Source organism: Ruegeria sp. CDSC079 (assembly GCF_059610505.1).
In genome coordinates this window covers 1-54,046 of record NZ_JBXWNT010000002.1, presented here as the reverse complement: position 1 = coordinate 54,046, position 54,046 = coordinate 1, and the positions used below count along the sequence as shown (strand labels likewise).

The 54,046-nt window shown below is 56.3% G+C and carries 69 protein-coding genes, 1 tRNA gene and 1 pseudogene (1 of these 71 cut by a window edge); 16 read left to right on the top strand and 55 right to left on the bottom strand.

The features are described from left to right. Nucleotides 1-1,000, bottom strand: the 5' portion of a protein-coding gene (gene cuyA / locus AC2FIC_RS03575) for a D-cysteate sulfo-lyase (RefSeq protein WP_496691938.1). It extends 14 nt beyond the left edge of the window; only the first 1,000 of its 1,014 coding nucleotides appear in the window; the start codon lies at nucleotides 998-1,000; the stop codon falls past the left edge of the window. 122 nt (nucleotides 1,001-1,122) lie between these two features. On the opposite strand from cuyA, the gene AC2FIC_RS03570 reads away from it, so the two are divergent. Next, a complete protein-coding gene (locus AC2FIC_RS03570) occupies nucleotides 1,123-2,010 on the top strand; it encodes a LysR family transcriptional regulator (RefSeq protein WP_496691936.1) in 888 nt (295 codons plus the stop codon). 764 nt (nucleotides 2,011-2,774) lie between these two features. Here the strand turns inward: AC2FIC_RS03570 and AC2FIC_RS03565 are convergent. The 4 genes from AC2FIC_RS03565 to AC2FIC_RS03550 form a co-directional block, all read right to left on the bottom strand. Beyond that, nucleotides 2,775-2,851, bottom strand: a tRNA-Arg gene (locus AC2FIC_RS03565). A 64-nt stretch (nucleotides 2,852-2,915) separates the two neighbouring features. Beyond that, nucleotides 2,916-4,298 carry an ATP-binding protein gene (locus tag AC2FIC_RS03560; protein ID WP_496691922.1) on the bottom strand — a complete coding sequence of 461 codons (1,383 nt, stop codon included), beginning with the start codon at nucleotides 4,296-4,298 and terminating at the stop codon, nucleotides 2,916-2,918. An 18-nt stretch (nucleotides 4,299-4,316) separates the two neighbouring features. Then, on the bottom strand, nucleotides 4,317-5,735 hold the full coding sequence (locus AC2FIC_RS03555) for a dihydrolipoyl dehydrogenase family protein (protein WP_496691921.1): 1,419 nt from the start codon (nucleotides 5,733-5,735) through the stop codon (nucleotides 4,317-4,319). A gap of 2 nt (nucleotides 5,736-5,737) precedes the next feature. Beyond that, nucleotides 5,738-6,469 carry a TVP38/TMEM64 family protein gene (locus AC2FIC_RS03550; protein ID WP_496691920.1) on the bottom strand — a complete coding sequence of 244 codons (732 nt, stop codon included), beginning with the start codon at nucleotides 6,467-6,469 and terminating at the stop codon, nucleotides 5,738-5,740. A 296-nt stretch (nucleotides 6,470-6,765) separates the two neighbouring features. On the opposite strand from AC2FIC_RS03550, the gene rpmH reads away from it, so the two are divergent. The 12 genes from rpmH to AC2FIC_RS03490 all read left to right on the top strand — a co-directional run bounded on the left by rpmH (nucleotide 6,766) and on the right by AC2FIC_RS03490 (nucleotide 17,264). Next, entirely contained in the window at nucleotides 6,766-6,900 is a 135-nt protein-coding gene (gene rpmH, locus AC2FIC_RS03545; RefSeq protein WP_005632162.1) for a 50S ribosomal protein L34, read from the top strand. Nucleotides 6,901-6,925: 25 nt separating this feature from the next. Next, complete coding sequence (gene rnpA, locus AC2FIC_RS03540; protein WP_496691919.1) at nucleotides 6,926-7,351, top strand: ribonuclease P protein component; 426 nt, start codon at nucleotides 6,926-6,928, stop codon at nucleotides 7,349-7,351. After that, the gene (gene yidD, locus AC2FIC_RS03535) at nucleotides 7,348-7,584 is read left to right on the top strand and encodes a membrane protein insertion efficiency factor YidD (RefSeq protein ID WP_281973741.1); all 237 of its coding nucleotides are present in this window, start codon (nucleotides 7,348-7,350) and stop codon (nucleotides 7,582-7,584) included. Before rnpA ends, yidD begins: the two co-directional genes overlap by 4 nt. 66 nt (nucleotides 7,585-7,650) lie before the next feature. After that, nucleotides 7,651-9,258: an acyl-CoA dehydrogenase family protein gene (locus AC2FIC_RS03530; RefSeq protein ID WP_496691918.1), complete on the top strand. Its 1,608-nt coding sequence runs from the start codon at nucleotides 7,651-7,653 to the stop codon at nucleotides 9,256-9,258. A 44-nt stretch (nucleotides 9,259-9,302) separates the two neighbouring features. Next, a complete protein-coding gene (gene ttcA, locus AC2FIC_RS03525) occupies nucleotides 9,303-10,196 on the top strand; it encodes a tRNA 2-thiocytidine(32) synthetase TtcA (protein WP_496691917.1) in 894 nt (297 codons plus the stop codon). Between the two features lie 73 nt (nucleotides 10,197-10,269). Continuing rightward, nucleotides 10,270-11,814 carry a putative bifunctional diguanylate cyclase/phosphodiesterase gene (locus tag AC2FIC_RS03520; protein WP_496691916.1) on the top strand — a complete coding sequence of 515 codons (1,545 nt, stop codon included), beginning with the start codon at nucleotides 10,270-10,272 and terminating at the stop codon, nucleotides 11,812-11,814. Nucleotides 11,815-11,937: 123 nt separating this feature from the next. Continuing rightward, a complete protein-coding gene (gene yidC, locus AC2FIC_RS03515; protein ID WP_496691915.1) occupies nucleotides 11,938-13,767 on the top strand; it encodes a membrane protein insertase YidC in 1,830 nt (609 codons plus the stop codon). Next, a complete protein-coding gene (locus AC2FIC_RS03510; RefSeq protein WP_496691914.1) occupies nucleotides 13,764-14,501 on the top strand; it encodes an MOSC domain-containing protein in 738 nt (245 codons plus the stop codon). The genes yidC and AC2FIC_RS03510 overlap by 4 nt, the downstream gene beginning before the upstream one ends. Continuing rightward, nucleotides 14,498-15,151, top strand: a complete 654-nt coding sequence (gene yihA / locus AC2FIC_RS03505; protein ID WP_142639735.1) for a ribosome biogenesis GTP-binding protein YihA/YsxC — start codon at nucleotides 14,498-14,500, stop codon at nucleotides 15,149-15,151. Before AC2FIC_RS03510 ends, yihA begins: the two co-directional genes overlap by 4 nt. A gap of 60 nt (nucleotides 15,152-15,211) precedes the next feature. Continuing rightward, entirely contained in the window at nucleotides 15,212-16,075 is an 864-nt protein-coding gene (argB, locus tag AC2FIC_RS03500; protein ID WP_496691913.1) for an acetylglutamate kinase, read from the top strand. A 20-nt stretch (nucleotides 16,076-16,095) separates the two neighbouring features. Then, nucleotides 16,096-16,770 (top strand): ferredoxin, encoded by a 675-nt coding sequence (locus tag AC2FIC_RS03495; protein WP_496691912.1) that lies wholly within the window; start codon nucleotides 16,096-16,098, stop codon nucleotides 16,768-16,770. After that, entirely contained in the window at nucleotides 16,767-17,264 is a 498-nt protein-coding gene (locus AC2FIC_RS03490) for a SixA phosphatase family protein (protein WP_496691911.1), read from the top strand. Before AC2FIC_RS03495 ends, AC2FIC_RS03490 begins: the two co-directional genes overlap by 4 nt. Before the next feature lie 47 nt (nucleotides 17,265-17,311). On the opposite strand, the gene AC2FIC_RS03485 is transcribed toward AC2FIC_RS03490, so the two are convergent. From AC2FIC_RS03485 to AC2FIC_RS03440, 10 genes are all read right to left on the bottom strand, one after another. After that, nucleotides 17,312-18,103 carry an amino acid ABC transporter ATP-binding protein gene (locus AC2FIC_RS03485; RefSeq protein ID WP_142639743.1) on the bottom strand — a complete coding sequence of 264 codons (792 nt, stop codon included), beginning with the start codon at nucleotides 18,101-18,103 and terminating at the stop codon, nucleotides 17,312-17,314. A 12-nt stretch (nucleotides 18,104-18,115) separates the two neighbouring features. Further along, complete coding sequence (locus AC2FIC_RS03480; RefSeq protein WP_142639745.1) at nucleotides 18,116-19,420, bottom strand: amino acid ABC transporter permease; 1,305 nt, start codon at nucleotides 19,418-19,420, stop codon at nucleotides 18,116-18,118. 1 nt (nucleotide 19,421) lies between these two features. Next, entirely contained in the window at nucleotides 19,422-20,690 is a 1,269-nt protein-coding gene (locus AC2FIC_RS03475) for an amino acid ABC transporter permease (protein WP_496691910.1), read from the bottom strand. Between the two features lie 127 nt (nucleotides 20,691-20,817). Beyond that, nucleotides 20,818-21,834, bottom strand: a complete 1,017-nt coding sequence (locus AC2FIC_RS03470; protein WP_142639749.1) for an amino acid ABC transporter substrate-binding protein — start codon at nucleotides 21,832-21,834, stop codon at nucleotides 20,818-20,820. 206 nt (nucleotides 21,835-22,040) lie between these two features. After that, a complete protein-coding gene (locus AC2FIC_RS03465; RefSeq protein ID WP_496691909.1) occupies nucleotides 22,041-22,748 on the bottom strand; it encodes an ATP12 family chaperone protein in 708 nt (235 codons plus the stop codon). Nucleotides 22,749-22,752: 4 nt separating this feature from the next. Beyond that, entirely contained in the window at nucleotides 22,753-23,424 is a 672-nt protein-coding gene (locus tag AC2FIC_RS03460; RefSeq protein WP_496691908.1) for an HAD-IA family hydrolase, read from the bottom strand. Next, nucleotides 23,421-24,464, bottom strand: a complete 1,044-nt coding sequence (locus tag AC2FIC_RS03455) for an RluA family pseudouridine synthase (protein ID WP_496692071.1) — start codon at nucleotides 24,462-24,464, stop codon at nucleotides 23,421-23,423. The genes AC2FIC_RS03460 and AC2FIC_RS03455 overlap by 4 nt, the downstream gene beginning before the upstream one ends. A gap of 108 nt (nucleotides 24,465-24,572) precedes the next feature. Beyond that, nucleotides 24,573-25,886: a replication-associated recombination protein A gene (locus AC2FIC_RS03450; protein WP_496691907.1), complete on the bottom strand. Its 1,314-nt coding sequence runs from the start codon at nucleotides 25,884-25,886 to the stop codon at nucleotides 24,573-24,575. A 4-nt stretch (nucleotides 25,887-25,890) separates the two neighbouring features. After that, nucleotides 25,891-27,273, bottom strand: coding sequence for a trypsin-like peptidase domain-containing protein (locus AC2FIC_RS03445; RefSeq protein WP_496691906.1), 1,383 nt, complete (start codon nucleotides 27,271-27,273; stop codon nucleotides 25,891-25,893). A gap of 182 nt (nucleotides 27,274-27,455) precedes the next feature. Beyond that, nucleotides 27,456-27,839, bottom strand: a complete 384-nt coding sequence (locus AC2FIC_RS03440; protein WP_496691905.1) for a hypothetical protein — start codon at nucleotides 27,837-27,839, stop codon at nucleotides 27,456-27,458. Between the two features lie 91 nt (nucleotides 27,840-27,930). Between AC2FIC_RS03440 and AC2FIC_RS03435 the strand changes: the two genes are divergently transcribed. Beyond that, nucleotides 27,931-28,530, top strand: coding sequence for a TetR/AcrR family transcriptional regulator (locus tag AC2FIC_RS03435; RefSeq protein WP_496691904.1), 600 nt, complete (start codon nucleotides 27,931-27,933; stop codon nucleotides 28,528-28,530). Nucleotides 28,531-28,634: 104 nt separating this feature from the next. Here AC2FIC_RS03435 and rplQ read toward each other — a convergent pair whose 3' ends face one another. From rplQ to AC2FIC_RS03390, 9 genes are all read right to left on the bottom strand, one after another. Next, a complete protein-coding gene (gene rplQ, locus AC2FIC_RS03430; RefSeq protein ID WP_142639761.1) occupies nucleotides 28,635-29,057 on the bottom strand; it encodes a 50S ribosomal protein L17 in 423 nt (140 codons plus the stop codon). A gap of 117 nt (nucleotides 29,058-29,174) precedes the next feature. Beyond that, nucleotides 29,175-30,191: a DNA-directed RNA polymerase subunit alpha gene (locus AC2FIC_RS03425; RefSeq protein ID WP_281995981.1), complete on the bottom strand. Its 1,017-nt coding sequence runs from the start codon at nucleotides 30,189-30,191 to the stop codon at nucleotides 29,175-29,177. A 115-nt stretch (nucleotides 30,192-30,306) separates the two neighbouring features. Then, nucleotides 30,307-30,696, bottom strand: coding sequence for a 30S ribosomal protein S11 (gene rpsK / locus AC2FIC_RS03420; protein ID WP_037311698.1), 390 nt, complete (start codon nucleotides 30,694-30,696; stop codon nucleotides 30,307-30,309). Nucleotides 30,697-30,710: 14 nt separating this feature from the next. Beyond that, nucleotides 30,711-31,079, bottom strand: coding sequence for a 30S ribosomal protein S13 (gene rpsM / locus AC2FIC_RS03415; RefSeq protein ID WP_142639766.1), 369 nt, complete (start codon nucleotides 31,077-31,079; stop codon nucleotides 30,711-30,713). A 200-nt stretch (nucleotides 31,080-31,279) separates the two neighbouring features. Continuing rightward, nucleotides 31,280-31,924 carry an adenylate kinase gene (locus tag AC2FIC_RS03410; protein ID WP_142639768.1) on the bottom strand — a complete coding sequence of 215 codons (645 nt, stop codon included), beginning with the start codon at nucleotides 31,922-31,924 and terminating at the stop codon, nucleotides 31,280-31,282. Then, nucleotides 31,921-33,285, bottom strand: coding sequence for a preprotein translocase subunit SecY (gene secY / locus AC2FIC_RS03405; protein WP_271951986.1), 1,365 nt, complete (start codon nucleotides 33,283-33,285; stop codon nucleotides 31,921-31,923). The genes AC2FIC_RS03410 and secY overlap by 4 nt, the downstream gene beginning before the upstream one ends. 109 nt (nucleotides 33,286-33,394) lie before the next feature. After that, entirely contained in the window at nucleotides 33,395-33,868 is a 474-nt protein-coding gene (gene rplO, locus AC2FIC_RS03400; protein ID WP_142639772.1) for a 50S ribosomal protein L15, read from the bottom strand. A gap of 153 nt (nucleotides 33,869-34,021) precedes the next feature. After that, on the bottom strand, nucleotides 34,022-34,849 hold the full coding sequence (locus AC2FIC_RS03395; RefSeq protein WP_496691903.1) for a hypothetical protein: 828 nt from the start codon (nucleotides 34,847-34,849) through the stop codon (nucleotides 34,022-34,024). Nucleotides 34,850-35,026: 177 nt separating this feature from the next. Then, the gene (locus AC2FIC_RS03390) at nucleotides 35,027-35,239 is read right to left on the bottom strand and encodes a DUF1127 domain-containing protein (RefSeq protein WP_496691902.1); all 213 of its coding nucleotides are present in this window, start codon (nucleotides 35,237-35,239) and stop codon (nucleotides 35,027-35,029) included. Between the two features lie 512 nt (nucleotides 35,240-35,751). On the opposite strand from AC2FIC_RS03390, the gene AC2FIC_RS03385 reads away from it, so the two are divergent. Further along, complete coding sequence (locus tag AC2FIC_RS03385) at nucleotides 35,752-36,765, top strand: radical SAM/SPASM domain-containing protein (protein WP_496691901.1); 1,014 nt, start codon at nucleotides 35,752-35,754, stop codon at nucleotides 36,763-36,765. 122 nt (nucleotides 36,766-36,887) lie between these two features. On the opposite strand, the gene rpmD is transcribed toward AC2FIC_RS03385, so the two are convergent. From rpmD to AC2FIC_RS03235, 30 genes and pseudogenes are all read right to left on the bottom strand, one after another. After that, nucleotides 36,888-37,076 (bottom strand): 50S ribosomal protein L30, encoded by a 189-nt coding sequence (gene rpmD, locus AC2FIC_RS03380; protein WP_008757946.1) that lies wholly within the window; start codon nucleotides 37,074-37,076, stop codon nucleotides 36,888-36,890. Between the two features lie 12 nt (nucleotides 37,077-37,088). Then, nucleotides 37,089-37,658: a 30S ribosomal protein S5 gene (rpsE, locus tag AC2FIC_RS03375; RefSeq protein WP_142639778.1), complete on the bottom strand. Its 570-nt coding sequence runs from the start codon at nucleotides 37,656-37,658 to the stop codon at nucleotides 37,089-37,091. Nucleotides 37,659-37,774: 116 nt separating this feature from the next. Continuing rightward, entirely contained in the window at nucleotides 37,775-38,134 is a 360-nt protein-coding gene (gene rplR, locus AC2FIC_RS03370; RefSeq protein WP_142639780.1) for a 50S ribosomal protein L18, read from the bottom strand. An 11-nt stretch (nucleotides 38,135-38,145) separates the two neighbouring features. After that, the gene (gene rplF / locus AC2FIC_RS03365) at nucleotides 38,146-38,679 is read right to left on the bottom strand and encodes a 50S ribosomal protein L6 (RefSeq protein ID WP_058272374.1); all 534 of its coding nucleotides are present in this window, start codon (nucleotides 38,677-38,679) and stop codon (nucleotides 38,146-38,148) included. Between the two features lie 12 nt (nucleotides 38,680-38,691). After that, nucleotides 38,692-39,084 carry a 30S ribosomal protein S8 gene (gene rpsH / locus AC2FIC_RS03360; RefSeq protein ID WP_142639782.1) on the bottom strand — a complete coding sequence of 131 codons (393 nt, stop codon included), beginning with the start codon at nucleotides 39,082-39,084 and terminating at the stop codon, nucleotides 38,692-38,694. Nucleotides 39,085-39,097: 13 nt separating this feature from the next. Next, entirely contained in the window at nucleotides 39,098-39,403 is a 306-nt protein-coding gene (rpsN, locus tag AC2FIC_RS03355; RefSeq protein WP_142639784.1) for a 30S ribosomal protein S14, read from the bottom strand. 19 nt (nucleotides 39,404-39,422) lie between these two features. After that, on the bottom strand, nucleotides 39,423-39,983 hold the full coding sequence (gene rplE / locus AC2FIC_RS03350) for a 50S ribosomal protein L5 (protein WP_142639786.1): 561 nt from the start codon (nucleotides 39,981-39,983) through the stop codon (nucleotides 39,423-39,425). Then, nucleotides 39,976-40,287 carry a 50S ribosomal protein L24 gene (gene rplX, locus AC2FIC_RS03345; protein WP_142639787.1) on the bottom strand — a complete coding sequence of 104 codons (312 nt, stop codon included), beginning with the start codon at nucleotides 40,285-40,287 and terminating at the stop codon, nucleotides 39,976-39,978. Before rplX ends, rplE begins: the two co-directional genes overlap by 8 nt. A gap of 2 nt (nucleotides 40,288-40,289) precedes the next feature. Continuing rightward, nucleotides 40,290-40,658, bottom strand: coding sequence for a 50S ribosomal protein L14 (rplN, locus tag AC2FIC_RS03340; protein WP_005621870.1), 369 nt, complete (start codon nucleotides 40,656-40,658; stop codon nucleotides 40,290-40,292). 76 nt (nucleotides 40,659-40,734) lie between these two features. Next, nucleotides 40,735-40,965, bottom strand: coding sequence for a 30S ribosomal protein S17 (rpsQ, locus tag AC2FIC_RS03335; RefSeq protein ID WP_037311742.1), 231 nt, complete (start codon nucleotides 40,963-40,965; stop codon nucleotides 40,735-40,737). Nucleotides 40,966-40,969: 4 nt separating this feature from the next. Beyond that, entirely contained in the window at nucleotides 40,970-41,176 is a 207-nt protein-coding gene (gene rpmC, locus AC2FIC_RS03330) for a 50S ribosomal protein L29 (RefSeq protein WP_074736205.1), read from the bottom strand. A 244-nt stretch (nucleotides 41,177-41,420) separates the two neighbouring features. Next, nucleotides 41,421-42,032, bottom strand: coding sequence for a hypothetical protein (locus AC2FIC_RS03325; protein WP_142639789.1), 612 nt, complete (start codon nucleotides 42,030-42,032; stop codon nucleotides 41,421-41,423). Between the two features lie 171 nt (nucleotides 42,033-42,203). Beyond that, entirely contained in the window at nucleotides 42,204-42,410 is a 207-nt protein-coding gene (locus tag AC2FIC_RS03320) for a cold-shock protein (protein WP_010437077.1), read from the bottom strand. Nucleotides 42,411-42,613: 203 nt separating this feature from the next. After that, nucleotides 42,614-43,234, bottom strand: coding sequence for a 2OG-Fe(II) oxygenase family protein (locus tag AC2FIC_RS03315; protein WP_496691900.1), 621 nt, complete (start codon nucleotides 43,232-43,234; stop codon nucleotides 42,614-42,616). Nucleotides 43,235-43,375: 141 nt separating this feature from the next. Continuing rightward, a complete protein-coding gene (gene rplP / locus AC2FIC_RS03310; protein ID WP_085823145.1) occupies nucleotides 43,376-43,789 on the bottom strand; it encodes a 50S ribosomal protein L16 in 414 nt (137 codons plus the stop codon). Nucleotides 43,790-43,801: 12 nt separating this feature from the next. Then, nucleotides 43,802-44,512, bottom strand: a complete 711-nt coding sequence (gene rpsC / locus AC2FIC_RS03305) for a 30S ribosomal protein S3 (RefSeq protein ID WP_037311761.1) — start codon at nucleotides 44,510-44,512, stop codon at nucleotides 43,802-43,804. Next, a complete protein-coding gene (gene rplV / locus AC2FIC_RS03300; protein ID WP_039538267.1) occupies nucleotides 44,512-44,892 on the bottom strand; it encodes a 50S ribosomal protein L22 in 381 nt (126 codons plus the stop codon). The genes rpsC and rplV overlap by 1 nt, the downstream gene beginning before the upstream one ends. Nucleotides 44,893-44,895: 3 nt before the next feature. Beyond that, a complete protein-coding gene (gene rpsS / locus AC2FIC_RS03295; RefSeq protein ID WP_005980699.1) occupies nucleotides 44,896-45,174 on the bottom strand; it encodes a 30S ribosomal protein S19 in 279 nt (92 codons plus the stop codon). Nucleotides 45,175-45,177: 3 nt separating this feature from the next. Then, nucleotides 45,178-46,020 carry a 50S ribosomal protein L2 gene (gene rplB, locus AC2FIC_RS03290; RefSeq protein ID WP_271951974.1) on the bottom strand — a complete coding sequence of 281 codons (843 nt, stop codon included), beginning with the start codon at nucleotides 46,018-46,020 and terminating at the stop codon, nucleotides 45,178-45,180. Nucleotides 46,021-46,199: 179 nt separating this feature from the next. After that, nucleotides 46,200-46,793, bottom strand: coding sequence for a Swt1 family HEPN domain-containing protein (locus AC2FIC_RS03285; RefSeq protein WP_496691899.1), 594 nt, complete (start codon nucleotides 46,791-46,793; stop codon nucleotides 46,200-46,202). Further along, nucleotides 46,786-47,529, bottom strand: coding sequence for a DUF5343 domain-containing protein (locus tag AC2FIC_RS03280; protein WP_496691898.1), 744 nt, complete (start codon nucleotides 47,527-47,529; stop codon nucleotides 46,786-46,788). Before AC2FIC_RS03280 ends, AC2FIC_RS03285 begins: the two co-directional genes overlap by 8 nt. A 149-nt stretch (nucleotides 47,530-47,678) precedes the next feature. Then, nucleotides 47,679-47,855 (bottom strand): hypothetical protein, encoded by a 177-nt coding sequence (locus tag AC2FIC_RS03275; RefSeq protein ID WP_176797675.1) that lies wholly within the window; start codon nucleotides 47,853-47,855, stop codon nucleotides 47,679-47,681. Between the two features lie 80 nt (nucleotides 47,856-47,935). Continuing rightward, nucleotides 47,936-48,970, bottom strand: a complete 1,035-nt coding sequence (locus AC2FIC_RS03270) for a fatty acid desaturase (RefSeq protein ID WP_496691897.1) — start codon at nucleotides 48,968-48,970, stop codon at nucleotides 47,936-47,938. A 170-nt stretch (nucleotides 48,971-49,140) separates the two neighbouring features. Then, nucleotides 49,141-49,437 carry a 50S ribosomal protein L23 gene (locus AC2FIC_RS03265; RefSeq protein WP_142639794.1) on the bottom strand — a complete coding sequence of 99 codons (297 nt, stop codon included), beginning with the start codon at nucleotides 49,435-49,437 and terminating at the stop codon, nucleotides 49,141-49,143. Further along, a complete protein-coding gene (gene rplD / locus AC2FIC_RS03260) occupies nucleotides 49,434-50,051 on the bottom strand; it encodes a 50S ribosomal protein L4 (RefSeq protein ID WP_050605826.1) in 618 nt (205 codons plus the stop codon). Before rplD ends, AC2FIC_RS03265 begins: the two co-directional genes overlap by 4 nt. Further along, nucleotides 50,048-50,773, bottom strand: a complete 726-nt coding sequence (gene rplC, locus AC2FIC_RS03255) for a 50S ribosomal protein L3 (protein WP_271951966.1) — start codon at nucleotides 50,771-50,773, stop codon at nucleotides 50,048-50,050. Before rplC ends, rplD begins: the two co-directional genes overlap by 4 nt. An 18-nt stretch (nucleotides 50,774-50,791) precedes the next feature. Continuing rightward, on the bottom strand, nucleotides 50,792-51,106 hold the full coding sequence (gene rpsJ / locus AC2FIC_RS03250; RefSeq protein WP_008756422.1) for a 30S ribosomal protein S10: 315 nt from the start codon (nucleotides 51,104-51,106) through the stop codon (nucleotides 50,792-50,794). A gap of 192 nt (nucleotides 51,107-51,298) precedes the next feature. Continuing rightward, on the bottom strand, nucleotides 51,299-51,958 hold the full coding sequence (locus AC2FIC_RS03245) for a hypothetical protein (protein ID WP_142639798.1): 660 nt from the start codon (nucleotides 51,956-51,958) through the stop codon (nucleotides 51,299-51,301). Between the two features lie 155 nt (nucleotides 51,959-52,113). Then, nucleotides 52,114-52,215 (bottom strand): annotated as a pseudogene (locus tag AC2FIC_RS03240) (EF-Tu C-terminal domain-related protein); the annotation flags it as partial. 44 nt (nucleotides 52,216-52,259) lie between these two features. Beyond that, nucleotides 52,260-53,012: an FkbM family methyltransferase gene (locus tag AC2FIC_RS03235; protein ID WP_271951961.1), complete on the bottom strand. Its 753-nt coding sequence runs from the start codon at nucleotides 53,010-53,012 to the stop codon at nucleotides 52,260-52,262. Nucleotides 53,013-53,268: 256 nt separating this feature from the next. Between AC2FIC_RS03235 and AC2FIC_RS03230 the strand changes: the two genes are divergently transcribed. Then, nucleotides 53,269-53,610, top strand: coding sequence for a RidA family protein (locus tag AC2FIC_RS03230; RefSeq protein WP_142639802.1), 342 nt, complete (start codon nucleotides 53,269-53,271; stop codon nucleotides 53,608-53,610). 253 nt (nucleotides 53,611-53,863) lie between these two features. Here AC2FIC_RS03230 and AC2FIC_RS03225 read toward each other — a convergent pair. Beyond that, the coding region (locus AC2FIC_RS03225) for an EF-Tu C-terminal domain-related protein (protein WP_496691896.1) at nucleotides 53,864-54,046 on the bottom strand (183 nt) is incomplete at its 5' end.

The following is a 54,046-nucleotide window of genomic DNA, read 5'->3' as shown; positions in this document are numbered from 1 at the left end:
AGCGGTTTTGATGATCAAAGGCAAAATCATACCCCCCAAGGGCTGCGGCACCCCCAGTGTGCAGGAACACAATCCGTTGGCCGTTGAACTCACCCTTGCGGGCAAGATCAATCAGACCGGCTGCGCCCTTGGCTGAATAGCACGGATCGAGAAGGATGCCTTCGAGCTCTGCAAACATCTGGATCGCCTCTATGCCACTTGTCGTTGGCAGGCCATAGCCCTCGCCGACATAGTCAGTATTGGCCTTCACGTCTTCGCGCTTGACCACACCTGCGCAGCCCAGTTTTTCAGCGGTTTTGCAGGCGAGGTCAAAAACCATCTGTTCTTGCTTGGGCTGAGGCGCCCTTGTGCCGATGCCCAGCACGGGCACCTGCGCATTCATGGCACACATGCCAGTCACCAACCCGGCCTGCGTTCCTGAAGAACCGGTTGCATGCACCAATCTGTCAATTTGCAAACCACTGTTATTTGCTTGTGCCAACAGTTCAAAGGCCGCGTTAACATAGCCAAGTGCGCCGGTCGGGTTCGATCCGCCGCCAGGGATGACATAGACATTGTGCCCTTCAGCGCGCTTCTTTTCCGCTGCCTTTTCCATCTCACCCGGCATGTCGTGGCCGCCGGGAAACTTCTCGGTGGTTGCGCCATGCAAATGATCTAGCAGGACGTTGCCGTTCGTATTGTAGTTTCCATTTTGGTAACCGGTGCGATCCTCCAAAAGGATGTGACAATCAAGCCCCAGCTTGGCGGCAAATGCAGCCGTCTGCCGACCGTGGTTGGTTTGCGTGGCCCCTTGGGTCATCACCATGTCGGCGCCCTGCGCCTCGGCCTCAGCCATTAGGAATTCAAGCTTGCGCGTCTTGTTGCCACCGGTCGACATACCGGTGCAATCATCGCGTTTGATCCATATTTCGACCCCCAGCTCCTTTGACAATCGAGTCATGGGTTCAAGCGGTGTTGGAAGATGGGCAAGATGCAGGCGGGGAAAACGGGCAAGGTGCATGTAGTGGTTCCTAATATTTGCTTTTGTCAACTTACTACGCGCTGAGGCGCATTCCTAATTCGAACTTCGGTACATAAATTGCAGGAATTGCATGTTGTTACGAACTGCACTATCGATCCGCCATGCGTCTTGAGTGGATCGATGACATATTAGCCGTGCTTGATAGCGGCTCTCTCGCCCGCGCCGCTGAAAAGCGATTGCTGACGCAATCCGCGTTTACTCGGCGGGTGCGGCTTATCGAAGACAACATCGGCGCAACCCTGTTTGATCGCCGCCGCAAGCCAGTCTCTTTGATGCCAGGCGTGCGGGAACTGGAATTTGAATTACGTGAGCTCAGCACCCGGCTGCATAGGCTTCGACACACCTTAAAGACAGCGAGTGATCAGACAGGCAAATCGCTGTCTTTTGTTTGCCAACACGCGCTCACCACGACAATTTCGCCCGAAATTGTTCGTGTTTTAACTGAAGGTGGCGAAATCTCGGTTCGCGTGCGTTCAGGAAATCAAGACGAGTGCCTGATGCATCTGATTTCAAAAGAAGTTGATTTTGCCATCATGTATGCGGTGCCCGATGACAGTATTCAAGAACCCGCTAACGCGTTTGAAACCAAAACGCTCGGGATGGATACTTTGATTCCGGTCTGTGCGCCCACTGTGCGCACGCAAGTGACGGAAGACGTAATTCCTACAATCAGCTACCCGCCCGAAGTCTTTCTCGGGCAGGTCTATTCCAGGATGATTGCGCCGCGATTACCTGAAGGTAAAACCGCAGTACCCAGAGCTGAAACCGCACTTACGTTGGCCATACTACAATACGCCTTGAATGAAATCGGCATCGCGTGGTTGCCCCACTCTCTAGTGGCGACCCACCTTTCTGAGGGCGCGCTTGTGTGCATTGACGATGTGCTGCCCACACAGCTTCTGGCAATCAGGGTAGTCCGCTTGGCAGAATCTCAGCCAGATCATGCAGAGCAAATATGGAAACAACTTGAAGACATTTTCAGTTTCTAGTTTTCCCGCAGCACCCTCTATCCCAAATGGCAAGCCGCCCCTAATCAGAAGGGCTTGATTTTCCCTTACACACCCTTCGCCAGACCGAAAAAAACAAAGCCCACACGCAAAACGCTTCGTTATCGCAAAAAACTGCTACATCCTAAGCACCTGATCCTGGCAGCAGTCGTCTCTCGAACGTGCCCAGCTGCCAAAGAAGCGATACAAGCGAGTGGCCACTTTGACTGTTGTGGTTTTTGAAATTCGAATACGCGGCGAACGTCTGCTTCCCGCCCATTTTTTAGAAAAACAACGTGTTCTGGCGCAAAGAGTTACGGCGCAGCCCACACCGTCGCACTTGTCTTGGGGCCAGTGGGATTTGGACTAGCCAAACGCCTCTGGCCGTCAGGGGTAAGACGCTGCATTCCCCCTCGGGCAACCCTATTAGACAAAACCGTGTCCTCGGCTGCGCCTGCGGGCCGCACCACCCCTGTTGAATAGCATTGCCTCGCCTCCATCCGCGTTCGCCACGTGGCAGATCAGCAGGAACAGGCGGCTTCGGCGTCTGATCTGCAAATCAGCCCTGATTTTCCCAAAAGGAAGTCAGATCAAACCAAACTGTCTGCGGGAGTCTGAGATGGAGGCGGCGTGTTAGTTGATGACGCAAAGATCAAATTCAACTGATGTCCAACTTTGGGGCGCCTTCTGATGTCGAACATTCACTGCTTTTCTGGTCCAACTATGACAGTTGGGTCAGGTTCGTGTGACGTTCAACAGGAAACCAGTGGCGGACCGAGGAGGATTCGAACCCCCGACCCCTTGATTCGTAGTCAAGTACTCTATCCAGCTGAGCTATCGGTCCGCGTTGGTGAGGCGCTATGTAGACCCGGCATTCGGGACGTGCAAGTCGATTCTGTAAAAATAATTCAAAAAGCCCCATCGCCCCGCGGGAGGCGAATTTCAAAGGTGGTACCTGTTGACCCTGTCTCGGTCAGAACAAGGTCACCCCCATGGCCCCGCAACAGTTCCTGTGAGATCGCCAAGCCCAGACCCGACCCGCCTTTGCGGACGCCACCCTGAAAGGGTGTGAACAGATTTTCACGCGCTTTGGCCGGCAGGCCCGGCCCTGTGTCGCTGATCTGAATACACCAGTTGGCGTCCTGCTCTTGCCCGGACAGGGTGATCCGACCGGGCTTTCCTGATGCAACCAGCGCCTGACGGGCATTTCGAACGAGATTCATCATGACACGGAAAATCTGTTCAGGATCAGCTCGTACGACCAACTCTTCCGGCACATCATTGATGATCTCGACACAGGCATCGGCAACGGCAAGTTTCTCGCTAGCAACCACATCCTCGGCCACAGTGCGGAGCGGAACCCGTGTAAGCGACGGTGCAGGTTCTTCAGCGCGGCCAAATGCCAATGTGCTTTCGCACAGGGTTACCGCTCGGGTGATCGAGTTCACCAGCTTAGGGGCCATGCGACGCACCAACGGGTCTTCGCTGGATTCGATCCGGTCGGTAAACAGCTGGGCCGAGGTCAGGATGTTGCGCAGATCGTGGCTCACCTTGGCCACAGCCCCGCCCAGCTGCGCCAGACGCTCGCGCTGTTTCAGGGCCTGGGTCAGTTCGGTTTGCAACTGCTTCAGCGCCTCTTCGGCCTCGCGCAGCTCGGTCACTTTGGAATCCGGTGAGATGATTCCACGGGCATCTTCGGGGGCGCTGGCATAGCGCTGCATATATCCGACAACGCTTTTGATGGGCTTTACCAGAACCACCCGAACCGCAAGAAACAGGAAAAAAGCCGTGATGATCGAAATCACGAATGACAGGCCCAGAATGCGTAACCCATAATCCGTCATCGCCATACGCAAAGGCATGCTGTCAGTCGTCACCTCAATCAGCAGACCTGCGCCTTTCACAGGCTCGCCAATAACACGGATGACTTCATTTTCCGGCGTGAACAACCGCACGACAGCATCCCGGATCAAAACCCATGGTCGCGCGTCACGCAGGTCATAGGTCTTACTGATCTGCCCTGGAATAGGAGAGGACAGCATCAACTGGCGCATCTCGTCTCGCCGCAGAACCACGTTATAGACGCCCGCATTGGCCAGCAGTTCAGCCTCAAGGTCCTCGGCCAGCATATCATCGGCCAACAAAGCGAGCGAGGCGATCTGAGCGCGCTCCAGCCGGTTCAGCAGGAAATCTTCGCGGAATCGCGCAATCGAAGGGACAAAAATCAGAACCTCGGCCAACATCACGAAGACCGTCGTCAGGATCAGAAATCGGCCTGACAGCGAGTTCACATTGCTCTCCCTTCCAGGTCAGGGCATCCAGCGCTGGACGAACCTGACTACGCGTTTAACCGTTTGATTCTCAAACAGCCTTGGAGAGAAATAAGCGCCCGCCACCCGTTTGTTAAGCTCTCCAATCGTCGGATAGGGCGAAACCATCGCGGCGACCTGCCCCATCTTCAGATTATTGGCCAAGGCCAGCGACCACAAGTTGATCAGTTCGCCCGCCTGATGACCAACGATTGTGGCCCCCACCGGACGGCCTTTGACGACCATGACCTTGATGAAACCATTCGTTTTACGCTCGGAAATGGCGCGGTCGTTGTGGTGATAGTCAAACCGCGCAATTTCCATCTTATCGCCATGCTCGGCGCGCGCCTGCACCTCGGTCAGGCCAACCTGCGCCAGCTCGGGGTCGGTGTAGGTCGCCCAGGGGATATGTGCGGTTTTCGCCTTGGAGGGCAGCCCAAACAGCGCCGAACGAATGATAATCCCCGCGTGATAGCCCGCCACATGAGTGAATTGCAGCCCACCCGCGACATCTCCGATCGCATAGACCCTGCGGTTCGTGGTGCGCAGGGTGTCGTCGACCTTGATGCCGGTTCGGATGGGCTCGATCCCGGCAGCGGTAAGGTTGAGGCGGTCGGTATTGGCCTTTCGCCCCGCAGCCAGCAGCAGATGCGTGCCCGAGAAGATCTCGCCGTTCTCGGTCACCACTTCAACCGCGCCATCGGAGCCGCGAATCTGTGCCACCATCGCCTGTTCATGGATCGCAACGCCCTCGGCGCGCAAACTGTCCAGCACGACCTCTGCCGCCTCGGGGTCATCCTTGCCCAGCGCCTTTTGCCCTTCGATGACTGTGACCTTGCAACCGAGCCGAATATGCGCCTGCGCCATCTCCATACCGATGGGGCCGCCGCCGATGATCAGCAGATGATCGGGCTTGTCGCGCAAGTCGAAGACGGTCTCGTTGGTATAATACGGCACCTTGTCCAAACCGGGTATCGGCGGGACCAAGGGGGATGAACCTGTTGCAATCACAACCCGCCGCGCGGTGATCAGGTGATCCCCCGCCTGAACCTGTGTCGGAGAGACAAAGCTGCCATATTCCCGGATCACCTTGACACCAAAGCTTTCGAACCGCTCTTGGCTGTCCATCGGCTCGATCTGCGCAATCACATCATGCACGTGATCTTTGGCGGCGGCGTAATCCACCTGTGGCACCACATCCGCCACACCCAGCGCCGAGGCATGCGCCTGCCAATAGGCGGCCTTGCCGCTGGCAATCAGTGCCTTGGACGGGACGCAGCCGAAATTCAGACAATCCCCGCCCATCTTGTGACCTTCCAGCAGGATCACATCCGCACCCATCTGGCTCGCCCCCGCGGCGACCGACAGCCCACCTGACCCGGCCCCGATCACCAGGATATCGGATTTCAGTTCTTGCATGATCAGCTGTCCTTTTGGCCGCGCAGCGTTTTGATCAGAATGGGCAGAGCCGCCAGCACGCACAAGCCAACAATCGGGCCGATAACGAAGGGCTCCCACAGCAGAGAGACGTCCGGCGTCTCACCCCGGTCGAACACTCCGCCCAGCCCGACGCCAATCCAAGTATAGACGATACCGCCGGGAATGATGCCCAGCGCCGTGGTGAACAGAAAGTTGCGGAACTTCACCCCCACCAGCGCCGGCACCAGATTGGCCACAAAGAACGGAACCACCGGGACAAGGCGCAGCAGGAACAGGACCGAGATCTCATTCTCGCGCAGGCCGTCCTTCAGCTTTTTGATCGTGCCTTCCGAGGCCTCAAGACGCGCCGTCAAGGACGCCCCCAACCCCCAGCGCGCCGCCAGAAAGATCACCGAGGCGCCGATGGTTGCTGCAAAAATGTTGAAGACCGTGCCTGCGAAAAGGCCAAACAGGAACCCTCCGGTCATCGAGGCCACCGCAGCGCCAGGCAGCGAAAACGCAACGATGGCAATGTAGATCGCAATGAACGCGCCTGCCATTGCCCAGTAATTGGCGTCACGCCAGCCCAACAGGGCCTCTCGGTTGTCGCGCAGGGTCTCGAAAGTCAGGTAATCACCCAAGGTAAAGAACCCCACGGTGGCAACGGAAAGAATCACCAGCAAAGGAATATGTCGCGCAAGCCCGCTGCGCGGGGCCTGAGTTGTATCGCTCATGGGGTTGTCCGGTTTTATGCGTTTCATTCTGGCCCCAACATGCGATGTCGCGCCTCTGTGCAACAGGGGCCTCACGTTGCCTTGATCTTTTCGACAGCGAATGTGAGGGTTTCGGACCGCAAATCCGTGTTTTTGAAATCTTTCGACCCGCCGGATTACAGAATTGTTGCAAAAGGCGGCAAAACCCCCACCAAGGGGTTTGACTTACCCCCCGCTTGGCAGTAGAGGACGGGCTTCGAACACCACGGGCAGGCGAATCCGCGCTGCACCCGACCGAATAGATTGGAGACGGAGCGATGAAACGCACCTATCAGCCTTCGAACCTGGTTCGCAAACGCCGCCACGGTTTCCGCGCGCGCATGGCCACCAAGGCCGGCCGCAAGATCCTGAACTCGCGCCGCGCACGTGGCCGCAAGTCGCTGAGCGCATAAACCGCTCACCGATCAGGTTATGAACATGACGCCGCCGGAGGCCCCTGAGGATGGTAACTGCCAACCCGGGGATACGCCCCCGGCGGCGTCCGTTTGCGCATCCAAAACATTGATCATCCTCAGGAAACGATCCGATTTCCTGAACGCCGCGCGTGCGCGTCGGCAGGGCACATCATCAATGATGGTGCAGGCGCGCAAACGCGCCGAGGGCGAGGCGGACGGGATTCGCGTCGGTTTCACCTGTTCCAAAAAGGTCGGCAATGCCGTGGCTCGCAACCGGGCCAAGCGACGCCTGCGCGAAGCTGCGCGCGCGGTACTGCCTGAGAAGGGGCAGGACGGCTGGGATTACGTGCTGATCGGTCGCGCCGATGTCACAGACGGACGCCCCTATGCGGCGCTGCTGGATGATTTGCGCTATGCTCTGCGTAAAGTCCATGCTGCGCGGAAATGACATTGCTCTCGCATATCCTTGCCTTACCCATTCGGGCGTACCGGTTGCTGTTCAGCCCTTGGGTCGGGTTCAACTGCCGCTATCAGCCTACATGCTCGGCCTATGCGTTGGAGGCACTGGAAAAACACGGTGCCATCAAAGGCACATGGCTGGCCGCGCGACGGATTGGGCGCTGCCACCCTTTGGGTGGTGACGGGTATGATCCGGTTCCGGACCGTGAAGATCCCTCCTGACCCGTCGTCGGACTTGACCGGAGCGCACCTTCGCTGAACAGTTGTGCTGTTCAATTCGAGGGCCAGATGACATCTGACGCGCGCCATTCCCTACCCACGCATGACGTTCTGAATCAGCCGCCTGTGCGAGCAGATTTAGACCTTTGGGCCTCTGACCCAGTACTGCAAAATGTGGCAGGCGCGCGAAGCTCTATTCTTCGCAACTATGGTGCAGACCTTGGGCGTGCTGCAGTGAGAGACATGGCGCGCGAGGCCAATTTCCACTCCCCAGAACTTGTTCTGTTTGACCAAGGTGGACGCCGCCTGGATGAAGTGCGTTTCACTCATTCATACCATCACCTGATGCAACTCAGTCAATCATCCGGATACGCAGCCGTTGCCTGGTCTGATCTACCGAATGGTCACGCAACCCACGCCGCCATGGTCTACCTTGCCAGTCAGGTCGAACCCGGACATTGCTGCCCGCTGACGATGACTTACGCAGCCGTTCCAGCACTTGCGGCGAATGAAGAGATTGCCTCGATCTGGGTTCCCAGATTGACGGAATGGAACCACGATTCCTCTATCGCTCCTATCGCCTCCAAAAAAAGCGCCACGCTGGGTATGGCGATGACTGAGAAACAGGGCGGCTCGGACATTCGCGCCAATACCACGACGGCCACACGCGACGGAGATCACTGGCGGTTGCGCGGGCATAAATGGTTCTGCTCGGCCCCGATGTCCGACGGTTTCCTGACACTTGCCCAGACCCCCGGCGGTCTGACCTGTTTCCTTGTGCCCCGCTGGCTGGACGGCGAACGCAATGCAATCCACCTGATGCGGCTGAAGAACAAGCTGGGCAATCGGTCCAACGCCTCGGCCGAGATTGAATACCATGATGCGCTGGCCTATCAGCTTGGAGATGAGGGCGCGGGTGTGCGCACAATCCTGGAGATGGTGCATCACACACGGCTCGACACTGCAATGGCCCCGGCAGGTCTGATGCGGGCGGCCCTCAGCGAAGCGCATTACTGGGTCAGCCATCGCAGCGCCTTTCAGCGCCGGTTGATTGACCAACCCCTGATGCGCATCGTTCTGGCCGATCTCGTGCTGGACTGGGAGGGGGCGCTGACACTGGGAATGCGTGTGGCGCAGGCTTTTGACGGTCATACACCCGAGGATAAAGCCCTTTCCCGCATCGCTGTTGCACTCGCCAAATTCCTCAACAACAAACGCTGTCCAGCCGTCGTGGTCGAAGCCATGGAGGTGTTGGGCGGCATGGGCTATGTCGAGGACACCCCCCTGCCCCTGCTCTACCGTGAAGCCCCTTTGAACGGCATCTGGGAAGGTTCGGGCAATGTGATCTGTCTGGATATCCTGCGCACCCTGGCGCGCGACCCCTTGGCCGCCCAGGTCCTGCAGGCCGAGCTTGAGGCGGCAACCGGAGTGAACCGCCACTATGATGCGGCGCTGAGGGACCACCGCGCCCGCTGGACCAATATCCCACCCGAAGCCGAGGCGCGCTGGTTTGCGGAGCGCACTGCCTTGCTGCTGACGGCCTCTCAACTGATACGCCAAGCGCCCGAGCCGGTCGCTGATGGATTTGTGGCGTCTCGGCTGACAGGTAACAATGGCCGCATCCCCGGTTCGGTGTCCGGGCTGGACACTGGTGCCCTGCTTGCGCGGTTGGGCTGACCCGCACACTTGCCCGGATACGCCATCTGCTGTAGGGCCAGCGCATGTTTGACGAAGCTGACGATATCCATCCGCTGTTTGCCGGCGCGCCTTCGACCACCGAGTTCAAGAAGCTGCGCAAACGCATCGTGCGCCACACCCGCGAAGCCATCGAACACTATGGCATGGTGGACCCGTCCGCGCATGAGAAAGACGGCAAACCACCCCGCTGGTTGGTCTGCCTGTCAGGCGGTAAGGACAGCTATACCTTGCTAGCGGTTCTGTACGAGCTGAGATGGCGCGGCCTACTACCGGTCGATCTGCTGGCTTGCAATCTGGATCAGGGCCAGCCGGGTTTTCCCGCTACCGTCCTACCCGAGTTTCTGGAACGCATGGGTGTACCGCACCGCATCGAATATCAGGACACTTACTCGGTCGTCATGGACAAGGTTCCCCAAGGCCGCACCTTTTGCGCGCTATGTTCGCGCCTGCGCCGGGGCAACCTGTACCGCATCGCGCGGGAAGAGGGCTGCTCGGCCGTGGTGCTGGGTCATCACCGTGACGACATCCTTGAGACGTTTTTCATGAACCTGTTCCACGGCGGCCGTCTAGCAACGATGCCGCCAAAGCTGGTGAACGAAGAAGGCGACCTGTTCGTCTTTCGCCCCCTTGCCCATGTCGCCGAGGCGGATTGCGAGAAATTCGCCAATGCGATGAACTACCCGATCATCCCTTGTGACCTGTGCGGCAGCCAGGACGGGTTACAACGCCAGCAGGTCAAACAGATTCTCGATCAGTGGGAAAAAAACAGTCCCGGACGGCGGCAAGTGATGTTCCGCGCCTTAACCAATGCGCGCCCTTCGCACCTTTTGGACCCGAAATTGTTTGATTTTGTTAATCTTTCCATCAATTCGAGCGAAAAAACTGAAAAAACGGATGATATTCCACAGCTGCGTTAACGAGTGACTCAGACTGATTTTCTACGGTTTGACCTGAGCGCAAGATGCTCAAGGTAAAGGCGAAGACGAACCGATGAGGAAATCTGTTTCCGTTGATCAATTTCTCGATACTCTCACCACATATCTGAGTGGCCCGCCGGTGCTGGCCTTTGCTCCCGCCATTTCGCTTGCGGCTTTCTGGATCGGTGGAGAACGTGCGCTTGTCGTTGTGGCACTAAGCCTTCCGTTGCTGATCGTCGCCTTCGCCTCAGTCAGACGCACGCAAACTGCACGCATCTCTCCACTGCACCATCACGGAAGACTCGCGCCAACGGATAAGTTTGCCGCCGAACTTGAAAATTTCTTTGACCGTACCGATCACGATAACATGGGATCGGCTTGTATGATTATGGCCTTAGACGGGTTCACAGAATTTGTTGACCTGCACGGAAATGCGGCCGCGACCCATCTGTCCAGCCAATTTTGTGACCGCATCTTCTCGGTCATTCGAACCGGCGATATTGCGACACGATTAGACGAGTGCAGAATCGCCATCGGCCTGCGCCCGTCACAGCATCTCGATCTCGAAGCCTGTATTCAGATGTCGGGCCGCATCCAATCCGCCGTTGAAGAGCCGATCACCCTAAACGGCACCACTGCCTATGTCTCGTGTTCAATCGGTTTTTGCCTGCAATCCGCAATTCGCGGATCCGGGTTTGAAAATTGGATTGATGCCGCATCTGCTGCGCTATGCGAAGCTCAGCGTAATGGGCCCTCAACGATCCGCGCCTTTTCAAACGAAACCCGCCGTAGATCCAATATCAGGGCCAACCTTCGCAAAGAGTTCGAGGCTGCGCTGGACAACGGACAAATCCGCCCCTGGTTTCAGCCTCAGGTTTCCACAGATACAGGGCGGGTTACGGGGTTTGAAGCCCTGGCCCGCTGGGAGCACCCGCAAAAAGGCATCTTGAACCCACAGATATTTCTGCCTTTTGCCGAACAGGCCGAGCTGATGGAGAGGCTTGGCCAGACGATGCGGCATCATGCATTCTCCGCGATGTGCGACTGGGGCCGGAACGGGATTCACGTCCCACGAATCGGAATCAACTTTTCTTCGGACGAGCTACGAGACCCCGCTCTGCTGGACCGATTGAAATGGGAAATGGACCAAAACGACCTGACGCCCGACCGACTGGCTGTCGAAATTCTGGAAACCGTGTTTTCGCGACGTCCGGACGATGTGATTACCCGCAACGTGACCAGCCTTGCAGCACTTGGCTGTTGTATCGATCTGGATGATTTCGGCACTGGACATGCCTCGATCGCCTCGATCAAACGGTTTGATGTGACGCGGATCAAGATAGACCGAACTTTTGTGGCCAAGGCGGACAGTGATGCATCGCAACAACAATTGGTCAGTGCAATTCTGACTATGGCCGAAAGGTTGAATGTGGAAACACTCGCCGAGGGTGTTGAAACCACCGGTGAGCACGCGTTGATGGCACAGCTAGGTTGTGACCACGTTCAAGGCTTTGGCATTGGCAAGCCCATGCCGTTCGAAAAGACCATGGATTGGATCTCGGCCCACCAGAACAAAGTCAAAGGCATTCCCAAGATTGGACGGCAAGCGGGTTCCTGATCGCAGGTTTTCACCACAAAAGCCCAATCTGGAACCATAAGGCGGGCGAATCCGCTTGACCTTTGGGGCTGCACTCTGTTGAACCCACCGGGTGTGTTTCACTGCTTAAGGTGGCTGTCCCAGATGGACGATCAGAACAAGAATCTCATCCTCGCAACCGCGCTCAGCTTTGTCGTGATCCTGGTTTGGTTCGTGCTGTTTCCACCGCCCGAGCAAACCACCATTACTGATCAGGCTGAAATCAGCGCCATCGAAAGCGATGAGGTTCAGACCCCCAGCGCCTCGAGCGCGGGTACCGTAGGCGAAGCCACGGCGAGCGCAGAAGAAACGCTGCCCGGGTCCGAGGCCGCGCGGATCAAGATCGACACGCCCCGCCTTGAGGGCAGCCTGTCGTTGTCCGGTGGCCGCATCGATGAATTGTACCTGAAGGATTATAAAGTCTCGATCCAGGACGACGCACCGATTGTCGAACTGTTCTCTCCGGTCGGATCTGAATCTGCATATTATGCGCTCTACGGATGGGCGCCTGGCGCTGGTGTCACCGGCACGGACGTACCCGGGCCGAACACGGTCTGGATGGTCGAAAATGGTGAAACACTTGGGGTGAACGCTCCAGTTACGTTGAAGTGGGAGAATGGCAATGGCCTGACCTTCCGCCGTACCATCTCGGTAGACGAGAACTATATGTTCGAAGTCACACAAGCGGTGGAAAACAACACACAAGCCGAGGTCGGCATGGCGCCATATGGCATCCTCGCCCGCCATGGCATCGGCGAAGATGGCGACCTGCCCGGACTGAAGAATTTCTTCATCCTGCATGAAGGCGTGATGGTCATGGCCGACGGTGTTCTGGATGAAATCGACTATGGCGATGTGCGCGACTTTGATATTGATCCGAACGAACGGGCGCAAGCCGAGGTCTTTCAGGTCAAAGACGGTGGCTGGGTCGGCTTTACTGATCACTATTGGATGACCACCCTGATCCCGGCTGAGGGCACGACCTTCAAGGCAGCAGCCAAATACGATGCCCGTCGCAAGATCTATCAGACGGAAACTGTACTGCCGACATTGCTTGTCGCACCTGGGGCTACTGAAGAGGTCACAACCCAGCTGTTTGCCGGTGCCAAGGAATGGGAAACCATTCGTGAATATCAGGCCGAAGGCGTTCAAAAGTTCATCGACAGCATCGACTGGGGCTGGTTCTATTTCCTGACCAAGCCGATCTTCTGGCTGTTGCACAACATTAACGCCCAGATCGGCAACATGGGCTGGTCGATCATCGGCCTGACCCTGATCATCAAGGCGATCTTGTTCCCGCTGGCGTTCAAGTCCTATGTCTCGATGGCGAAGATGAAGGAACTGCAGCCGCAGATGGAGGCCCTGAAAGAGGCCGCTGGTGACGATCGTCAGAAAATGCAGCAAGGTATGATGGAACTGTACAAGAAGGAAAAGGTTAACCCCGCCGCGGGCTGTTTGCCGATCCTGATGCAGATCCCTATCTTCTTCTCGCTGTATAAGGTGATCTTTGTCACCATCGAACTGCGTCAAGCACCGTGGTTTGGCCCGTTTCAGGATCTCAGCGCACCGGATCCAACGTCAATCATGAACTTCTTCGGCTGGCTGCCTTGGGCCGGGCCGCAACCTGACACCCTTATGGCGTTGATCTTCATCGGCATCCTGCCACTGTTGCTGGGGATTTCGATGTGGCTGCAGCAAAAGCTGAACCCGGCACCAACAGACGCGACACAGGCAATGATCTTTGCCTGGATGCCCTGGGTCTTCATGTTCATGCTCGGTGGGTTTGCCAGCGGCCTTGTGGTGTACTGGATCGCGAATAACACGATCACCTTTACCCAACAGTATCTGATCATGCGCAGCCAGGGTTATAAACCGGATGTATTTGGCAACATCAAATCCGGTTTCAAGCGCGCCGCTAAGACGGATGACAAATGACGGCCAAAGTCACCCAAATTTGGCGGCATCCTATGAAAAGCCACGGCCACGAAGCCGTGCAGACCGTGACAGTGACCCCCGGGCAGACAATGCCCGGGGATCGCGTTTGGGCAGTTGCGCACGAAGCGTCAAAAGCCGATGGCACGAAATGGGTACCCTGCGTCAATTTCAGCCGAGGGTCAAAAGCCCCAAACCTGATGGCCATTTCCGCCAATCTGGACGCGAATCTGCTGACCCTGACCCACCCCAATCGCCCCGATCTAACCTTTGACCCAGATCGGGAACAGGAAGTGTTTCTGGATTGGGTGCGCCCGCTGATGCCCGCGGACAGGGCGGCATCTGCCCGGATCGTTCGGATACCAGGGCGTGGGATGACAGACAGCGATTTCCCGTCAATCAGCCTGTGCAACATGGCCTCTCACCGGGCGGTTGAACAAAAACTGGGGCAAGACCTGTCAATCAAACGCTGGCGCGGTAACATCTGGTTCGATGGCCTGCCCCTATGGGAAGAATTCGACTGGCTCGACCGCGAGTTGCAAATCGGTGAGGCCGTGTTCCGCGTCCGCGAGCGGATTGTGCGCTGTTTGGCGACCACTGCGAACCCGGATACCGGCGACCGCGATGCCGACACTTTGGGCGCGCTGAACAGCTGGGGCCATCAGGATTTCGGCATCTATACCGAAGTGGTCCGCGGCGGGCTAATCTCGGTCGGTGACAAGGTGATACCGTTATGAGCACCCTACCCTTCCCTCTGGCCCAAGATCCCGATGAATTCTCGTTGGAGCGCGGGCGCAAGCTGTTTGCAGGCCCGTCCGAGTTCGTCAAAGGCGTTGTCGCCATGAGCGGGCTGCCCGACCCCGACCGGCTTGAGGTCTGTTTCGCAGGCCGTTCAAATGTTGGCAAGTCCAGTTTGATCAATGCGCTGACCGGAACCAAGGGGTTGGCGCGCGCGTCGAACACGCCGGGTCGGACGCAGGAAATCAACTTTTTCACCCAGGGCCCAGAGCTATATCTGGTCGACCTTCCCGGCTATGGCTATGCCAATGCGCCGGTTAAGGTGGTGGAAAAGTGGCAGCGGTTGCTGAAACAATATCTCAGTGGCCGACAGACCCTGCGCCGGGCCTTTGTCCTGGTTGACGCGCGCCATGGGGTAAAGCCTGTTGATGCCGAGATCATGAAGCTGCTGGACACCAGTGCCGTAACCTTTCAATGCGTGCTGACCAAGGCAGACAAGGTCAAGGCCAATGAACGCGAAAAGGTTCTGAACCAGGTCCGCTCGGCCCTGTCAAAACACCCCGCCGCTTTCCCCGAAATCGTGCTGACGTCGTCCGAAAAAGGGGATGGTATCCCAACGTTGCGCTCGATCATCACGCATCTGGAATAGCTTGGCCCTTGGCAGCACCTTTCAAAGGCCCTAACACGGTGGGCCAGAGGGACCTTAGCCATGAAGACAAGAGACATGAACCGGGATTGGATTGCCACCGCCGCCACATTGAACAGCGCACTGCCCTATCTGCAGCGCTATGATGGGGCCATTGTCGTTATCAAGCTGGGCGGGCACGCCATGGGCAGCGATGAAGCGATGGAAAGCTTTGCCCGTGACGTGGTTCTGATGCGCCAGGTGGGCATCAACCCGGTTGTGGTACATGGCGGCGGTCCCATGATCAACGCGATGCTGGACAAGCTCGATATCCAATCCGATTTCGTGAACGGTAAGCGTGTGACGGACAAGGCGACTGTCGAAGTGGTCGAGATGGTCCTGTCCGGCCTCGTGAACAAACGCATTGTTCAGGCCATCAACGGACAGGGAGGGACTGCGGTTGGCCTGTCGGGCAAGGACGCCAGCCTGATGATCTGTGATCAAACCGATGCCTCGCTGGGGTTTGTTGGCTCTCCTTCCGAGATGAAACCCGAAATCCTGCACGATCTGTTTACGCATGACGTGATCCCGGTAATTGCGCCTCTGGGCGCCGGGCGCGAAGGTGAGACGTTCAACGTCAACGGTGACACCGCCGCCGGTGCCATCGCCTCGGCCTTGAAGGCAGACCGTCTGCTGTTGCTGACCGACGTATCAGGCGTCAAGAACGCTGCCGGAGAGGTCGTGACCGAGCTAAAAGCCGGTCAGATCCGCGAGATGACCCTGGACGGGACCATCGCAGGCGGAATGATCCCCAAGACCGAAACGGCGCTGGACGCACTACATAGTGGGGTACGGGCCGTAGTCATACTGGATGGGCGCGCGCCCAATGCGGTGCTACTGGAACTGTTCACCGAACACGGAGCTGGGTCGCTGATCCGACCCGATTGATCGACTGCGACGGAGGTGACATGACAGGACAAACCGCACCTTCTCCGAACATTTATCAACGTGTCGACAGCGCGGCAGCTGAGGTTGGGCTTATCGTGATGGGTGCATTGCATCCTGGGCGCGCTAATGCCAAGCAATTGGACAGCGGCACCCTGATCCTGCTAGGTGCAGGGCCCACGTTCTGGCCTGTTTTGAAATCAGCCCCTGAATGGCAAGGTCCCGACCCTGTTGACCGGTGGTCGTACCGCGTCGTCAATCAGATGGCGCAGGATTTGGGGGCGCAAGCCTATTTCCCATTCGGTGGCCCACCCTATGTGCCGTTTATCGACTGGGCGCTGAAATCGGGGCGTACATTCAGCAGCCCTGTTGGCGCCTTGGTGCATGACACGGTCGGTATGATGATCTCGTATCGCGGCGCGCTGCATTTTGATCAGGAATTCGAGATTCCCGGTGCCCATAACTCATCGCCCTGTGTTACATGCGATGCCCCTTGCGCTCAGACCTGCCCAGTCGGGGCCCTGAACACCCACAGCTTCTATGACGTTGAGGCCTGCCACGGGCATCTGAACACAGAGCAGGGCCAAACCTGCATGACCGGTGGCTGCCTTGCGCGCCTGGCCTGCCCTCTCAGCCCCGGGGCCGGGCGGGACCCAGAACAATCCGCCCACCACATGAGGTCTTTTCACCCGTCATGACTCGCACCCTGATCCTGACCCGCCATGCCAAATCCAGTTGGGATGAGCCGACGCTCAGCGATCATGATCGGCCACTGAACAAACGTGGACGCTGCTCCGCACCTGCTGTGTCCGGCTGGCTACTCAGGAATGGCTGGCTACCGAATGAGGTGCTCAGCTCTACCGCCCTCAGAACCCGCGAGACGTGGGATCGAATGGGGCTGCAGGCTGATCTGATCCAGTTCGAACGCTCGCTGTATCTGGCCGGTCCCGATCTCATGATGCGGGCCCTATCACAGGCTTCTGGCCAAACCGTGCTGATGCTGGGCCACAACCCCGGGATCGCTGAATTCACCAGACAGCTTGTGCGGCAGGCGCCAGATCACGGCCGTTTCGATGACTACCCGACCTGCGCAACAACAGTCATACAGTTCGAGATCAACTCCTGGGCCGCGCTTCGGTGGCACAGTGGGGATGTCTTGGGGTTCGTCATTCCACGCGAGTTGCCCGAATAAAAAAGGCGGGGCAAAAACCCCGCCTTTCACGGTTCTTCCGATCGGGATCAATGGCCCAGAATCTGGCTCAGGAACAGCTTGGTCCGCTCGCTTTGCGGATTGTTGAAAAACTCTTCTGGTTCGTTCTGTTCCACAATCTGACCGGCATCCATAAAGATCACGCGGTTGGCGACCTGACGGGCAAAACCCATCTCGTGGGTCACACAAAGCATGGTCATGCCTTCTTCGGCCAGCTCGATCATAGTGTCGAGCACCTCTTTGATCATCTCAGGGTCCAGCGCCGATGTAGGTTCATCGAACAACATGATCCGCGGCATCATGCAGAGCGAACGGGCAATCGCCACACGCTGTTGCTGACCACCCGAAAGCTGGCCAGGATACTTGTCGGCCTGTTCTGGGATTTTCACCTTCTCTAGGAAGTGCATAGCACGCTCTTCAGCCTCTTTCCTGGGCGTCTTGCGCACCCAGATCGGGGCCAGCGTACAGTTTTCCAGAATGGTCAGATGCGGGAACAGGTTGAAGTGCTGGAACACCATCCCGACCTCGGACCGGATCTTATCGATGTTTTTCAGGTCATTCGACAGTTCCGTCCCATCCACCATGATCGTGCCTTGCTGGTGTTCCTCCAGCGCGTTCAGACAGCGGATCAGGGTGGACTTACCCGACCCTGACGGCCCCGCGATAACAATCCTCTCGCCCTGATTGACGGTCAAATTGATGTCGCGCAGCACATGGAAAGACCCATACCACTTGTTCATGTTGTTGATTTCGATGGCGACCTCGTCGCTCACCTGCATCTTGGATCGGTCAATTTCGCGGTCTATTGCAAGTTCAGACATGTGTTGAACTCCTTAACGATGGCCAGTCTGAAGCTTGCGCTCCAGATACATGGAATAACGGGACATGGAGAAGCAGACGACGAAGAACAGCGCGCCGATAAAAGCGAAAAGTTCCCAGTAGATGCCGTTCCAAGCGGTATCAGCGCGGATCGCGTTGGCAAGGCCAAGCACGTCGAACAGTCCGATGATCGACACCAGAACCGTATCCTTGAAGATCCCGATGAATGTGCTCACGATGCCCGGAATTGAGATTTTCAGGGCTTGCGGCATGATGATCAAACGCTGTGCCTGCCAGTAGTTCAGGCCCAAACTGTCGGCGCCCTCGTACTGACCTCGTGGCAATGCAGCCAGGCCACCCCGGATCACTTCGGCCATATAGGCGGCTGAGAACAGGGTCATCATGATCATCACCCGCAGGATGATGTCAAAATTGGTGCCTGGTGGCAGGAACAGGTTCAACAGCAGCGAGGCCACGAACAGTAGCGTGATCAGCGGTACGCCGCGAATGAACTCGATAAAGCCCACACACATGTATTTGACGATAAGAAGGTCCGACTGACGGCCCAGCGCCAACACGATACCAATCGGCAGCGAGACACCGATGGCCACAACACCCAGCAGGATCGCCAGCATGAAACCACCGAACTGACGACTTTGCACGGCTTCGATACCGATCGGCAGGATCGAATCCATGGCACCAACGAAGTAGCTCGATAGAAACAGCCACCAGATCAACGCAGCCACTGCACCACCGATCATCCCGAGCAATTCGCTTTGTTGCTTGCTGACGACGGTGTAGACGGCCCAGCCGGCAACAAATCCAAGTGCCGCCGACAATGGCCCCCAGATGGTACCACCCCACATCAACCAAGGCATCAGGAAGGGGTAGATCGCGCTAAAGATCAGCAACTTGCTCGGAACACGGTCCGAATACAGCACTGGCGCCAGAGCAACCAGCAACAGAACAAGCGCCAGAATCGGCCGCCAGTACAGATGGCTCGGGTAGAATCCGAACAACAGCTGCAGCCAGCGATCATTGATGACAGCCCAGCAAGCATGACCATGGGTGTCTCCCCAGGTTGCCATCATGATCTCACGGCACTCAGTCAGTGAATTGGCATTCCAGACGGATTGGAACGTCCATGGCAGAACGCCCGACAACACATAGTAGATCGCATAGAGCGAAACCAAAGTCAGGATCGAATTGAACCAACCAGAAAACAGATTGTGCTTAACCCAACCTACTATTCCCACTTCGGACGCTGGTGGCGCTTTCTCCGGCAACATTTCCGCGCGGACAAATGAAACATCACTCATATTACCGCTCCACCAATTTGACACTATTGTTGTACCAGTTCATCACTGCCGAGATGCTCAGCGAGATGCACAGATAGACCAGCATCAGCAGTAGAACGCATTCCAGCTCGCGGCCGGTTTGGTTCATGGTGATGCCACCCAAGGTACCTGTGATATCCATATATCCCACCGCAATCGCCAGAGACGAGTTCTTGGTCAGGTTCAGGTAGTTCGAGATCATTGGCGGGATGATCACGCGCAACGCTTGCGGCAGGATCACCAGACGCATAATCCGGCTCGGGCGTATACCCAGCGCGGCGGCGGCCTCGGTCTGCCCCTTGGAAATGGCGAGAATTCCGGCCCGCACGATCTCAGCGATGAAAGCTGCAGTGTAAAGGGACAGGGCCAACCACAATGCGATAAGCGAGTTCCGCAAATGAGTGCCGCCTTTAAAGTTGAACCCTTTCAGTTCCGGGTATCCCAAATGGAATCCCAACGCAGTCAGCAGGATCAACATCGGCACAAACAGTATGCCCAACTGAATATGCCAGATGGTTGGGCGATCACCAGTTGCTTCCTGTTTTGCAGCGGCATTAGCGGATACTTTGCGCATTACAAAAATGCTGCCCGCCAAAACGACCAGAAAGGCAACCAGATCCAATGAAATGTCGAAGCGTAAGCTGGACGCACCAAACAAGTGGATATCGCCAAGACTGCGTGAAAACAGGAGCTCTGGGATATAGACACCGCGATTGGTGACGGCGACAGAGTTGAAAAAATCCATCGTGGCCGTCGGGGTTTCGCCTCGGAATGCATTGGGTGCCGGTAAACCTTCGATCAGAATGGCCATAGCCAGAACGATCCAAAGCAGCACAGGCACGTTACGGAACATCTCGACATAAACAGTCATGATCCGCGCTATCAACCAGTTGTTTGAAAGCCGTAATACACCAACGAAAACACCGATAATCGTCGCCGTGATACAGCCGAGAACTGCAACAACAAGTGTGTTTAGCAATCCGATAAGCCCAGCACGCAAGTGGCTGTCTCGAGAATCGTATTCCAGCAGGCGTTGGTTGATATCGTAACTTGCAGGTTCGCCGAAGAACCCGAATTCTACAGGTTTACCAAGTGCTTCGAGGTTCTGAATGGTGTTGGAAATGATCCAGGCTGCCAAAAGCATGAAACCGATCATTGCAATGACCTGGATGGTCGCAGATCGGTACCGCGTATCGTAAAGGAGCATGGACAGCCGGAACTGCTCCTTTGGCGGGTCAGTGAGAGTCGACATGACCTATGTATATCCCCGTGTCATCCCGTTATTCGCAGACAGAGTTGATCTCTGTTCAATCTAACCGGGACTGTTTCTTATGGATTGAAAAAGGGCGCAGGATGAACTGCGCCCTCTTCAATGGATATTAGCGGAACGGCGGCGAGTACAGCAGGCCGCCATCGGTCCACTGACCGTTCAGGCCGCGTGCCAGACCGATTGGGGTTTCTTCACCGATGTTCTTGGCAAAGACCTCACCATAGTTACCACCCGCCTTGATAGCGCGCATTGCCCACTGTGCGTCCAGACCCAGCATCTCACCCAGAGTGCCTTCGCTGCCCAGCAGACGGTTCACTTCGGGGTTGTCGGTGCCAGCAGACATCTCGTCGATGTTCGCCGAGGTCACACCCAGCTCTTCAGCCGAAACCAGTGCGTTCAGTGTCCAGCGAACAACGTCGCCCCACTCGTGGTCGCCATGACGGACCAGAGGGCCCAGCGGCTCTTTCGAGATGATTTCGGGCAGCAGGATGTGATCACCGGGGTTTTCGAACGTGGCGCGTGTTGCGGCCAGGCCCGATGCGTCGGTGGTGTAGACGTCACATGCGCCAGCCAGATACTGCTGCTGCGCTTCTGCGTTGGTTTCGATCGGAACCGGCTCGTAGCTGATGTTGTTCGAGCGGAAGAAATCCGCCAGGTTCAGCTCGGTGGTGGTGCCGGTCTGGATGCAGACAGTCGCGCCGTCCAGTTCCTTGGCCGAGCTTACGCCCAGCGCTTTGGGAACCATAAAGCCCTGACCGTCGTAATAGTTTACACCGACGAATTCGAACTTCAGGTCTACGTCGCGGCTGAAGGTCCATGTGGTGTTCCGGGCCAGCATGTCGATTTCGCCCGAAGCCAGCGCGGTAAAGCGTGTCTTACCTGTGGTCGGAACGAATTCAACGGCGCTTGCGTCACCCAGAACCGCAGCGGCAACGGCGCGGCACAACGAAACGTCAAAGCCCTGCCATTCACCATTTGCGTCGGGCGCGGCAAAGCCGACCAGACCGGTGGTCACACCGCAGTTCAGCTTACCGCGCGCCTTGACGTCGTCCACGGTTCCCGCCATGGCTGCGCCTGCGGCCAGACCGGCAACTGTGGCCGCGCCCAAGATTACGGATTTTTTCATTTTTACCTCTTCCTGATTGTCCATCCCGTTCAGGGACGGTTCTATCCGGCACCTCAGGTACCAGAAAGGTTTCCCCAAAGGTGTCTCCCCTTTAGTGCGCACGAGTTTGGTCGCATTCATAAACAAACGTCAAGGGTCGGATCAGGGAAAACGATGGATCAACTCACAGATGTCCATCAGAGCGGTAAAAATTCAGAAATCTAAGATCAATCAGAGACGTCGTAGAAGCGTTTAGCGTGTAAAAAGGCAGAACGTTTGACTTCGGCTGCTTCATGCGCCTCGTCGTCATGGCCCCATTGTTCGATTTGCCACAGCTCGTCCAACCGCGAAATCCGCCAGATCTCTTGCGCATCACACCAATCGGAAGTGGCCGCAAACCCAAGGATCAACGAGCCCGAAAGGCTGACCAGGTCGTGGAAGGCAGCCAGTTGGAAGTTGTTGAAATCATGCACTCGCCGGCGCAACTGATCCAGCGCCGCCACGTCTTGCGGCTGATGCAGGATACCTGTGACGGGCTGCAGGCGAACCGACATGGCTTCCGCGGCCCAGTCCAACACCGGGTCCCACTGTTCAGCTTGCCGCTGCTGCAACTCTTGCGGGTGGGCGGCGCGATAGCACAGCAAATCCGAATCGCCATAATCGGCAAGCATGTCTGCAACTTCGGCGTGCTGAATCTGCACCTTGTCGATGGCTGCATTGGCCGAACGCGTGTAGGGCATCGTCCCTGGGTCAACCTGTTCTTCCTGCGCGTCCCATTCGGCCGCAATGGCCTGAGCCATCGGCAAGGTCGGCAGGATAAGTCCGGCCCGCGCAGGTGTTTTGACCCTACGACCGTCCAATTCGACCGTAAATCCGCCATCGGCCTCGACCACCTGACATGCAGCCCAAAATCGTTTCGGTTTCCAGTCACTCATGTCTTCAGGTCCAGATATCGTCCAGTGCGCCCGGCAACTGGTCAAACGTTTCGATAATACGAGAGGCAGCGGCCAGGGCAGGCTGTTCGTGATACCCCCAGGTTACGCCAATTCCGGTGACACCGGCGGCGGCGGCCATATCCATGTCAAACCGGGTATCCCCGATCATGACCGTATCAGCAGCGTTGACGCCGGTTTCGGCCCGTGCCGTGTCGATCATCGAAGGGTGCGGTTTGGAGGGATGGTGATCCGCGACCTGCCGGGTCACGAAATAGCCTTGCAGGCCGTGCCCCTCGATCAGGGCATCCAGACCGCGTTGCGATTTGCCCGTCGCCACGCCCAGCAGAACCTCGGGGATCGCATGTAGCGCCTCGACGACCTCGCGCGCGCCGGGATAAAGCGGCGAGCTGGCCATTCCCTGTTCCAGTCGATGCGCGTGATAGGCCTGTTTATAGCCCTCTACCAACCGTGCCTGATCCGCAGCAGAACACTCGGGCACCAACTGCGCCATGGCTTGTGGCAGAGATAATCCGACTATGGACAAGATCCCCGCCCTATCCGGAACAGGCAGAGACAAGGCATCAAAGCTGGCGGTCATGGCCGCAACAATGCTGCTTTGGCTATCGACCAGGGTACCGTCCACATCAAATAGTACCAGACGCAAGGGTCTGCTCATTGCAGAGACTCGAACGGATCATCCGCAGCCAGGTCTTCGGCCCATCCGAATGTGTCCCAGCTGTGTTTCATATGATCGGGCAAGGGTGCGGTGACCGTGATCTTCTTACGCGTCACCGGGTGCTGAAACGAAGCCTGCCGCGCATGCAGGTGCAGCTTTTTGCTGATCACACCTCCCAACTGCGCACCCCAGCCATCGCCAAGGTTCTCTTGACCCGAACCGCCGTATTTTCCATCCCCGATGATTGGATGCCCAATCGCTGCCATATGCGCACGCAACTGATGAGTGCGGCCGGTGATCGGCTCCATCGCGACCCAGGCGGCGCGTCCGGCCACGCGGTATAGCGTAGCGTAAAGTGTATGGGCCCGCTTCGCGCCTGGCGTATCGTTGATTTCGTTAAGATGAACGGGGATCATCTTTTCGCCCTCGCCCTGGCTGCCATGGCCCGGGGCCTTGACCAAACCGGTCTTGATCTCGCCCAGATAAGGGGTCGGCACCCCAGCGACTAGAGCCCAATATATCTTGCGCGTGTCCCGGTGACGGAAAGCGGCGGTCAGTGCTTTGGCGGCCTCGCGTGTGCGGGCCAGCAACAGCACGCCCGAGGTATCCTTGTCCAGTCGGTGCACCAATCGGGGGTTTTCGTCATATCCAAAGCGCAGCGCCTCGGACAGCCCGTCCACATGCCGGGTCTGGCCGCTGCCGCCTTGCACCGGCAATCCTTGCGGTTTGTTCAGCGCGATCACGAGGTCATCGCGATAGATCACGCAAGACTGCATCATCTTCACATCCGCATCGGTGATCCGCGGCTTGACCTCGACCGGCTTGTGATCCGCATCGGGCAGGGGCGGCACGCGCACGACCTGACCGACCTCAAGCCGGGTCGAGGCCTTGGCCCGTCCGCCATCCACACGCAGTTCGCCCTTGCGGCACATTTTTTCGATGCGCCCTTGGCTGACATGCGGAAACAGGCGCCGCAGCCAGCGGTCCACCCGCTGGTCGCCATCCCCAACCGCAACTGTAATCATCTGCACGCCACTCATGCCATTGCCCCTTGCGCCGCGCGGCAGACCCGCCCGGACGACGCTGTAAACATTGTCCCAGAAAACATGCGCGTCTGTCGCGCGCATCGGCCAAAGAGTCAAGCCGGGCTAGTCTGGTTTCCGTTGCGAACGCAGCTTGGCAAAGTAGTCCAGCCGTTTCTTCAGCTCTCGCTCGAACCCGCGTTCGACCGGTTGATACAGAACCGGGCGCGGTATGGTTTCGGGAAAGTAGTTCTGGCCGGAGAACCCATCCTCGGCATCGTGATCATAGGCATAGCCCGCGCCATAGCCCTGATCCTTCATCAAAGAGGTCGGCGCGTTCAGGATATGCTTGGGCGGCGGCTCGCTGCCCGATTGCTTGGCCAGACGCATCGCCGCCTTATAGCCCACATAGGCCCCGTTCGATTTCGGCGCCAGCGCCAGATAGACCAGCGCCTGCGCCAACGCCAGCTCGCCCTCGGGGCTGCCCAAGCGTTCGTAGGTTTCCCAGGACTGCAGACAGATCGCCTGAGCCTGCGGATCAGCCAGACCAATGTCCTCGACCGCCATTCGCGTGATCCGGCGCGCCAAATACCTTGGGTCCTCGCCTCCCGTCAGCATTCGCGCGAACCAGTACAGGGCGGCATCGGGGTCGGACCCCCGCACCGATTTATGCAGAGCCGAGATCAGGTTGTAATGCTCATCTCCAGATTTGTCGTATTTCGCGGCACGGCGCATGAGCCGGGTCGACAGGGCTTCAAGGTCCAGCGTGCCCTCAACTTTCCACGCGGCCACCTGTTCGATCAGGTTCAACAGCGCGCGCCCGTCGCCATCGGCCATTTCTTGCAGCGCACCACGGGCCGCAGAGTCCAGTGGCAACCCACGGTCCAGTTCCTGCTCAGCGCGTTGCGTCAGGCGTTCTAGATCGGCAGGGCTGAGCCTTTCCAACACCAACACCTGTGCTCGGCTGAGCACAGCGGCGTTCAGCTCGAACGATGGATTTTCCGTGGTCGCCCCGACCAGGAGGATCGTACCATCCTCCATATGCGGCAGAAACCCGTCCTGCTGCGCCTTGTTGAAGCGATGGATTTCGTCAACGAACAGCAACGTCCCCTGCCCGTTCTGACGCCGGATCTTCGCAGCTTCGAACACTTTCTTCAGGTCGGGAACACCAGTAAAGATGGCACTGATCTGCACAAAATTCAGGTCCGTCTCTTGCGCCAAAAGCCGCGCGATCGTGGTCTTGCCGACACCGGGCGGCCCCCAGAATATCAGGCTCGACAGACTGCCCGAGGCCAGCATCACGCCCAAAGGCGCATCCGGACCCAACACCTGTTCCTGTCCGATCACCTCGGCCAGCGTTTGCGGGCGCAATCTGTCGGCCAGCGGGCGATGTACAGGCGGCGCAGGATCAGGTGACCCGGTATCGAAAAGGTCACTCATCCGGTCACAGCCTGAACCGCAGGGAAACCGGCCGGCCGCCCCTGAGGATATCCAGATTGATCCGACGCCCCGGATCGGTCAGCGCCTTCACGACATCAGCAGGTCGCTCGACCCGCGCGCCGTTTATCCCATCGACCACATCGCCCGGACGCAACCCGGACCGACCGCCATAGCGGCCCGCGTCGACCACAACCACCCCCGTCTGCGACAGCAAAAGCCCCAGCCGCGCGATAACAGCAGGGTTGATCCGCGACACGGTCAGGCCTGGCATCACGGTTTCATCGTTAAGCGTCGTCACTTCCGCTGCCGGAACCTCGGGCGCTTTGACCAAAGCGACCTCAAGTTCAGCTCGGTCCTCGCCGCGCAGTCGCGTCACCACCGACGTGCCGCCCACACCGGCCACTGACATGCGGAATTTCATCTCTGCCGGCGAGTTCACCTCATCCCCGTCGACATGGGTCACGACGTCCCCAACCTGCAACCCTGCCTTGGCCAACGGGCTGAGCGCATGGAGATCCGAAATCACCACACCCTGCGGGATAACCAAGCCCAGAGACTCAGCGATATCCGCACTCATGTGCTGCCCGGCCATTCCGGCCCAGGGGCTGACAAAACTGTCATTGCCGGCCTGCGCTTGCCGCAGGAATTCGGCAACCAGATTGGCAGGGATGGCAAAGCCGATCCCGTTCGATCCGCCAGAACGTGTCAGGATCGAGGTGTTGATGCCAATCAGATCACCGTTCACATCGATCAGCGCCCCGCCCGAATTGCCGGGATTGATCGCCGCATCCGTCTGAATGAAATAGCCCCGCGCATTGCCCGTGGCCGTACCGGTCCGCGCCAGCCCCGAGATAATTCCCGATGATACCGTCTGCCCGACGCCGAACGGGTTGCCGATGGCCAGAGCCAATTCACCCACCTCAACCAGATCGGAATCCCGCATGTCGATCGAAGGCAACGCCTCGGCATCTTTCAGACGTAGAATGGCGATGTCGCTTTCCTGATCGCCCAGAACCACCTCGGCCGAAAACTCGCGCCGGTCCGTCGTGACGACCCGTATTTCGGTGGCCGAACCCACGACATGGTAGTTTGAGACCACATAGCCGTCATCCGTCAGGATCACGCCGGACCCCAGTGAATTCTGAACGCGTGGTCGCGGTTCGCCAAAGCCGCCGCCAAAGAAATCCTGAAAGAACGGGTCAGAGAACAGTGAATTCGAGCGCCCTTCGCGCACGATCTTGGCGTAGATATTCACCACAGCTGGCGCGGCCTGTTTCACCACCGGCGCAAACCCTAGGCTGATTTCGGCCTGAGAACGTGGCACCCTGGTTTCCGCCGCGGCAGAGGCAGACAAAAGCGATAAAGCGAAGGCCGTGGCGCGAAGCATCATAGTTCCCGAAAATTTTTGGACTGTTTTGGATATGCGGCGCGATGTCTGTGTTTGCAAGCGCGGTATTGGAGTTTCTGCCAGACTTCAGTCATCACCACCCTGACAAGATTAAGCCAGTCCCGCCACATTTGACATGTCCGACCGCCTGACTACGACGTTCATAGTCAGACGGTTAGGTATTAGCTGAGCTGTCTCGGTTTCAAGCGAACCGATCGGTATGCCAAAACGACAAGCGTAAGTATGGCCCCCTGCCCTACGAGTACTGCGGGCCAGATCAGGGGAAACTGCGCGTCTGTGTACTTTTGCGGTCCGAAGGAAACCGAAGCAAGAAGTGCTGCTAAAAGTGTCAGGCATATACCGGCCTTTGTTTCCGTGGCGCCAAGGAGGATCGCAGCGCAGGCTGCGCTGAGTGCGGCTCCAATAAAAGGCGCGATCCCAAACAGTGGTGTAGCTGTGGGCGGATGTGGCGGTACTCCGGCATAGAGAGCGCTCAGCATAACGATCTGCAAAACGATAAGTGTCAACAAAGCAGCATTGGCCGCCCGATCTTTCTCATAAATCAAGTTCGCCTCCTTTTTCCGTAACAAAGTGTACGGTTGCGTTAAGCCGTAACCCAATGTACGGCTTAGTGTCAACACCATTCAGGAGGCCAGATTGAAAGATCACCTACGCACTGCCCGGCAGGAACAGATCGAAACAGCGGCTTATGAACTGCTCGCAGAAAAAGGTTTCGCGGGAACTTCGATGCTGAGCATCGCCAAACGTGCCCGCTGCTCAAACGAAACACTCTACAACTGGTATGGCGATAAGCTTGGCTTGTTCCGCACCTTGGTGTCACGAAACGCTGCAGAAGCAAAAACGTTGCTTGAAAACGCGCTTGCACAGCGTGAAGCCTCGATCGAAACACTCGACGCCTTTGGGCCGGTATTGTTGGATATCATATTGGGCGAGAAGGCGGTTTCTCTGAATCGCGCGGCCGCAGCTGACCCAACCGGCCAACTAGGTAAAGCCTTGTCAGAGGCAGGCCGGGAAACAATTTTTCCTCTCCTGGCACAGCTGTTTGAAGCTGCCAGAACCAATGGAGAGCTAGTCAGCAACGATATATCGGACGTGGTTGATTTGTATTTGGGATTGTTGATTGGTGATCTACAGATCCAGCGCGCGATCGGGCGCACACAAAAGCCCGATCCGGGAACATTGGCAAGGCGCGCTGAAGCAGCAACCAGACATTTGCAAACGCTTCTCGGGCCCTGACTAAAGCTGACACATACCAAGAGCAGAGCGGACTTGCGACTGGCTCCATAAGAAAAACCCCCGCGTCCGAGACACGGGGGTTTTCACATGAAAGCCAGGCTTTCTTATTCTTCGTCTGCGGCCTCTTCGGCGGCGGTACGCGCTTTGTCTGCAGCGCCTTTGGCGTCCAGATCGCGGTCAACGAATTCGATGATCGCCATCGGGGCCATGTCGCCATAGCGGAAGCCTGCTTTCAGGATCCGTACATAACCGCCCTGACGCTCGGCGTAACGGGGGCCCAGGATTTCGAACAGCTTTGCGACGTCTTTGTCTTCTTTCAGCTGCGATGCGGCCTGACGACGGGCGTGCAGGTCGCCGCGCTTGCCCAGAGTGATCAGTTTTTCAACGATCGGGCGCAGTTCTTTTGCCTTGGGCAGAGTTGTTTTGATCTGCTCATGTTCGATGAGCGAGCCAGCCATGTTCGCAAACAGAGCCTTGCGGTGCTCATGAGTACGGTTCAGGCGGCGGTAACCACGTGCGTGACGCATTTTCTAGTTCCTTCTTTAGCGTTTTGCTTTGTCTGGCCGGCGATGCGTGTCACCGACTCTCCTTGGGGCAAGATCGCCCTTGATTCCCCGGCAGCCCGGGCATTGGGGAAGACGCGCTTAAAACGCGTCTTCGAATTTCTTCGCCAGATCTTCGATGTTGTCGGGCGGCCAATCCTCGACATCCATGCCAAGGTGCAGACCCATGCCGGACAGCACTTCTTTGATCTCGTTCAGCGACTTGCGGCCAAAGTTCGGGGTGCGCAGCATCTCGGCTTCGGTCTTCTGGATCAGGTCGCCAATGTAGACGATGTTGTCGTTCTTCAGACAGTTTGCCGAACGGACCGACAGTTCCAACTCATCTACTTTCTTCAGCAGCAGCGGGTTGAACTCCAGACCATCATCCTCGTCCTGACGACCAGCCGCTTCCGGCTCATCGAAGTTGACGAAGATCGACAGCTGATCCTGCAGGATGCGTGCGGCATAGGCCAACGCGTCCTCGGGGGTGATCGAACCGTCAGTCTCAATCTTCAGGGTCAGCTTGTCATAGTCTAGAACCTGACCTTCACGCGTCGGCTGAACATCATAGGCGACCTTTTTAACCGGCGAATAGATCGCGTCGATCGGGATCAGGCCGATAGGTGCATCTTCTGGCTTGTTCTTTTCAGCCGAGACATAGCCCTTACCGGTGTTGACGGTCAGTTCCATGAACAGGTCGGCACCATCATCCAGGTGACAGATGACGTGATCGCGGTTCAGAACCTCGATGCCAGCGCTTTCGCTGATGTCGCCTGCGGTGACGATTGCCGGGCCTTTAGCATTGATCGACAGACGCTTGGGGCCTTCGACCTCCATGCGCAGGGCAACCTGCTTAAGGTTCAAAATGATGTCGGTGACGTCTTCACGCACGCCTGCAACCGAACTGAATTCGTGCAGGACGTTGTCGATCTGAACGCTGGTGATGGCCGCACCTTGCAGCGAGCTCATCAGAACGCGGCGCAGGGCGTTGCCCAGTGTCAGACCAAAGCCACGCTCCAGCGGTTCTGCAACCAGCGTTGCCTGGCGCGCAGGGTCGTTGCCCGGCTTGCTTTCCAGCTGGGTCGGCTTGATCAATTCTGCCCAATTCTTGTGGATCATGTAATCCCTCCATTCCTGTCCGCGCCCCATGACCAACAAGGTGCAGACGCCCGAGGTTCAAAATGACGTGCTGGGGCCGTGCGAAAACGCGGGCCCCAGCTCAATTCTAATTCGCTTAGACGCGGCGGCGCTTCGGCGGGCGGCAACCATTATGAGCGATCGGCGTCACGTCGCGGATCGACGTGATGTTGAAGCCCACTGCAGCCAGCGCGCGCAGAGCCGATTCACGACCCGAACCGGGACCCTGAACTTCGACTTCCAGCGTCTTGACGCCGTGATCCTGCGCCTTTTTACCTGCGTCTTCCGCAGCCATCTGAGCAGCATACGGTGTAGATTTACGCGACCCTTTGAACCCCATGGTCCCGGCCGACGACCATGCAATGGCGTTGCCTTGCACGTCTGAGATCAGGATCTTGGTGTTGTTGAAGGTCGAATTCACATGGGCCACGCCCGATGCGATATTCTTGCGCTCTTTTTTCTTGGTACGAGTCTTTTCGCGTGCCATCGGTCAGACCCTCCTTATTTCTTCTTGCCAGCAATGGCCTTTGCGGGGCCTTTGCGGGTACGAGCGTTGGTATGGGTACGCTGACCGCGAACGGGCAGGTTACGACGATGACGCAGACCGCGGTAGCAACCCAAATCCATCAGGCGCTTGACGTTCATCTGAACTTCGCGACGCAGGTCACCTTCGACGGTGAAGTTTGCGTCGATATGTTCGCGGATGGCCAGAACTTCGGAATCCGACAGCTCATTGACGCGACGGTGCGCTTCAATGCCTACGGCTTCGCAGATGGCCTGCGCCGAGGTGTTGCCGATACCGGTGATATATGTGAGGGCGATAGGTACCCGCTTTGCAGTCGGGATGTTTACGCCGGCAATACGTGCCACGTGTCACTTTCCTTTTTGTTGCGGTTCCGTAGCTCCGGAACCTTTTTTCACAACACTTGACCGTGGCAGTGACGCCAGAGGGCCCAGTATTATTCGAGGTGGTCGGGGCAGTTAGGACGAATCCCGCCTGCGATCTTGATTCCCTTTAGGGATGGGGGTCGATATGGGCTTTTGCGCTTGGCGTCAAGGCCATATTGGAGCTAGCCGAGTACGGCCTCGATCGACGCAGTCACTTCCTTGATATCGGCCAACCCATTGACCGGGCGAAGATCGCCTTTGGCGTAGTAATAACCAATCAGCGGCGACGTCTTTTTGTAGTACTCCATCAACCGCGTGCGCAGGCTGTCTTCGTTGTCGTCGGCGCGACGCGTGAACTCTTTTTGCTCACCACAGTTGGTGCAGCGACCATCTGCCGGGATCGGCTTGGTCTTGTCATTATAAACTTCGCCACAACCCGAACAGGTCGAACGTGCGGTGATCCGATCCACCAGGGCATCGTCATCCACCCGCATCTCGATCACAGTGTGCAGTGACTGGCCCAACTTGGTCAGCAAAGCCGCCAATGCGTCGGCTTGTGCCAATGTGCGGGGGAAACCGTCAAAGATGAAACCGGCACCGGTTTCGGTGGTCAGCTTCTCTTCGATCAGGCCGATGACAATCTCATCGGTGACCAGCTTGCCGGCATCCATGATGGCTGCGACCTTCAGGCCCATCTCGGTGCCAGAGGTTTTGGCTTCGCGCAGCATGTCTCCGGTGCTCAGCTGCACCATGCCGCGTGTTTCAACAAGATGACGCGCTTGCGTTCCTTTACCCGCCCCCGGGGGGCCCAGAAGAATGATGTTCATCGACGAGCGGGTCCCTTCCTGCCGCGTTTCTTACCCTTCCCGCGCAGTTGGGACTTTTCGATAAGCCCTTCGTATTGATGCGCCAGCAGGTGGCTCTGAACCTGTTGGATCGTATCCATGGTCACAGAGACGATAATCAGAACCGAAGTACCACCGAAATAGAACGGAATGGCAAACTGGCCCCGCAGGATTTCAGGCAGCAGACAAACCGCCGCCAGATAAGCCGAACCCAGAACCAGAACGCGGTTGACCACGTATTCCAGATACTCGGCGGTTTTCTTGCCCGGACGGATACCCGGCACAAAACCGTTCTGCTTTTTCAGGTTATCCGCCACGTCATCCGGCTTGAACGACACGTTGAACGTGTAGAAATAGGCAAAGAATACGATCATCGACGCAAAGAACAGCAGGTACAGAGGCTGACCGGGTCCAAAATTGGCCAGCAGCCAGGACATGATTGGCCCGTTGGTCGCACCCGATGAGAAGGTCGAGATCGTCACCGGCAGCAACAGCAAAGAGCTGGCGAAGATCGCCGGGATAACGCCAGCCGGGTTCACTTTGACCGGCAAGTGGCTCGAGCCGCCTTCATAGATCTTCATACCGGCCTGACGGCGCGGGTATTGAATGTGGATCTTGCGCAAAGCGCGCTCCATGAACACCACAAAGGTGATCACGGCGATGACCATGACAATCACTCCGATGATCACTGCGGGGCTGATTGCGCCGCTGCGGCCACTTGCGAAGAACTGAGCCAACGCTGCCGGAACCTCGGCGATGATGCCAACGAAAATAATCAGAGAGATACCGTTGCCGATGCCGCGCGCGGTGATCTGCTCACCCAGCCACATCAGGAACATGGTGCCGCCAACCAGTGTAATCATAGTCGACAGACGGAAATAGAGGCCCGGATCGGTCGCCAGATCGCCCGACTCCAGCGAAACGGCCAAGCCATAGGCCTGAACGGTGGCCAGCGCCACGGTGCCGAAACGGGTATATTGGTTGATCTTCTTACGACCCTGCTCGCCCTCTTTCTTGAGCTGTTCGAGCGCGGGAACCATCGAGGTCAGCAGCTGAATGATGATCGAGGCCGAGATGTAAGGCATGATGCCGAGGGCAAAGATACCCATCCGCCCAAGCGCCCCGCCGGTGAACATCGAAACCATACCGCCGATGCCCTGCCCCGCTTGCTCCATGAACTCACGCAGGGCCTGTCCGTCGATCCCCGGCACCGGTATAAAAGTGCCCAGGCGATAGACGATCAACAAACCCAGTGTGAACAGGATGCGGTTGCGCAGATCGGTGGCTTTGCCCAAAGCAGCCCAGCTAGTGTTGGCTGCCATTTGTTCTGCTGCTGATACCATAAATCGGTCTCTCTTATGAAAACACCGCCCGGAACCGTTTTCCGGCTCGGGCGGCGTCTTGGAAAACTCTGAGGTCTATGTAAGCGGGTCTTGGCCCGCTCACAAGCGCTTACTCTGCCGCAGCGGCTTTTGTGACCGTCAGTGAACCGCCCGCTTTTTCGACTGCCTCAACGGCAGCTTTCGAAGCACCAGTTACTTCCAGGGTCACCTTGGCGCTGATTTCGCCTTTGGCCAGAACGCGGATACCGTCCAGTTTACGGCGAACCAGACCGGATGCAACCAGTGCGTCCTCGGTGATCGCGGCTTTGGCGTCCAGCTTACCGGCGTCGACGAATTTCTGGATCAGGCCCAAGTTGATAACGGCAAATGCCTTGCGGTTCGGCTTGTTAAAGCCACGCTTGGGCAGGCGTTGGTACAGCGGCATCTGGCCACCTTCGTAGCCATTGATGGCCACACCCGAACGGGATTTCTGACCTTTGATACCACGGCCACCCATTTTACCTTTACCGGAACCGGGACCACGGCCGACGCGGGTCCGTTTCGGTGTGGCGCCTGGGTTGTCGCGCAATTCATTCAGTTTCATTTCGCTTCTCCTTCGCCGGAAATGACCCCGAAGCGTGATGGGTCAAACACGGCATTTCTTGGTTTTGATTCTTGCGGCGCAGTACGCCACCGGAGCCCGATACAGCTTTGTGGCTGAGGATGCAAGTTTTGAAGTGAACAACACCCAAACTGTCTAGCCTTCAGCATTTTGGATTGGCGCGTCCAGTGGATTAATCCGGTGTTTGGCCAGAAGCTTACCCACCAGGCTATCTGGATCTGGCAGGCCATTATACCTGTTCCTAAGGATCGAACGCATCCGGCGACCATAAAAGTGAATGGAAACTGTGTCCTCGTGGAAGAACCTGGATAAATCGGCGTTTGGGCGTGCCAAAGCGCGCCGTCTGGTAAAGTTCACCGGATAGAACACATGCTCAGGCAGAACAAATTGGTGTTCGCCGGTTTGCCGTAAAGCCCAGGCAAAGGCTGACGGACCCCATGCGCCCCAATATTGCGCGGGCACATTGATCGGATCACCTGCATCCTGTGCCGCACGAAGGGGTTCCTGATATCGTTTGGGCAGCCATGGCGGAATCCGATACGGGTCCGTTGTATATTCGATGAGCAGATCCAGCGCCGGGCTGTCTGACGGAATGCCCAATACGCCGATCGCAATCTCTCCTTCGAGCATTCCGTAAAAATGCCCGGTCTCCGTTGTGAAAGGACGCATGCAATAGGCGTCCGTATCCGCCCATATCAAATCGGGCTCCTGCGCCAACATGCGGTATCGGAACTTGTCCGAATGCGGCGCCGGGCTACCAGTACGGCTATGCGCAATGAATTCTGTGCCAGGCATCACATCGCGCGCATCGCGGGTATCCACACCTTCAGGTATCCCGGAGACATTCCCATAGGTGTAGAGGCGAACGGATTGACCGGTATCCAGATAGGATTTGATGCAGAGCTGCTCGAGAAAGCTCAGCGGGCCATCCACCCACAACATGCCGATCTGGTAGTCTCGCACTGTGTCAGCCTCGTCATCGCGTTATTGGGACATAGCCCCCTCTAATAATTCTCATGGAAAATTTCCAAACGATCCACAATGCAGAGCGACCAATTTCACCGTGCCTGTGCCTTTCAAGCACGCAGAATCAAAAGAGGCGCCAAATGGCGCCTCGGTGTTGTTCATCCTGCCAGGTTTTCAGCAGTAGACGTGCTTATGCGCAATATCACTTATATCGCACCGGCGGATACCAATGTCGTTCAGTTCACGATCAGTCAGGTTCTGAAGCTCTGAATAGGTGCGGCCGAATTCGGCGCGCAGGGCATAGGCCTCTTTCACGCGTGCGATCAGAGTTGCGATGCGGGCGGTCAGACCAAAGCCTTCGCGGGAAAAAGTTGCTGTGTTTGCCATTTCTATATTCCTTTCTAAACCGGAGCGTATTCTCCAGATTTCGTTTGCGTTCCTATTTGGGACAAAGCTCAAATAAGAACGCCAGATAACGCTAACAACAGAAGATTCGGTCTGGCCGGTATGCATTGGGGGAATGGCAGCGAAAACACTGTTTAGACATCCCACTACAGGCTTTCGTTGAAATAGACCTGTGGATTTCTCGGCTAAAGATAAGATCTATCAAATTTATATATTTTAATATCTTTTTTCTTTTACGGACCCATATTTTCACTATTCTATCACATATCCGTGAACTATCGGGCTATTTCGGCCTGTTTTACCATTTTCGCCTCGCACGTTTAGGGCGTCCTCGACTTCATGAATGAGGATACTCCATGCCTTTGGTTTCAAGCGTTATTAGAAGGTTGCGCTGGATTCAGCGCCGTCCTTCCTTGAAGCAATCGGCAAACCTGTTGCGCAACGTTCGGGGCTATCTTCTTCACTCTCAACAAGCCGCCCCGCTGCCGTCTCTGGTGAAAATTGATATTTCGCCGCTGTGCTCACTAGCCTGTCCACATTGCGTCCATGCGAACCCGTCCCGACGCAACCGGCCATTACTCAGCGATCAGAATTTCGGAAAGCAGGACAAACTCAGCCTGCAGCAGTACCGGCATATCATTGGCCAGATCAAAGATCGCGCGCTTGGTGTAAGCCTGTTCTACTATGGCGATCCTCTGGCACACCCTGACCTCAACGACATGATCCGGGCCACGACCGCAGCCGGTTTGGAAAGCCATATCACCACCCATTTCAGCTATCGGCTAAAAGCCGAGAGGATTCATGACCTGGTCGATGCCGGGCTTAGCCATATCACAATCTCAGTTGATGGCGCGACGCAGGAAAGCTTTCAGGTTACCCGTGTTCGCGGACGCCTGGATTTCGTTCTGAACAACCTGCGACTACTGGCTGGCTATAAAAAGAGGAAGGGTCTGAAATCTCCGTTCATAGAAATACAGCATATCTCTTTCCCCCATCACGCCGAGGATGAACTGGATCAGGTGAAGGCCATCGTAGACGAGATTGGTATCGACGCCTTTACCACGTTTGAAGGGCTACGGTTCGATGCAAATGGAGATCTGTACAACGTCGTAGACGACGATCCCGATCGGATTGAAAATGGCCCGCCCCTGTCATCATCCCTCACCCCAAGGTGCCATTGGCCCCACAGCAGCACGGTCATTCGCTTTGATGGCGATGTGATTCCCTGCTGTCTCTGGCGATCCGGCCGCCAATATGTTTCCGACAAGAACCGTGATCCGCATGTGTTGGGAAATGTTTTCGACGAACCACTTGAAACCATCTGGAACAACGAAAAATACAAAGCTCTGCGCCGGCAGGTCTGGAACCCGCGTGCTCATTCCAAACGCGAAGCAGCAGCCAGTTTTTGCGATGGATGCCCTAGGCTGTACGAAAAACCAGGCAGAGAACCTTCGTTGCGCCATGAAGTCGACATTGAGTTTGCAGAAAAAAAGGCGCTCGGGTCATAGCCGAGTTTGCGCCGAGGCACTGAACAGCACCATAAGACGAGCCGGAAAAAAAACGACCGGCCAAACAAGAAAACGCCCCCGATCAGATCGGAGGCGTTTTTAAGTCTTCAAAGAACTCGCGATTAGCCGCGTTCTTCGATGATCTCTACCAGATGCGGGATCTTGTTGACCATGCCGCGGACCGAAGGAGTATCCTCCAGCTCACGGGTTTTGTGCATCTTGTTCAAGCCCAGACCGATCAGGGTCGCGCGCTGTTCGGCGGGGCGGCGGATCGGGGAACCGATCTGCTTGACGACGATGGTTTTTGCCATGGGTCGCTCTCCTTATGCTTCTGCTTCAGCAGCAACAGGCGCTTCGTCCCGCTTGGGCAGGATGTCAGCAACTTTCTTGCCGCGACGCTGTGCAACCGAACGCGGGCTCTGCTCTTTTTGCAGGCCGTTGATGGTGGCGCGGATCATGTTGTACGGGTTCTGCGAGCCCAACGACTTGGACACAACGTCCTTGACGCCCAGCATTTCGAACACAGCACGCATCGGACCACCGGCGATGATACCAGTACCTTCAGGTGCCGAGCGCATAACCACTTTACCGGCGCCGTGACGGCCTTCGATATCGTGGTGCAGGGTCCGACCTTCGCGCAGCTGCACGCGGATCATCTGACGCTTGGCTTGTTCAGTTGCCTTACGGATGGCCTCGGGTACTTCTTTAGCTTTACCCTTGCCAAAGCCGACGCGGCCCTTCTGATCGCCGACAACCACCAGAGCGGCGAAGCCAAAGCGCTTACCACCTTTTACGGTTTTCGACACGCGGTTGATCGCGACCAGACGGTCTGCGAATTCCGGAGTTTCGTCGCGGTCGCGGCCACGGCCCCGACGGTTTTCACGTTCTGCCATTTGGCATCCCTTTTCTCATGTGGCGCATTGCGGCGCCGTTGTTTCAATCCAAGTGAGCCTCGACTATTGCCGAGGCCCCCGGATCATCGGGGCAGCTGAGGCGCTGCCCGCAAGTCTTAGATCTTCAGACCACCTTCACGCGCAGCGTCGGCGACAGCCTTCACTTTGCCGTGGAACAGGAAGCCGCCACGATCGAAATAAGCCTCTTCGACGCCTGCCTTCTTGGCACGCTCGGCGATGGCTGCGCCCACTTTCGTAGCCGCTTCGACGTTGTTTGTGCCAACTACACCCAGATCTTTTTCCAGGGTCGAGGCCGAGGCCAGGGTCACACCACGAACGTCGTCGATCAGCTGAGCGCTGATGTTCTTGTTCGAACGGTGAACCGACAGGCGTACACGACCTGCATTGACCTTGCGAAGTTTGTTCCGAACGCGCAGGCGGCGCTTCAGAAACAGGGTTCTTTTGCTGTTTGCCATTGTTTGCGTCCTTACTTCTTCTTGCCTTCTTTGCGGAAGATGAATTCGCCCTTATAGCGGATACCCTTGCCTTTATACGGCTCGGGACGGCGCCATTCGCGGATTTTCGCCGCGACTTCGCCCACCTGCTGCTGGTCGTTACCTTCCACAATGATCACGGTCTGCTTCGGTGCGGTGATGGTGACACCTTCCGGAGCAACGAAATCAACGTCGTGGCTGTAGCCCAGGTTCAGCTTCAGGGTGTTCCCCTGCATCTGAGCCCGGTAACCAACACCCTGGATCTCCAGCTCTTTTTTGAAGCCTTCGGTCACACCGGTTACCAGATTGGCAACCATGGTGCGGCTCATGCCCCATTGCTGGCGGGCACGTTTGGACATGCCACGCGGGTTGATTTGAACCACATTGTCTTCGACCGACAGCGTAACGTCATCAGTCGCAGTGAAGCTACGGGCACCTTTCGGGCCTTTGACTTCGATGGTCTGGCCGGAAACCGAGGCGGTTACACCGCTGGGCAGTTCGACCGGACGTTTACCAATACGAGACATTGACAGACCTCCTTAGAAGACGGTGCAGAGCACTTCGCCGCCAACATTGTTGGAGCGTGCATTCTGGTCCGACATCACACCTTTCGGAGTGCTGACAATCGACACACCCAGACCCTGACGGACCTGCGGGATGTCATTGACGCCCATGTATACGCGACGACCGGGCTTGGAGACCCGCTTCAACTCGCGAATGACAGGGGTGCCTTCGTAGTATTTCAGGCTGATTTCGATGGCCGGATGACCGTTTTCACCGGTCATCTTTTCGTAGCCACGGATGTAACCTTCGTCCGCCAGCACGTCCAGAACCCAGGCGCGCAGTTTCGACGCCGGAGTGTTTACAGTGGACTTGCCGCGCATTTGCGCGTTGCGGATACGGGTGAGCATATCGCCGATAGGATCGTTCATATCTATGTCTCCCTTACCAGCTCGATTTCACCATGCCGGGGATCTGACCTGCAGAACCCAGCTCGCGCAGCATGATACGGCTGACCTTCAGCTTACGATAGTAAGCATGAGGACGACCTGTCAGCTGACAGCGGTTGTGAAGACGAGTTGCCGAGCTGTTGCGCGGCAGTTTCGCCAGTTTCAGACGCGCTTTGAAACGCTCTTCCATCGGCTTGCTCTCGTCATTCGCGATTTCTTTCAGCTCGGCACGCTTTGCGGCATATTTGGCCACCAGGCGTTCGCGCTTCTTCTCGCGTTCGATCATTGCTTTTTTAGCCATGTCTCAATCCTCCCGGCGCTTAAGCGTTGAACGGCATGTTGAACGCTTTCAACAGGCTTTTCGCTTCAGCGTCGGTTTTCGCTGTGGTGGCAATTACGATATCCAGGCCCCAGACCTCGTCGACCTTGTCGAAGTCGATTTCCGGGAACACGATGTGCTCTTTCATGCCCATGGCAAAGTTGCCACGACCATCGAAAGAAGGCTTAACACCGCGGAAGTCACGAACGCGCGGCAGCGCGATGGTGATCAGACGATCCAGGAATTCATACATCCGGTCACCGCGCAGGGTAACTTTCGCACCCAGCGGCATGTCTTCACGGACGCGGAAACCCGCGATCGACTTCTTCGCCAGTGTTGCAACAGCCTTTTGGCCTGCAATCGCGGTCAGATCTTCAACAGCGGCTTTCGCCTTCTTCGAGTCTCTGACGGCCTCTGCACCACAACCGATGTTCAGAACGATCTTTTCCAGCTTGGGCAGCTGCATATCGCTCTTGTAACCGAACTCTTCTTTCAGAGCGGCACGGATGGTTTCAGCGTACTGAGCTTTCAGACGCGGGGTGTAGGTTGCGGTATCAAGCATCGATCACGTCCCCCGTGGTCTTGGCAAAACGAACCTTCTTGTCACCTTCCATGCGGAAGCCAACGCGGGTTGCTTTACCGTTTTTGTCCAGCAGAGCCAGGTTCGACAGCTCAATCGGGTTTGCCTGAGGCAGGCGACCACCTTGCGAGGTCTGCGACTGGCGGGTGTGGCGAATGGCGATGTTCACGCCATCAACAACGGCTTTACCGGCTTTCGGGTCGACCGAGGTGATAGTTCCCTCTTTGCCCTTGTCCTTGCCAGCCAGCACGACGACCTTGTCGCCTTTGCGGAGTTTAGCAGCCATGATTACAGCACCTCCGGAGCAAGCGAGATGATTTTCATGAAGTTCTTCGCGCGCAGTTCACGAACAACAGGGCCAAAGATACGGGTACCTACGGGCTCGTTGTTGTTGTTCAGAATGACGGCGGCGTTGCGATCGAAACGGATCGCGGTGCCGTCTTCGCGACGGACTTCTTTGGCGGTGCGTACGACGACGGCCTTACGGACGTCACCTTTCTTTACGCGGCCGCGTGGGATGGCTTCCTTCACCGAGACGACAATGATGTCGCCTACAGAGGCGTATTTACGCTTGGAACCACCCAGGACCTTGATGCACTGAACTCGGCGTGCGCCGGAGTTGTCAGCGACATCCAGATTGGTCTGCATCTGGATCATGTGGTTTCTCCCGACCTGTGGGGGCTGGTCTTGTTAGATCCCCCAGGGTTTCGACAAATGGGAAAATCCCGGAGGCTTACGCTTCCAGAACTTCCCAACGTTTCGTCTTCGATTTCGGCGCGCATTCGATGATGCGAACTGTATCGCCGACCTTGAAGGCGTTCTTTTCATCGTGAGCCCGGTATTTCTTGGACTTACGGATGGTTTTCTTCAGAACCGGATGCGTAAAGCGGCGCTCGACGGATACGGTTACAGTCTGTGCGTTGGCATCGCTCGTTACGGTGCCGGAAAGGATACGCTTAGGCATAGGATTACTCCTCCGATGCCGCAGCAGCGGCCTTTTCGTTCAGGATGGTTTTAACGCGGGCGGCGTTGCGGCGGGCCGCTTTGATGCCAGCGGTGCTTTCCATCTGACCGGTTGCCTGTTGAAAGCGCAGGTTAAAGCTTTCTTTCTTCAGGTTGGCCAGTTCCTCGCGGAGCTGGTCAGGGGTCTTGTCACGCAGTTCTTGGGCGTTCATCGCCTTTTCCTTTGCTCAAAACACCAGAAGGCCCCTATGCAGGGTCACCTTTGACCTGGTGGATGAATGATAGACATACGAATCCCCCGACTCGGCCGGGGGAACGCAAGATGCCGCTCTATAGGGGGTTCTGGGGTGGGTGGCAAGGGAAAGTATGGAGGATTGATCGAGAGGCCGTTTTTAGCGCTCTGCTCACTTGAGCAACCAGCGACGGGCACGAGATGTTTGAACCGAATTTGGAAGCCTATTCGCTCTTGGAGCGAATTCCATCGAAACCTCTTCCCCAAACCAATCCAGAGTTCGGCAGCATATGCGCCTGCTTCAAAACTATCTTTAACTCTGGAGAATACAGCACCTTTACCGTTCGTTCGTCATCCCCTGATACATGCTCACGCACCAGAACTTCCCAAACTTTGTATTTACACGTTCCAACCCGTTCAATTCGATTTTTCTGGAACTCAACCGTTACAGTGCCGAGTAAGGCTTCTTTATCGCCATCTTGTATCGTGAAGCCTGACTGCCACTCTTTTTGCTGCTCTAGGTCATCTAAGGAACTAACTGATTGCTCGTATGAACGCTTTGAGGCGGTGAACTTCATAAAGGTCTCGCCGAACAGCAAAGGATGCGCGTAGTGGCTAGCGAAACCTATGCGCCTAGAGTCTTCGGTTCTCAACTCAACGACAAACCCCGTCTCAACAACGGTTTGAACTCGTAAAAGCCATGTTCCGCCATAGTCCAACCAGACGCCTTTACCGACATCTACACGGGTTGGGCACGTCGCAAGTGCAGGTGCGACGGCCAACGCCAAAAAAAGTGAAACCGCTAGTACAACCTTTGCTGGTTTTGGCGCGCCCATGGTTTACTCCCACAAAATAAAAAAGCTGGCATTAATCCCGCCACCCTAGGCCTCGTTGACAGGTGCGTTGAATGCACCAGCCATTACAGCATGTAGACATCCCACTCACAAACGCAAAACGCGGCCTCGTTTGCACGAGACCGCGTCTTCAACTGTCTAAGTCTGAGTGACTTACGCCAGAGCGATGTTCACAGCCGACTCACGACCGTCACGGCCGGGTTCGATGTCGAACGTTACTTTCTGGTCGTCGGCCAGGCCGGTCAGACCCGAGCGCTCGACAGCAGAGATGTGTACAAACACGTCTTTGCCACCGGTCTCCGGTGCGATGAAGCCAAAACCTTTAGTTGTGTTGAACCATTTTACGGTGCCGTTGGCCATATCCGTAGTCTCCTAGTAAATTGCTGTCCGCGGAATTGCGACAGCGCGGCGTTGTCGGTCTGGATCGAAAGACTGAACGCCGATATTCGGGAGACAGTGGTCGAAAAAGAAAAACGTAAGCGCCCCCCACATCGTTTATCTGACGACACAATGCAAGAACTTTTCACACATTCCTTTGAATCAGAGTCCCTTAAACGACCGTGCTAGTCCCATTTATAGTTAAAGCTGACGGAAATCCGCTCATCCTCGGCCATGTTCATCGGCACCTCGTGGCGCAACCAGCTCTCCCATAGCAAAACATCGCCAACCTGAGGCTTCACATAGATAAATGGCTGCAGGTCCCGACGGCCCCCTTTCATACGCGTGGGCGCTGCCATCATGCGGCCCGAGCGCGGGTCTTCAAGCTTCAGCGCGCTAGCGCCTTCGGGCATCGAAACATAAGTCGTGCCCGAGATCACGCTGTGTGGGTGCAGGTGGCTGGAGTGCATTCCGCCCTCGGGCAAAATGTTGATCCAAAGGTCTTCAAGCTTTAGTTCACCCTCACCCAGATCAAACTCCAGATCCTTAGCAAAAGCTGCAACGTGCTGGTCCAGCACCTTAACCAGATCAGCAAAGATCGGAAACCGCCAGGGCAGATCCGTCAGCGAGGCATAGCTGGTATAACCGGGATAGCCGTTTTCTTCGCACCATTCCTGCCCGGCCTCATCATCCTCGGCGATGACAAGACAGGAGCTTTCCAGCTCCTCCGGGTCGATCTTGGGATCAAACTCGGACAAAGCTGCGCGATAGAGACGGGTGACAAAAAGTGATTCAATCTGTGCCATGGGCCTGTCTTAAACCAGCCTCTCGATGAAGGCGATGGGTGTTTTGCGAGGCTGTGGCGGAGCAACGCCCTCAAACCAAAAACCCCCGCCGGTTTCCCGACGGGGGTCAATCTTGTCGCGAGCGGGGTCGCCCCCAATCGCTTACCAGTCTTCGCGAACCACGACGCGAGTCTTGATCGGCAGCTTCATCGCAGCCAGGCGCAGGGCCTCGCGGGCGATGTCGTCATTGACGCCGTCGATTTCGAACATCACGCGGCCAGGCTTGACTTTGCATGCCCAGCGGTCGACCGAACCTTTACCTTTACCCATACGAACTTCGATCGGCTTAGCCGTAACCGGAGTGTCGGGGAAGATGCGGATCCAGACACGGCCCTGACGCTTCATGTGACGCGTCATGGCACGACGTGCAGCTTCGATCTGGCGTGCAGTTACACGCTCAGGCTCAAGAGCTTTCAGTCCATAGGTGCCAAAGTTCAGATCAGAGCCGCCCTTGGCTTCACCCTTGATCCGGCCTTTGTGCATCTTGCGGAATTTAGTACGCTTTGGTTGAAGCATATCTTTCCCTCCTTAGCGACGACCGCCACCAGCACCACGAGGTGCAGGGCCGTCCTGGAGTTCCTGTGCTTTACGGTCACGTGCCTGCGGATCGTGCTCCATGATCTCACCTTTGAAGATCCAGACCTTGATCCCGATGATCCCATAAGGAGTCATCGCTTCGGCTTGTGCGTAATCGATGTCGGCGCGCAGCGTGTGCAGAGGCACACGGCCTTCGCGGTACCACTCGGTCCGTGCGATTTCGGCGCCACCCAGACGGCCAGCGACGTTCACCCGGATACCCAGAGAGCCCATACGCATGGCGTTCTGAACAGACCGCTTCATCGCGCGACGGAACGAAACCCGGCGCTCCAGCTGCTGAGCGATAGACTCGGCAACCAGCTGTGCGTCAAGCTCGGGCTTGCGCACTTCGACGATGTTCAGGTGCAATTCGCTGTCTGTCATCAGAGCGATTTTCTTGCGCAGAACTTCAATGTCCGCGCCTTTCTTGCCGATGATGACACCCGGACGTGCAGTGTGGATCGTAACGCGGCACTTCTTGTGCGGACGTTCGATGATCACACGGGCGATGCCGGCTTGCTTGCACTCTTTGTTGATGAACTCACGGATCTTCAGATCTTCCAGCAGAAGATCACCGTAGTCCTTGGTGTCGGCGTACCAGCGGCTGTCCCAGGTGCGGTTCACCTGCAGGCGCATGCCGATCGGATTTACTTTATGACCCATTAGGCTTGCTCCTCAACTTGACGCACCTTGATGGTGATCTCCGAGAACGGCTTCATGATCTTGCCGAAACGGCCACGGGCCCGGGGGCGACCGCGTTTCATGACCAGGTTCTTACCAACCCATGCTTCGGCAACGATCAGCTCGTCGACGTCCAGGTTGTGGTTGTTCTCAGCGTTGGCGATTGCGGACTGCAGGCACTTTTTGACGTCCTGCGCGACACGCTTGTTCGAGAAAGTCAGGTCGGTCAGAGCCTTCTCAACTTTCTTGCCGCGGATCATCTGCGCAACCAGGTTCAGTTTCTGCGGGCTGGTACGGAGCATGCGCGTTTTTGCCATTGCTTCGTTTTCAGCCACGCGGCGGGGGTTCTTTTCCTTGCCCATGACTTACTTCCGTTTCGCTTTTTTGTCAGCGGCGTGACCGTAATAGGTACGAGTTGGCGAATACTCACCGAACTTCTGACCGATCATGTCTTCCGAGACGTTGACGGGGATATGCTTCTGGCCGTTGTACACACCAAAGGTCAGACCCACGAACTGGGGCAGAATGGTGGAACGACGCGACCAGATTTTGATAACTTCGTTGCGGCCCGACTCGCGCGCTGCTTCGGCTTTTTTCAGCACGTAAGCATCGACGAAAGGACCCTTCCAAACAGAGCGAGACATGGATTAACGTCCCTTCTTCTTGGCGTGCCGCGAGCGGATGATCAGCTTCTGGGACGCTTTGTTTTTGTTGCGAGTACGCTTACCCTTGGTGTCCTTACCCCAAGGCGTAACCGGTGTACGGCCACCCGAGGTACGGCCTTCACCACCACCGTGCGGGTGATCGATCGGGTTCATTGCGACACCACGAACCGACGGACGCACGCCTTTGTGGCGCATACGACCGGCTTTACCGAGGTTCTGGTTGCTGTTGTCGGGGTTGGACACGGCACCAACGGTGGCCATGCATTCCTGACGAACCATGCGCAGCTCGCCCGAGCTCAGACGGATCTGAGCATAACCGCCATCGCGGCCGACGAATTGCGCGTAAGTACCGGCCGCACGTGCGATCTGACCGCCTTTACCAGGCTTCATCTCGATGTTGTGCACGATGGTACCAATAGGCATACCCGAGAACGGCATTGCGTTGCCCGGCTTGATGTCGGCCTTGGCCGAAGCCACAACCTTGTCACCAATAGCCAGACGCTGCGGAGCCAGGATATATGCCTGCTCGCCGTCTTCGTATTTTACCAGTGCGATAAACGCGGTCCGGTTCGGGTCATATTCGATCCGCTCGACGGTTGCCGCGACATCAAATTTATTCCGTTTGAAGTCAACGATCCGGTAGAGACGCTTTGCGCCACCGCCGCGGCGGCGTGAAGTGATCCGTCCGGTGTTGTTCCGGCCGCCCGATTTGGTCAAACCCTCAGTGAGAGACTTGACCGGACGTCCTTTCCAAAGCTCCGAACGGTCGATCAGCACCAGCCCGCGCTGGCCCGGCGTCGTCGGCTTGTACGACTTGAGTGCCATGCTTTCTGTCTTCCGTTTAGCAAGTGCGAGGCATTGCCCCGCTATGTGATAGGCCCCCGTAGGTGCCAAGGGTATAGGGCCCCGAAGGTCCCCGGTTACAAATATCAGAAGCCCCGGAACGAATCCGAGGCCGCAAGATTGGGTGCGTTTAGCAGTGTTGGGGGTGGGTGTCCAGCCAGTTATGACATGAGTTTGAACCAAGATCGGACGGCCAGATTCAACCTGTCTTGTTCTAGCTCGTCAGTTGGATTGCAGTGGGCTATTGGCCCTCTGAGAAGATTGAGTTGATTGGTGATATTACTGACAGCAGTTTTTGATGAGAAAACCGGATCGAAGACATCCCAATTGTCTGTAATAAGCTGAGATAACTCTCCAAAAGTAGTATAGTCGATGAGATTGAATGATCTTGGCGTTATTCCGCTATCGACTTCTTTTTGATGCCTCTGTTGCGCTGGTTTTCTGACCCTATCTTCATGAACTCTGGTGCTTAGCCACCAGTCCGCTCCTTCTGCTTCAACCATCGTATCTTTCACCAAACGGCGAATCGAGTTTTCTAAGCAATAGAAAACCTCATAGAACTCAGACATTCTCGCTGCTTCTTGCCTAAGGCTAGCTTCAAACTGTTCATAGTCTGAAGCCTTTCTACTTTTTGCTTTACTGGGCTTTAGCCCCAACTCAACGCCCTGCTCGTTTTCAATAGCCTCTAGGTCAGTTACTATCTGGAGCCCCGTCATACCAAAGGCCCGGATCAATCCATCTGGCCTCTTAGGCATCATCTTCCCTCAACAAGTTTTCTTTCAAGCTTTTAAAAATGGCATTGAAAACGGCTTGATCTGAAGTAGCGGGTAAGTTGAGGTTAATCGTGTACCCTAAGTTCAACCCGATGCCCTTTGCTGCTGAACCGTGATCACTATCATGTCGAGGCTGTGCCACCGATACACTGCTACCCAATTCGACATTTTCCACTTCTTCGGTTTGAAGTTCGGGTTCATCACCATCAAAACTCGCAATATTTTTCAAAGCCTTGATGCAGTTGAACGCGTATTTTACGGGATTGGAATCGTGGGCTTGCCCTGTTTCCTCAACTAGCAGCCCTAGCAACTTCTCATCGCTCAGCTCGTGCATGTACTCACTTCTTACATACAAAGGTGCGTACGCTAGACGAATACCTTGAGCTACAGCGTGCCCCGAAGTAGTTGGGTTTCGAAATTTCGTGTACAGCTCAGTCGGTCTACCGTCGCCCGACGCAAATCCTATCTTTTTTAAGAATGTAGTCATTTGGTCGCCGGAACCGCCCGGGATCTTCAAGATGGTTTTTACAAAATCTTGACTTACGCGATCAGGAACCGCAGCGCTCTTTATGGCGTCCAGAGCTTTCTCAATGTTACCTGCCGAAGTAATGTATGGTAGCGAGGCCACTATCTTCTCCATTAAATTGAATGGAAAGAAACTACGCAGCTTCTCGTAGAACCGCAATTGACTTCTAGCAAGCAGTTCAAATGCAAACAAAAAAACCCGCTTTCGCGGGGATCTTTATCTCTCTCCAAAGGCGGACTCGTTCTGAAACCGCAAGACACGCACGCCAATGTCGTTCCCCTCTTCCAGAGTCACATGTGCTTTTCCAACGTCTTGCCGCTTGCCCAACCGGCCTCGCACGATCACTTCTTGTCGCGCGCGGCCTTCTCTTCCTTGGTTAGCTTGGCGTTCCAAACATTTTTGCTCAAACCCAGCTCAGCGGGCGCAGGTTTGGTTTTGCCGATGCTGACTTTGCCTCCTTTATCCAGGAACTCCTGAATAAGGGCCTCATCTGTTGTTTCTTTGGGGACATGTTTCATAAGAGCGACCGTATCCGCATCACACGCCGGGGGCAACGACCGGATTTCTGGCTATCGTTCGCACCCTCTGAGCAGGCCCGTCACCCATACAGCGCGCGCGCTTCGGCAAAGGACAGCAGGCGGCGGTTCTTTTCATCCCACAGGTGCAGCCGCGCGTTGGCGAGGCTCTCGCGGATGGTCATCCGGTTGCTGTTGGCCAATTCGTCATGATCCCGCAGCACTTCGGTCAGGCGATAGAACGGGATGCGACTGTACAGATGGTGTACGTGGTGGATGCCGATATTGGCCGTGAACCACTGCAATACGGATGGCAGGATGTAATGCGAGCTGCCGTGCAGGGCGGCCTCGTGCAGTTGCCAGTCCTGATCAGGGTCCCATTGCGTCTCTTCGAATTGGTGTTGGACATAGAACAACCAAACGCCAGCGGTCGCGGCGATCAGGGTCGAAGGCAGGAAAATCAGCAGAACCGGCATCAGGCCACCAAAATAGTAGATGGCCCCCAGTGCGGCCAGAATGGCCAGATTCGTCGCCATCGCGCTGACCCAGAATTTCGGAATACCGGTCAAGCCAAGCGGGAGGCGGTTTTGAAACAGGAACAGATAGCCGGGCCCAAAGCCAAACAGGGTGATCGGGTGGCGATAGAGCCGGTAAAACAACCGGTTCAAGGGCGTCAGCGCCCGGTATTCGGCCACAGTCAGCGTATGGATGTCTCCCATCCCGCGCTTATCCAGATTGCCAGATGAGTTGTGATGCGAGGAATGTGTGCGCCGCCAAACATCGTAAGGCGTCAGCGTCAGCACCCCGAGCCCCCGACCGACCCAGTCACTGACCGTCCGGTTCGTAAAAAATGCCCCGTGACCGCAATCATGCTGAATGGCAAACAGGCGCAGCAGAAAGGCCGCGTTCAGAACCGAGATCGCAAGCGCTAGCCAATAGCTCACCGACAAAGACATCCAAGCCAAGGCCCAAAGCGCTATGAAGGGAACACAGGTAACCCCCAGCTCGAACCAGCTACGCGGTTGGCTTGGCTCCCGATATTTGGCCAGCGTCGACACCCAGTCCCGCGCGACAGTCACATCCGGGTTGTCCCGGGTCGAGAGAGTGGATTGGGTCATGCGCCTGCCATATCGTTTGTTTGTTCCATACCGGATAGACGACCCCACCGGCATAGCAATCATTTTCTGTTCGAGACGCTGGGAATGGCGCTCAACTTTTGGTGTCACTACCTAAAGAAAAACCCCCGCTTTCGCGGGGGTCTTAATGGTTTGTCCAAAGACAGGCCCGATCAAAGACCGGTGGAAATGTCGATGGTGTTACCCTCTTCAAGGGTCACATATGCTTTTTTGACGTCTTTCCGCTTGCCCAACTGGCCGCGGAACCGCTTGACCTTACCTTTGGTCACAGAGGTGTTCACCGCTTTGACCTTCACACCAAACAGTGCCTCAACGGCCTCTTTGATCTGTGGCTTGTTGCTGTCAATCGCAACCTCAAAGACAACCGCGCCGTTTTCGGACGCCATGGTCGACTTTTCGGTGATGATCGGCTTGCGGATCACGTCGTAGTGTTCTGCCTTCGCGCTCATTTCAGTCGAGCCTCCAGTGCTTCGACAGCCGCTTTGGTGAGCACCAGAGTGTCACGCTTGAGGATGTCATAAACGTTTGCACCCATCGACGGCAGGATATCCAGACCTTCGATGTTGCGCGACGCCTTCAGGAACCCTTCGTTCACGGTCGCCCCGTCGATGACCAGAGCGCGTTTCCAACCCAGGTTTGCAACCTGCTTGGCCAGAGCGGCGGTCTTGCCTTCGGCTTCGGCGTTCTCGATCACGACCAGTTCACCAGCTGCCATTTTGGCAGACAGCGCGTGGCGCAGACCAAGTTTACGGAACTTTTTCGGCAGGTCATGACCATGCGAACGTACGACCGGACCTTTGTAAACGCCACCACCCCGGAAGATCGGTGCCGAACGGGCGCCGTGGCGTGCGCCACCGGTGCCTTTTTGGCGATAGATCTTCTTGGTTGAGTAGGACACTTCCGAGCGGGTCTTGACCTTGTGGGTGCCAGCCTGCGCGTTGTTACGCTGCCAACGGACCACACGGTGCAGGATGTCCGCGCGCGGCTCGAGGCCGAACAGGTCCGCATCCAGCTCGATGTTGCCGGCTTTGCCGCCGTCCAGTTTGATTACATCAAGTTTCATGCTTCACCACCTTCCGCGGGAACTTCTTCCGCAGGTGCTTCGGTTGCAGCCGATTTCACAGCAGCCGGGAAAGGCAGGCCTTCCGGTGCTTTCTTCTTGACGGCGTCCTTGACGGTAACCCAACCGGATTTCGGTCCGGGAACGGCGCCTTTGATGAAGACCAGACCACGGTCGGCGTCGGTTTTGACGACTTCCAGGTTCTGGGTGGTTACACGGGCAGCACCCATGTGACCGGCCATCTTTTTGCCTTTGAAAACTTTGCCCGGATCCTGACACTGGCCAGTTGAACCGTGCGAACGGTGGCTGATCGAAACACCGTGCGAGGCGCGAAGACCACCGAAGTTCCAGCGCTTCATTGCACCGGCAAAGCCTTTACCGATCGAAGTACCCGAAACGTCAACTTTCTGACCTTCCAGGAAATGTTCTGCCGAAATCTCGGCGCCAACTTCAATCAAGCCATCTTCAGAGACGCGGAACTCGACCAGCTTACGCTTGGGTTCAACCTTGGCAGCGGCATAGTGACCGCGCATGGCTTTCGAGGTGCGTTTTGCCTTGGCAGCACCGGCACCCAGCTGAACAGCAGTATAGCCGTCCTTCTCGTCCGTGCGCTGTGCAACAACCTGCAGGTTGTCCAGGTGAAGAACGGTCACAGGGATCTGCTTGCCGTCTTCCATGAACAGGCGGGTCATGCCGACTTTTTTTGCGATAATACCAGAGCGCATAATCTATACCCTCCGATCTTACGACTGCAGCTTGATCTCGACGTCCACACCAGCAGCGAGGTCGAGCTTCATCAGCGCGTCAACGGTCTGGGGGGTCGGATCAACGATGTCGAGCAGACGCTTGTGCGTACGGATCTCGAACTGGTCGCGGGATTTCTTGTCGACGTGAGGACCACGGAGAACCGTGAACTTCTCGATCTTGTTCGGCAGCGGGATCGGGCCGCGCACGTTCGCGCCGGTCCGCTTGGCAGTGTTGACGATCTCTTGCGTGCTGGCATCCAGAACGCGATAGTCAAATGCCTTCAGCCGAATACGGATATTTTGGCTTTGCATAATAACAGCCTTTTATCAGGCGTTGAGGTTGAGAGGAGGACAAGCGCGCATCGCCAACCCTCATCGAACCCAAAAGGCGGGAATCACCCCGCCTTGATGTTCTTACAGAGAACTCGCGCGACCTACAGGGGTTGGTGGGGTTTGGCAAGGGGGTTTAATGTATTTCGACACGTGTAATCGATGCCGCTCCAGCTACTCACACCATTTTATCAGATTGGTATCAATTGAATGCTCAAAACACTCAGTATACGGGAGCCAAAGAAAAGCATTGCCGTCCACAATGTAAAGGCCAGTAGGTTTGTCATCAACGACAACTCCAAACCTTAGAGAGGCGGCTTCCAATTCCATCTCGCAAATGGACTTCGGCTCTAGGACAACTGAACCCGGGCCATTATACGAAGGGTACTCGACTTTGCTGGCGTCAACGCGCGAATTGATCTCAGCGTTTTCGCATTTCCGATAGAACTCTTCAGTCGCAGCGGCAATTTCTGCATACATGCTTTTTCCTATGTGTTCTTTCAGCGGAAATCCACCGTTCGCAAGAACAAACTTTTCATTGGCTTCAATCAATAGCGAACAGTTCTCTTCACTATCGAATACTGCAAGCGCTTTACCGTCAGGTTTAAGCGCTCCCTGATACCGGTTTCTAATGAAATCAACTTCGAAAACGCCAGGCAAACTGATACGTTTGAAGCTCGGATCTGAAAAGCCTGCGCCGCAATGCCAATCGGCATCCAAAGCAACGTCCCCCAGGATGGTCAGCTTTTTTCTTGAAGAAACTTGTGTCGTTTCAAGCGTGGTGCAAGCGCACAATACGAGGCAAGAGAGGATCAAAAACGTTGTTTTGTTCAAAATTTTCTCGTCAGTGTTTGTTCGTATATACGGTCCAAAAGCAGAATGCTGAGTGAGCTTAAGTCAAAACGCCAACTAAATATCAAGTTGAAAACGGAAACAGGAAAGGGCGCCCCGAGGGACGCCCTTTCCGTTTGATCATTCGCTTGCGCGACTTACTCAACAATCTTCGACACAACACCGGCGCCGACGGTGCGGCCGCCTTCGTGGATCGCAATGCGCAGGCCATCTTCCATCGCGATTGGCTCAACGCCTTCGCGGACAACACAACTCGCGTTGCATGCGGAAAGATGCCCTTAGACTATGTCTTGGCTACGCGTGCCGCCATACGTGACAGTCTGGTATCCTGATAGTCGAACACTGAGCTTTCGAAAGGGGCAAAGATGGCATCGCAATCGGTCGCTTCTGCAGACGGTGGCCTGACGAATTCGTGCAGCTCAAACCCGTGATCTGCCATCGCGGCGACAAAATCGCTGAACCTATAACCGCCATGATACCGACGCCGTACAGAGACTTCAGCCAATACAAAGGTGCATTTTTTCAGCATCTCCGATGCACCTTTAATAACCTCGATTTCAAAACCTTCCGTGTCGATTTTCAATCCGAAAGGTTCCTTGTAGGAAGACGCAATCTCATCCAGTGTTTTTACCGGGACTTGTCGCTCTTCAACTTGCGAGGTGTGCTGGATTGCCGCTTCGTCAAACTCCTGCATCGTTGCCCGTGTGCCGAGCCAACGATCGCCAACTGTTGGAATTCGAAGAGTCGTCTGTCCGCTTTCGGCACCAACTCCGCAAGCATGGAAATCAAAATCGATCTTGTCGCCCCAGTTTTTCCGTACCTTCGTTTCGTAATCCGAAATGGGCTCAACCAACACAAACTTGGCTGCGGGGAAAGCTTCGTACAAATGCTCGGTTCCCGAGGCCACCCCGACATCGAATACTGTCTCGACCTCAAAACCCAGATTACCGATATAGGCACCCGTCTCCTTCATTGGCGAAACCTGATATCCTCGCCGCTTCAGGCGTTTGGACAGTCGTTCTACGGTTTCGTCCATGTCGAAGTATCCTTCTTGCGGTTTCGCCCGATGCAATCCACTGAAACCAACTAGAGAGCACTTCAACGGCAAAAGCGCAATCTGGTATACTGTGTCGCTGGCAAGCTAGCCTAGGCGCGGCGAAATGCTATCGACCCGGGCCGTCCCCGACCAGTTCAACTTTTCTGAAAGTTACTCAAGCGGTTTCCGTTTGCCATGCGGGGCATCTTATGACCATGAACGCGTGCATCAAACAGGAAACAGCGAGATCACTCCAATGATAGAACGCATCGAAACCGGCGAGAGATCGTCCAAAATCGTTAAACATAATGGTGTGGCCTATTTGACCGGGCAAGTCGCCGAAGGTGATACCATTCAGGAACAGGTGCGTATTTGCCTTGGGAAAATTGACGACCTTCTAGAGCGCGCAGGTTCATCACGGGAAAAGATGCTGCGTGTGACCATCTGGCTGGCCGATATGAAGGACTTTGCTGGTTTGAACGAGGTCTGGAATGCTTGGGTTCCTGCAGGATACGCACCTGCGAGGGCGTGTGGCGAAGCAAAACTAGCGCGGCCCGAACTGAAGGTGGAATTCATAGTGGACGCCGCATACGACTGAAGCATGCTGCTTCTTTAGGAATTCCCCCGTCTTGAACTACCAAATTCAAACAGAAAAAGCCCGCCCCGTTTGGGGCGGGCTTTTTTTGTTTCGACGGTTAGGTCTGAGACTATTCGACGAACGATCTCATCACCGCCTCCGATCACTCAACACTCATTGGTGTACGACATGGGTGCGTCGCGGGCTTGTCGAGATCAAACGAGAAAGGGCGCCGGATGGGCGCCCTTTCCATTTGATCATTCGCTTGCGCGAATTACTCGACGATTTTCGACACAACGCCGGCGCCGACGGTGCGGCCGCCTTCGCGGATGGCGAAACGCAGGCCGTTTTCCATCGCGATCGGTGCGATCAGCTCAACCTCGAACGACACGTTGTCGCCGGGCATAACCATCTCGGTGCCAGCTGCCAGGGTCACGGTGCCGGTCACGTCAGTTGT

Bases quoted from the DNA above. Each gene is read 5' to 3' on its own strand.
- rpsS (WP_005980699.1), bottom strand. From the start codon at position 45,174: ATGTCTCGCTCTGTTTGGAAGGGTCCTTTCGTCGATGCTTACGTGCTG.
- rplX (WP_142639787.1), bottom strand. From the start codon at position 40,287: ATGGCTGCTAAACTCCGCAAAGGCGACAAGGTCGTCGTGCTGGCTGGC.
- rplB (WP_271951974.1), bottom strand. From the start codon at position 46,020: ATGGCACTCAAGTCGTACAAGCCGACGACGCCGGGCCAGCGCGGGCTG.
- rpsH (WP_142639782.1), bottom strand. From the start codon at position 39,084: ATGAACGATCCTATCGGCGATATGCTCACCCGTATCCGCAACGCGCAA.
- rplN (WP_005621870.1), bottom strand. From the start codon at position 40,658: ATGATCCAGATGCAGACCAATCTGGATGTCGCTGACAACTCCGGCGCA.
- AC2FIC_RS03315 (WP_496691900.1), bottom strand. From the start codon at position 43,234: ATGGCACAGATTGAATCACTTTTTGTCACCCGTCTCTATCGCGCAGCT.
- rplV (WP_039538267.1), bottom strand. From the start codon at position 44,892: ATGGGCAAGGAAAAGAACCCCCGCCGCGTGGCTGAAAACGAAGCAATG.
- AC2FIC_RS03230 (WP_142639802.1), top strand. From the start codon at position 53,269: ATGATAGAACGCATCGAAACCGGCGAGAGATCGTCCAAAATCGTTAAA.
- AC2FIC_RS03510 (WP_496691914.1), top strand. From the start codon at position 13,764: ATGACGGCCAAAGTCACCCAAATTTGGCGGCATCCTATGAAAAGCCAC.
- AC2FIC_RS03455 (WP_496692071.1), bottom strand. From the start codon at position 24,464: ATGAGTGGCGTGCAGATGATTACAGTTGCGGTTGGGGATGGCGACCAG.
- rpsQ (WP_037311742.1), bottom strand. From the start codon at position 40,965: ATGCCTAAGCGTATCCTTTCCGGCACCGTAACGAGCGATGCCAACGCA.
- AC2FIC_RS03410 (WP_142639768.1), bottom strand. From the start codon at position 31,924: ATGAACATCATTCTTCTGGGCCCCCCGGGGGCGGGTAAAGGAACGCAA.
- AC2FIC_RS03325 (WP_142639789.1), bottom strand. From the start codon at position 42,032: ATGGGCGCGCCAAAACCAGCAAAGGTTGTACTAGCGGTTTCACTTTTT.
- rpsK (WP_037311698.1), bottom strand. From the start codon at position 30,696: ATGGCACGCGAAAAGACTCGTACCAAGAAAAAAGAGCGCAAGAATATC.
- AC2FIC_RS03275 (WP_176797675.1), bottom strand. From the start codon at position 47,855: ATGAAACATGTCCCCAAAGAAACAACAGATGAGGCCCTTATTCAGGAG.
- argB (WP_496691913.1), top strand. From the start codon at position 15,212: ATGAAGACAAGAGACATGAACCGGGATTGGATTGCCACCGCCGCCACA.
- yihA (WP_142639735.1), top strand. From the start codon at position 14,498: ATGAGCACCCTACCCTTCCCTCTGGCCCAAGATCCCGATGAATTCTCG.
- AC2FIC_RS03270 (WP_496691897.1), bottom strand. From the start codon at position 48,970: ATGACCCAATCCACTCTCTCGACCCGGGACAACCCGGATGTGACTGTC.
- AC2FIC_RS03570 (WP_496691936.1), top strand. From the start codon at position 1,123: ATGCGTCTTGAGTGGATCGATGACATATTAGCCGTGCTTGATAGCGGC.
- ttcA (WP_496691917.1), top strand. From the start codon at position 9,303: ATGTTTGACGAAGCTGACGATATCCATCCGCTGTTTGCCGGCGCGCCT.
- AC2FIC_RS03450 (WP_496691907.1), bottom strand. From the start codon at position 25,886: ATGAGTGACCTTTTCGATACCGGGTCACCTGATCCTGCGCCGCCTGTA.
- AC2FIC_RS03530 (WP_496691918.1), top strand. From the start codon at position 7,651: ATGACATCTGACGCGCGCCATTCCCTACCCACGCATGACGTTCTGAAT.
- rpsE (WP_142639778.1), bottom strand. From the start codon at position 37,658: ATGGCAGAACGTGAAAACCGTCGGGGCCGTGGCCGCGACCGCGACGAA.
- AC2FIC_RS03285 (WP_496691899.1), bottom strand. From the start codon at position 46,793: ATGCCTAAGAGGCCAGATGGATTGATCCGGGCCTTTGGTATGACGGGG.
- AC2FIC_RS03475 (WP_496691910.1), bottom strand. From the start codon at position 20,690: ATGTCGACTCTCACTGACCCGCCAAAGGAGCAGTTCCGGCTGTCCATG.
- AC2FIC_RS03265 (WP_142639794.1), bottom strand. From the start codon at position 49,437: ATGAGCGCGAAGGCAGAACACTACGACGTGATCCGCAAGCCGATCATC.
- AC2FIC_RS03490 (WP_496691911.1), top strand. From the start codon at position 16,767: ATGACTCGCACCCTGATCCTGACCCGCCATGCCAAATCCAGTTGGGAT.
- rnpA (WP_496691919.1), top strand. From the start codon at position 6,926: ATGACGCCGCCGGAGGCCCCTGAGGATGGTAACTGCCAACCCGGGGAT.
- rplO (WP_142639772.1), bottom strand. From the start codon at position 33,868: ATGAAACTGAATGAATTGCGCGACAACCCAGGCGCCACACCGAAACGG.
- rpmC (WP_074736205.1), bottom strand. From the start codon at position 41,176: ATGAACGCCCAAGAACTGCGTGACAAGACCCCTGACCAGCTCCGCGAG.
- rpmD (WP_008757946.1), bottom strand. From the start codon at position 37,076: ATGGCAAAAACCATCGTCGTCAAGCAGATCGGTTCCCCGATCCGCCGC.
- yidC (WP_496691915.1), top strand. From the start codon at position 11,938: ATGGACGATCAGAACAAGAATCTCATCCTCGCAACCGCGCTCAGCTTT.
- AC2FIC_RS03445 (WP_496691906.1), bottom strand. From the start codon at position 27,273: ATGCTTCGCGCCACGGCCTTCGCTTTATCGCTTTTGTCTGCCTCTGCC.
- AC2FIC_RS03480 (WP_142639745.1), bottom strand. From the start codon at position 19,420: ATGAGTGATGTTTCATTTGTCCGCGCGGAAATGTTGCCGGAGAAAGCG.
- rpsN (WP_142639784.1), bottom strand. From the start codon at position 39,403: ATGGCTAAAAAAGCAATGATCGAACGCGAGAAGAAGCGCGAACGCCTG.
- AC2FIC_RS03465 (WP_496691909.1), bottom strand. From the start codon at position 22,748: ATGAGTGACTGGAAACCGAAACGATTTTGGGCTGCATGTCAGGTGGTC.
- AC2FIC_RS03485 (WP_142639743.1), bottom strand. From the start codon at position 18,103: ATGTCTGAACTTGCAATAGACCGCGAAATTGACCGATCCAAGATGCAG.
- rplE (WP_142639786.1), bottom strand. From the start codon at position 39,983: ATGCTTGATACCGCAACCTACACCCCGCGTCTGAAAGCTCAGTACGCT.
- AC2FIC_RS03550 (WP_496691920.1), bottom strand. From the start codon at position 6,469: ATGAGCGATACAACTCAGGCCCCGCGCAGCGGGCTTGCGCGACATATT.
- rpmH (WP_005632162.1), top strand. From the start codon at position 6,766: ATGAAACGCACCTATCAGCCTTCGAACCTGGTTCGCAAACGCCGCCAC.
- rpsC (WP_037311761.1), bottom strand. From the start codon at position 44,512: ATGGGTCATAAAGTAAATCCGATCGGCATGCGCCTGCAGGTGAACCGC.
- AC2FIC_RS03320 (WP_010437077.1), bottom strand. From the start codon at position 42,410: ATGGCCAACGGCACCGTAAAATGGTTCAACACAACTAAAGGTTTTGGC.
- AC2FIC_RS03495 (WP_496691912.1), top strand. From the start codon at position 16,096: ATGACAGGACAAACCGCACCTTCTCCGAACATTTATCAACGTGTCGAC.
- AC2FIC_RS03470 (WP_142639749.1), bottom strand. From the start codon at position 21,834: ATGAAAAAATCCGTAATCTTGGGCGCGGCCACAGTTGCCGGTCTGGCC.
- rplQ (WP_142639761.1), bottom strand. From the start codon at position 29,057: ATGCGTCACGCACGTGGTTACCGCCGCCTGAACCGTACTCATGAGCAC.
- AC2FIC_RS03460 (WP_496691908.1), bottom strand. From the start codon at position 23,424: ATGAGCAGACCCTTGCGTCTGGTACTATTTGATGTGGACGGTACCCTG.
- rplP (WP_085823145.1), bottom strand. From the start codon at position 43,789: ATGCTTCAACCAAAGCGTACTAAATTCCGCAAGATGCACAAAGGCCGG.
- secY (WP_271951986.1), bottom strand. From the start codon at position 33,285: ATGGTATCAGCAGCAGAACAAATGGCAGCCAACACTAGCTGGGCTGCT.
- AC2FIC_RS03235 (WP_271951961.1), bottom strand. From the start codon at position 53,012: ATGGACGAAACCGTAGAACGACTGTCCAAACGCCTGAAGCGGCGAGGA.
- rplR (WP_142639780.1), bottom strand. From the start codon at position 38,134: ATGGCAAACAGCAAAAGAACCCTGTTTCTGAAGCGCCGCCTGCGCGTT.
- yidD (WP_281973741.1), top strand. From the start codon at position 7,348: ATGACATTGCTCTCGCATATCCTTGCCTTACCCATTCGGGCGTACCGG.
- rpsJ (WP_008756422.1), bottom strand. From the start codon at position 51,106: ATGCAAAGCCAAAATATCCGTATTCGGCTGAAGGCATTTGACTATCGC.
- AC2FIC_RS03520 (WP_496691916.1), top strand. From the start codon at position 10,270: ATGAGGAAATCTGTTTCCGTTGATCAATTTCTCGATACTCTCACCACA.
- AC2FIC_RS03555 (WP_496691921.1), bottom strand. From the start codon at position 5,735: ATGCAAGAACTGAAATCCGATATCCTGGTGATCGGGGCCGGGTCAGGT.
- rplC (WP_271951966.1), bottom strand. From the start codon at position 50,773: ATGCGCTCTGGTATTATCGCAAAAAAAGTCGGCATGACCCGCCTGTTC.
- rplF (WP_058272374.1), bottom strand. From the start codon at position 38,679: ATGTCTCGTATTGGTAAACGTCCGGTCGAACTGCCCAGCGGTGTAACC.
- AC2FIC_RS03390 (WP_496691902.1), bottom strand. From the start codon at position 35,239: ATGGCAAACACAGCAACTTTTTCCCGCGAAGGCTTTGGTCTGACCGCC.
- rplD (WP_050605826.1), bottom strand. From the start codon at position 50,051: ATGAAACTTGATGTAATCAAACTGGACGGCGGCAAAGCCGGCAACATC.
- AC2FIC_RS03425 (WP_281995981.1), bottom strand. From the start codon at position 30,191: ATGATCCACAAGAATTGGGCAGAATTGATCAAGCCGACCCAGCTGGAA.